The organism is Burkholderia sp. CpTa8-5 (genome assembly GCF_017815045.1).
GTDB classification, from domain to species: domain Bacteria; phylum Pseudomonadota; class Gammaproteobacteria; order Burkholderiales; family Burkholderiaceae; genus Burkholderia; species Burkholderia sola.
Genome location: NZ_JAGIQD010000033.1, coordinates 1 through 57547 on the forward strand (window position 1 = coordinate 1; position 57547 = coordinate 57547).

The window sequence follows — 57547 nt, forward strand, 5'->3', positions numbered from 1 at the left end:
GACGGCTAATCGCATACGAAATCCATTTAATCAGTGCCCCGGCCATCAAAACGGGGCGCTTTTCAACAGCCTGCTAGTCCCACCCGATCCGGTGCTTCTCCTCCGTCTCGCGATGGCGCCAGTCGTCGTCCGCGTGAAGATACTGGCTCGTCGTCGTGAGCGATACATGGCCGAGGTTGTCGCGCACGAGCCGCAGGTCGACGCGGCCGTCGGCCATGTGCGAGCCTGCGCTGTGACGCAACCAGTGCGCGGATGCCTGTTCGAGCACGCGCGCCGCCTGCTCGCCGGCCTCGCCATTCGCACGTAGCCGGTCGGCCGCGTGCCGGAACACCTGCTTCACGATCCGGTGCAGCGCCGCACGCGTGAGCGGCTTGCGCGTCTGGCCGACCGGCAGCACGAGCGGCGTCGGTTCGCCGTCGAGCGGCAGCGCGGGCAGGCCGTGCGCACGCCGGTAGCGCGACAGCTCGGCCATCATCTCGTCGGTGGCCGGCACGAGCCGCTGCCGGCCGCCTTTGCCCGTCACGTCGAGCCACCAGCGCGCGTGCCCGTTCGCGTCGCGCCGGCAGAAAAATTGCCCCATCGTCGTATCGGCTGCTTCGGTGATGCGCAGCCCGCCGAGATACAGCAGCGTGAAGAGCCACCGCGCGCGATCCGCATGGAAGCATGCGCGTGCATCGTCGCGCGGCATCGCGGCGATCGCATCCTTCACCGATTGCCACAACGGCTGCCCGAGATGGCGCGTGACGCGCGGCGCGGGCCGGCGCTGCCGCTGACGCGACAACGCGAGCGGGTTGCCGGCCAGATAGCCGGCCTGCACGAGCCACGAGAACATCACGTTCAGGATCACCAGCGCCTGCCGCTGGCTCGCTGCCGACAGCGGCCCGTAGAACGGCCGCCAGCGCGGATCGTCGCGCGGATGCTTGCGGCCGCCGTTCGCGCACCATAGCTCGGCCGGCGCGGGCGCGAGCAGGAACTGCCGGTAGACGACGAGATCCTCATGCGTGAGCGACGACAGCGGCTTGCCGCATGCGATCACGGCCCACAGCAGCAGGCGTTCGGCTTCCTTGCGGTAGTTCTGGAACGTGGTCGGCGTATCGACGAAGCGCGCGAGCCACGCACGCACGGCGTCGAGGTCGTTGGTCGCGGCGATCTGCGGATGCGCGCTGCCCGACCGATTGGTGCCTGAGCGTCCGTCGAGCGCGGCCGGCACGGTCAGCGTATCGATCGGCAGCGGGCGGAGTGCAGTGTCGGGCGAAGCGGATGCGGTCATGCGAAGGAAACGCGCTGCGCGAATCGCACGGGCGTGGCCGGGCGCACGACCGCAGCGCACGAAAGCGTATCGGGAAGCGCCGATGGTACACGATCACCATACGGTGAAGCCGCCGTCGACGGCGATCGCCCGGCCGGTGACGAAGCGCGCGGCGGAACCGGAACACGGTAACGTATCGGCTCGCACGCGACATCCGATAAACGACGGCAGTCGAGCACGTTCAGTAAGGTGTTTGTGAACCTTCTCACCGGGCGGTTCGTCTAATTGGCCCTCCAACGCTCGCAGAGGCATACCAGATGATTCACAAGATTCGAACGCTGCTCGGCGCGGCCGTCATTGCCGGCAGCACGCTCGTCGCCGGATGCCAGACCGACGCCGCTGCCATCGCGCCGAGCGCGGCGCGCCCGGCCGACGGCACGCCCGTGACGAAGACGGTCTATGTCGCGCCGCAGTCCGCGCGCTGCACGGGCGTCGCGCCGATGGAGTGCCTGCAGGTGCGCAGCAGCCCGAGCGAGCCGTGGAGCCTGTGGTATGCGGGAATCGAAGGGTTCGCGTACCAGCCCGGCTACCTGTACACGCTCGAAGTCGACGAATACCGCGTCGCGCGGCCGCCGGCCGACGGTTCGTCGATCCGCTGGGTGCTCAAGCGCGTCGTCGAGCGCAGCCAGGTGAACTGACGGCCGCGATCACGCGGAAGGGCGCGCCGCCGCACCGGCCGGCGGCGCGGCCGTATCGATCCGCCGGAACACGACCGACGACAGCAGCGTCACCGCGCCCATGCACGCGAACGACAGCATGAACCCGTGCGCCATCGAGCCCCGATAGGCAGCGAACAGGTTGACGAGCCCGCCGCCGATCGACACGCCCAGCCCCATCGCGAGCATCTGCATCATCGTGAACAGGCTGTTGCCGCTGCCGGCATCGGCATGCGACAGCCCCTTGAGCGTCACGCCGTTCATCGCGGCGAACTGCATCGAATTCGCCGCGCCGAACACGATCAGCAGCACGCCTTCCAGAACAGGCGCGGGCCGCGCCGACACCAGCGCGAACCCCGCGATCGCGAAGCCGACGATCCCCGTATTCACGACCAGAAACGCCGCATAGCCGAAGCGCTTCACGAGCGGCGCGATCCAGCGTTTCGCGACGACGCCCGCGATCGCGGCCGGCAGCATCATCAGCCCGGAATGCAGCGGCGTATAGCCGAGCTGCACCTGCATCAGCAGCGGCAGCAGGAACGGCACCGAACTCGTGCCGATCCGGCACAGCAGGTTGCCGAGCAGCCCCGAGCCGAAGTTCGGCTCGCGGAACAGCCCCAGCCGGAACAGCGGCTGAGTGCGGCGCCGCGCGTGGGGCAGGTACGCCAGCGCGCTCGCCAGCCCGAGCCCGGCGAGCCCGGTCGCCCACGCGGTGCGGTGCGCGGACATCGGCGGGTCGATCGCGAGCGACAGCGCGATCATCGCGGCCGACAGCAGCGCACAGCCGACGAAGTCGAACGGCGGCGGCTGCGTCGCCTGGTCGTGCGGCAGGTAGCGTTGCACCGCGATGAAGCCGATCACGCCGACCGGCACGTTGACGATGAACACCCAGTGCCACGAAATCGCCTGCGTGAGCCAGCCGCCGAGCGTCGGCCCGACGATCGGGCCGAGTTGGCCGGCGATCGACACGAACGCGATCGCCGCGACGTACTGCTCGCCCGGCACGCGGCGCAGCACGGCGAGCCGCCCGATCGGCAGCAGCATCGAGCCGCCGATGCCCTGCACGGCGCGCGCGACGACGAGCTGGCCGAGCGTGTGCGACGCCGCGCAGCCGATCGACGCGACCACGAACACGAGGATCGCGACCGAGAACACGCGGCGCGTGCCGAACCGGTCGGCGAGCCAGCCGGAGGCCGGCGTGAGCATCGCCATCGTCAGCGTGTAGACGACCACGACGGGCTGCATCGCGAGCGGCAACGCATGCAGGCTTTGGGCGATCGACGGTAGCGCGGTGTTGACGATCGTCGTATCGAGCGACTGCATGAAGAACGCCGCGGCGACGATCCAGAGCAGCGCGGAATGTGTGGGTTCGCGGGACATGGTGAAATCGGTGGTACGGAAGACGGGCGCCGGCGCGGGGTCGCGCGGCGGCCGCCGGGCCTCAAGCGCTCGATGGTACCGATTCCGCCGGTCATCGGGAAGCGGTCTCGCCGACCGCATCGAGGGCATGTTCGTCGTCGGCGGGACGCTGCTCGACGTGGCGCAGGCGCGTTTGCGCGGTCGCGCGGCGTGCCGCGCGTGCGTCGTGGCGCTTGGCGATGAACGGATGCTCGACATAGCGGTAAGTCAGCAGCGAACACAGGACGGCAACCAGCGCGCATGCGAGCGCGAGCGCCCAGATGCCGGAATCGCCAGCCGAATTGATCGGGAAAACGAACTTGTTGAACGCATGAATGATCATGTACACGATCACCATGTGGATCATGTAGATACTGAAACTGGCGGTGCCGAGCAGCGCGAGCGGCCGGGTGTCGAGCAGGCCGTAGAACGTGTTCCCGCTGGCGATGCAGAGAAACACCGGGAGCAGCGGCAGCGCGCCTTCGATCGAATAGCGTTCGGCCGGGGACGGCGACATCGCGAGGATCAGCAGCGCGACGGTCGCCGCCGGTTTCGTCGCGAGCCGCGCGCGGATCGCGGGGTGCCGCGACACCTCGTAGGCCACCGCGCCGAGCGCGAACAGCAGCGCCATGCCGCCGGGCGGCCCGAACAGCGCCGCGCACGCCGTGACGATCGCGAGCGCGAGCAGCTTGCGCCACGCACGCGTGGCGACGAACCAGGCGAGAAACGGAACGGCGACGTAGAACCGCCATTCGTAGGCGAGCGTCCACCAGACGCCGCTCAGATACGGCGTCCGCTCCGCTCCGTTGATCGGGAACGCGCCGAACCAGCCGAGCGAAACGGTCTTGAGCAGGTCGGCCAGCAACTGCGTCGGTGCGCCGACGGCGTTGCGGGGAAACCAGTAAAGCGTGCAGACGACGATGACGGCCGCGTAAAACAGATAGAGCGGCGCGACGCGTCGCACGCGTCCGACGAAGAAGGTCCGCACGTCGAGCGCGCCTCGGCATGCGCGTTCCCAGAACAATAGCCCGGTGACCATGAAGAACATCGCGACGGGAATCGTGCCGAGATTGCGCAGGAAATCGGTGCCGGCACCCCAGACGCCGGTCGACAGCAACGCCTGGTTGCACGCGAAATGATGGAAGACCACGGAGACGGCCAGCAGGCCGCGGAAACCGTCGAGATTGCGATAGCGCATCGACAGCGACTTGTCGACGGCCGACCGGTAGAACGGCACGTGTCGCGCGACGAGCCACGCGATGATCGCCACGGCCGCAACGCATGCCGGGAAGTAGAGTTTGTCGGGTGTCGGGGAGAACAGGGTTTCCAGAGAGGGCGTAACAAAGTCCACTGAAGAGCGTCTCGTGTCTTGGATCGGGATGTCAGGCACGGATGGTCGGATGGTCCGCGTCGATGCAAGGTCTTCTGCGCGCTTCGCACGGCTTTCGATCGCCGGTCTTGTGATCCGATGGTATCAAACGATTGCGAGCGTCGCGGGCGATGTGGCGGCCCGTTGTGCAACACGATGTTTCAGGGCGAATCGATGCGGGCGCGTACTCGTCGTGCTGGTCGCCTGCGGGGCTCGCCTCGCAAATCCTGTTCCTCGCCGGTCGGACATTCGTCGTCGTCAATGGCACGCGACTGGCCATTCGGCCGGCTTCCCCGTCGTCCGGCGCGGGCTTACCTTGAGCGACAGCAGTTCGATGCGTCGGGCCAGCGGCGGAAGAAGGGCGGATTCCTGCCGTCCGCTGCCGCTGGTCTACGCCGACCCGGGATCCGTCCGGTCCTGAAGATGATAGCAATGCTTGCAATTTACCTTCATGGCGCTATCATTGCTAGCAAATCTGGATGGAGGTACTCATGGCAAATCTTCTGGTGCGTAACGTGGATGACACTATCGTTCAAAGCCTGCGCGAGCAGGCCGCGGCTAATGGCAGGAGCGCCGAGGCCGAACATCGAGCCATTCTGGCCGAAGCGCTCGGCCGACCGAAGCGGCGCACATTCGCGCAAGTGCTGATGAGCATGCCGGAGGTGGGCGAAGACGCGGATTTCCAACGTGTTCAGGATTCAGGCGAGGTCAGGCGTGTTTTTGATTGATACGAACGTCATCAGCGAAATCAGGAAGGGCAAGCGAACCAACCGCGGCGTGCGGGCGTTCTTCAGGCAGGCCGAAGCCGAAGCGAGCCCGCTTTACCTGTCCGTCGTGACGGTGGCCGAGCTGCGGCGCGGCGTCGACCTGATCCGTCATCGCGGCGATCACCCGCAGGCGTCGGCGCTCGAGGCCTGGATGGCGATGATCGTGTCCGGCTATGCGCCGAACATCCTATCGGTCGATATCGAGATCAGCCAGATGTGGGGGCATTTGCGCGTGCCCGATCCGACGCACGAACTCGACAAGCTGATCGCGGCCACCGCACTGATCAATGATCTGACGGTCGTCACGCGCAACGTCGACGATTTCGCTCGCACCGGCGTTCGGTTGTTGAATCCGTTCGACTAGCGCCGGGGGCGGGCTCGATGCCGCGTGCGACGCATTCGCTGTTCGCGCCGGGCACCATCGCGCTGTAGACCGACATGCTGGGCTTCGTGGTGGTGATACGAATCGGAGCCGCAGTAAAAGCGGGCGGTCAGCAAAGAATGAGGGATGCATTCAAACGGGTTGTGTCGACTCAAAACCTCCGTCATGGAACGCGTCCGAAGCGCTCTTGCTTGTGCGCCGCATCAAAATAACTTGACGAAACGTCCGGTACCGCGTAGTGTCCGAGACCGAAGTCATCAAGAAGTCCGATTGCTCATCATTGGCCGTACACCGTGCGGCAGTCGTTGGTCTCTCCCTCTTTGATTCTTTCTGTGCCCGTCGCGGGCGCATGTTCAATTATTTGTATTAAGGAAGTATTTGTGGATACCGGTACCGTCAAGTGGTTCAACGAAACCAAGGGCTTTGGTTTCATTTCCCCGGACAACGGCGGCGACGATCTGTTCGCCCATTTCTCCGAAATTCGCGGCACGGGCTTCAAGACCCTGGCCGAAGGCCAGAAGGTCAGCTTCGAAGTGAAGCGCGGCCCGAAGGGTCTGCAAGCGTCGAACATCACGCCGCAGTAAGCCGCATCGGCAGCGGTCGCCAAGCGGCGGCCGATGCCGGATGGAGTATCGCGCGGGCGCCGCATGACGGCGGCCTGTGCGTTCCGATGCGCACGACCGATGCATCGCGACATTCACGATGCATCGGTCGTGACGCCTCCCTCATCGCATGCGTGAACCGCATGCGACGCAACGCCCTCGCGAAGCGCACGTCGTTTCGCGAGCGCATCACCGCTTCAACGCATCAACCCGAGCAGACCGCCGCCATGCCGTAGCTGGCGCGGTCCCGACTTGCGCGGCGCTGCTGGCGCCGCAGCCACCGACCGCCCGAACGTCGCAACGCGCCGGGCTCCGATCGCAAGACAGGCCCGAGGCCCGTCTGAACGAACCGATCCCGGCTGCCTGCCGGCCGCCGTCCCGTTTGCGGGAGCGGCGCCGGGCAGTTGCCGCGGCCGCGGTCAATCACCTTGTCTGGAGGAATTGGTTTGGCAAAAGAAGAACTGCTGGAACTGGACGGAATCGTCGACGAAGTGCTGCCGGACAGCAAATACCGTGTCACGCTGGAAAACGGCGTCGTGGTCGGCGCGTACGCGTCGGGCCGCATGCGCAAGAACCACATCCGCATTCTCGCGGGCGATCGCGTGACGCTGGAACTGTCGGTGTACGACCTCACCAAGGGCCGCATCAACTTCCGGCACAAGGACGCGAATTCCCCGCGTCCGCCGCGAAGCGGGCAGCCGCGCCGCTAAGCGGCCAGGACCGGTGCGCAGCAACGCGCACCGATCGCCAACTGTCCGGCCCCGTGGCCGGACGAACCGGATGAACGGCGCACGGTGCGCCGTTCGTCGGTCGCCAGCGGCGCCATCGCGCCGCGGCGGCTACTTCTACCTCTCCCGCCTTTGCCGGCGCCGCGCGTGTTCCTCGCTCAGGCGGCCGCGTCCCGCAGGAAATCCTCGATCGCCATCGCGAAATACAGCGAACATTCCGGCATCGGTTAATGCCCGCCATTCGGTATCGTCACGAGCCGCGCGTTCGGATCGCATGCGACAAACGTCGCCTGCATCGCTGAAACTGCACGGGCCGACGATCGACCGTGCACGCTGCGACGCCGTTCGCCCGCGGCTTTACGCGCGGGCTGGCGTGGCAGTACATCGAGGAACTGATGCCGGCGCTGCTGCAGAGACGCGCCGAGCACCGGACGCGCAAGTGTGGCGGGACGCATCGTCGAGCGAAGGGCGAGCATGCAGCTGACGCGTCATGCGGCCCGCTGCACGCTGACTGCCGATACCATTGCGCCCGTCAGTTGAACCACCGCGCCGGCGAACATCGCCACGCGCAGGCTGGCCGCGCCGCCGTGCGCGGCTGCGAACGCCGTGCCGAGCACCGCGATCCCGAGCGTCGCGCCGGTCATGCGTGCGACGTTGACGAGTGCGCTCGCGGTGCCCGAGCGCGCGGCGTCGACCGCGCCCACCGCGACGGTCATCAAAGGACCCGTCGCGACCCCCATCCCGAGCCCCGTCAATGCGAGCCCGATCTCCGCGCCGAGCAGACTCGACGAACCGGCCGATGCGCCGATCGCGGCGAGTCCGCTCGCGATCACCGCGACGCCGCCGGCCGTCGCCGCCCGCGTGCCGACGCGCTCCGACAACCGCCCGGAGCACGGCGACACGGCGACGAACAGGAGCGCCATCGGCAGCAATGCGAGGCCCGCGCCGGTCGAATCGAGGCGGCCGGTGCTCTGCCACGTCAGCGGCAGCAGGAACAGCACGCCATACATCCCGAACGTCATGCCGGTGGTCGCCGCGATCGCGCTGCGAAACGCGCTGATCCGGAAAATGTCGAGCGGCACCAGCGCGGATTCGCCGTGGCGGCGCTCGATCGCGACGAACGCAACGAACGACGCAACCGCGATGCAACCGGCGACCGCACATGCGACCGGCGCCTCGCGGAACACGATCGCCGCATACGCGAGCGCGCCGAGCGCGAGTGCGCCCGTGACTTGCGCCGCGCCGTCGAAATGCCGGCCGTGCGGATCGGACGACTCGGGCACGGCCGGGATCGCGAGCAGCATCGCGGCGATGCTCAGCGGCACGACGACGAAAAAGATGCTGCGCCAGCCGAAATGCCGGATCAGCACGCCGCCGAGCGTCGGCCCGATCGCCATCGCCACGCCGTTGCACGCGGCCCAGATGCCGAGCGCGCGGCCGCGTTCCACCGGGTCGCGCCACACGACCCGCACGATCGCGAGCGACGCCGGCAGCAACAACGCCGCGCCGACGCCGGCCAGCGCGCGTGCGGCGATCAGCACCGACACCGACGGCGCGAGTGCGCACAGCAGCGACGCGATGGTGAAGACGGCCGTGCCCGCCAGGAAGACGCGGCGGCGGCCGTACAGGTCGGCGAGCAGTCCGCCGGTCAGCAACAGCACCGCGTACGTGAGGTTGTAGCTGTCGACGACCCATTGCAATGCGCCGACACCGGCATGGAAATAGGCGCTGATCGCGCGTGTGGCGAGATTGACGACGGCCGTGTCGACCTGGGCGACGAGTACGGCGAGGCACAACGTGAGCAGGGTCACGCCGCGGCGTTCGAGGGCATGGTCGGCGCGTTCTCCGGTATGGGCCATGGCGACGTTCCTCGGCAGGCGATCGTGCGACCTTAAGCGTGGCCTGCTGCCAGCGTGATGTCAGCAGGCGTGTGCATCAGGCAAGGGCAGCGGGCGACGCAAGCGTCATGCCCGCATGCATGCGCGGGCCGGCACGTCCCGCGCCCGCGGCAGCTTGAGCAGCACGTCGGCGTTCATGTCCTACGGGCTGCCGGCGAGCCGCTGACGGGTCCTGTTCGACGGGAATGTCGCATGCCGGCATCCCGCACTTCGGTTCCGCGCGCGTCACGAACAGCAGGAACGACGAGCGGGCGCCCGCATGGCCTAGCGGTAGCGCATCGCGGTCGAGGCGGGTCGGCGCGTCCAATGATCGGCCCGACGAGATCGCCGGCGGCGTTCGGAATCGCGAGCACGTCAACGTCTGTGTCGATCCTCACCCGATTGCATGCCACGTCGAACAGTTCCAGTGGCATTGTTGTCCGCGTACTGCGGCAGGGCGTCGCGGAGCCCATCGACTTCCACGAATACCGATGCGCACTTGCCGTCGAGCACACGGCCGGTTCTTCAGCGAATTCCTCGACGTTCTTGAGCGCGACCGGATCGATCGAGCGCGACGACACCGTTGCGACGATTCCGCCGTGCGGCGCGACCGCTGCATGCGCGATGCCGCGTACACCAGCGGTCGACACCGGATCGATTGCGTCACGCATCGCCATTGGCTTAAGATCGTCGGGAGACCATCCCACGACCATCCCACGCCTTCAGCGTCAATGAAAAAGAGCCTAAGCCTGCGGGTCGCCGTCATCGCGTCGGCGGTTGCCGTGTACAGCATCTACATGCACGTCCAGCAGTTGATCAGCGGCTGCATGTGGGTCAGGGGCCATCAGCGCTGCAGCTTCGAAAACAGCACGAATTTCCAGGGCTGGATGGATCTGGACCTGATGATCACTTGTTGCTGGGTCGCCGCGGCGGTGGTCGGGTGGATTTCCGTTGCGCAGGGCACGAAGAAACCGGGTTAGCCACGTCATGCAGGTGCTGCCCGATTGAACGGGCACGAAATACCGCTCGACCCGGATCGAATCCGTCAATCCGTGACAACGCGCATTCGCTGACGAGTGGAGACGGTGCGCTCGATGCATTCGCGCCCCAAACGAACGCTGATTCCGCTGCCGGCGGACGAGATCATGCTGATCTCCGGCGACAGGCGTTGCATCGCGCGCTGCGCGAGGGGAGGTTCCCGTGCAATTTCCAGCAGGATCGGTGGTCGCGCTCAGCTCGGCCGCGGCGACGATGTTCTCGATCGGCATGCTGTTTCTCGGCTACTGGGGATGGCACGAAGCATTGCCCTGGCGGTTCGGCGACTACGTCGTGATCGTTCCCGCGCTGGCCGGGTTCGCGTGCCTCGCCAGCGTGCCGTTTCTCGCGACGTCGCCGATGAAAACGCCCGACGACGAGTCGCGAATGTTCGTCGCGCGACGCGTGTTTCTGTGCGGCGCGAGCGCGGTGTGGTGTGCAATCGTCGTGTCGCTGTTCGTGTGAGAACGGGGTGACCGGACGGTTGCCGGCACAACCGCGCGAACCCATCCCGAAACGTCTTACGTGAGGCCGAAACCCGCGGTTTTCATGCTGTCGTTATCGCTTTGCTTTCCCCGGTCGCGTGCACTAGATTCGAAGCGTTCGTCCGTTTCCGAGCGCGAGGTGAAGCCATGACGCCGTGGGAGATTCAGGGCACCGAAATGATCAGTTGCAATTGCTCATACGGTTGCCCTTGCCAGTTCAATGCGTTGCCGACCAACGGCAACTGCGAAGCGATGGGCGCGATTTCGATCGACCGCGGCCACTACGGCGACGTGGTGCTCGACGGCGTCAGGATCGCGGTGGTGTTTCAATGGCCGGGTGCGGTTCACGAAGGGAAAGGCAAGTGCCAGCCGATCGTCGACGAGCGCGCGAGTCCGGCGCAGCGCGACGCCGTGCTGAAAATCATGACCGGTCAGGATACCGATCCATTCGCGACGATGTTCTCGGTGTATGCGTCGACGCTCGAGCACGCGTTCGATCCGATCTTCACGACGATCGATTTCGACGTCGATGTCGACGCGCGGCGCGGCCGGATTCACGTGGACGGTGTGTTCGATGCCGCCGGCGAACCGATCCGCAATCCGGTGACGGGAGACGAGCACCGTGTGCGGATTGACCTGCCGCACGGTTTCGAATACGAGCTGGCCGAGATCGGTTCGGGAACGGGGCGCTCGCAGGGCAACATCGAGCTGAATCTCGACGGAACCTATGCGCAATTCGCTCGGCTGCATCTGAACAACCACGGGCTGATCCGGCATCGCGTCGCGGCATGACGCCGGTCGATACATGGCTCGCGCGCGAGCGCGCCGTCACGCTGCTCGGCATGGCCGCGCTCGTCGGCCTGTGCTGGTTTTACCTGTGGACCGGCGCGGGAACCGGCATGTCGGCACGGGAGATGACGACCGTCGCGCTGTTTCCGCATCGGCTGGCGGATGGCATGGGCAGCATGGATCCGTCTCTGCCGACCGTGATCGCGATGTGGTGGGTGATGATGATCGCGATGATGACGCCTGGCGCCGCGCCGCTCGTGATGCTGTACCGGCGCGTGCTGCGGCAGCACGGCAACGGAGCGGCGGGATCGGCGTTCACGTCGGTGGCGCTGCTGGCCGGCTATCTGACGACATGGCTCGCGTTCTCGATCGGCGCGGCGTTGCTTCAGGCGCTGCTGCAGCCGGCCGGGCTGATCTCCGCGATGATGCTGTGGTCGAAGAGCGCACTCCTTTCCGCCATCGTGCTGGCGCTGGCCGGGCTCTATCAATTCTCGCCGCTGAAACGCGCGTGTCTGCGGCAATGCCGTGCGCCGGCGGCGTTCCTGGTTGCGCACTGGCGTCCGGGCGTTGCCGGCAGTTTCCTGCTGGGCGCGCGGCACGGTGTGGTTTGCGTGGGCTGCTGCTGGTTGCTGATGGCGCTGCTGTTCGTCGGCGGCGTAATGAATGTCGTGTGGATCGTCGCGTTGTCGCTGTTCGTGTTCGTGGAAAAGGTCGTGCCCGGCGGCGATCGTATCGGCCGCGTGCTGGGTGTCGTGCTGATTGCGTGGGCCGGTGTGACGTTGATCGTGTGATGCGCGGCACCGGCTGGCGGCAGAAACACGCCGGGTGCGACGGGAGACGCTCGATGAAGATCCGCTTTCACACTGTCGCCATGTCGTTTGCGATGGCGGTCATTGCAATGCCGGCGCTCGCGGGCGGCGACATGTCGGGCATGAATTCAGGCGATGCGAGCATGTCGGCGCAGGATTCGAAAATGACCGATGCCGAAGTCAAGGAAATCGACGCCGGGCGCAGGCGCGTGACGCTGAAGCATGGCGCGCTCGACAACATCGGGATGCCGCCGATGACGATGGCATTCAGGGCCGGCGACGCGGCGATGATCCCGTCGCTGCATGTAGGCGACAAGGTTCGGGTTCGGGTGGAAAACGTCAACGGCACACTGACGATCGTGAAGCTGGTGAAGCGACCGTGACGACGATCCGGCGTGCGCACGGGTGGGCGCCGTCGGTTTTTCCCTTCTTGTGCTACGTAACGCAGGGCCGGTGTTACGTCAGTGTTATCGGAATGCCTGCCCGGGCTGAGCCGGGCAGCACGATCCGCATCCGATGCGCGCTTCCCCGCCGCGCGGCGTGGACGTCCATTGCAAGGCGACTGTGAAACTGTGAAGGAGGCCGATGGAAATGGCACGGTAGATGCTTGGTGGAGTGATCGCGCTGAATAGCGAACGGGGGCTTCCATGCAAGATCACTTCATCAAGGCGAATGCTGCACTCGCCGCCGCTGCCGCTGCGTGTGCACTCGCGGCGTGCGGCGGTGGGGACGTTACGGCACCGACGCCGGCAGGTAACACCATCGGGACGAGTACGAGCGGAACTAGCGGAACTAGCGGAACTAGCGGAACTAGCGGAACTAGCGGAACTAGCGGAACTAGCGGGACTAGCGGCATCGGCGGAACGAGCGGAACCAGCGGCACACCCGGCACGAACGGCATCATCAGTTCCGCCGGCGCAGTCGTGCTGGCCGCAGGGGCGACGCTCGGCGACGTGACGTTGCCCGGGGTCGGCAAGGCCGCGACGGCCGGGCCGGCCGACACGGTCACCGGCGTCGGCACGATCATCCGCGATACGACGAATGCCGTGAGCAACGGTATCGGCCAGATCGGCTTCACGCCGAACCCTGTCGGCGGGACGGTCGCGGGCCTCGGCACCCTCGTCGGCTCGACCGGCAACCCGGTCAACGGCCTCAGCGAAACGGTGAAGGCGCTCGGCGCCGGCCCGCTGTCGCCGCTCGCGCCGTTCGCGACGCCCGTCGGCGGCCTGCTCGACACGGTGGCCGGCGGCCTGAAGTCGGGCGGCGCCATGCTCGGCTCGGCGCTGTCGTCGGGCCCGGTCCAGCAGGCGACGCAAGCGATCAGCACCGCGATCACGCCGGTCGTGACGACGGCGGGCCAACTCACGCAGCAGGTCGGCACCGCAACCGGCCTCGGGCAGCCGGTCGCGGGCCTGCTCGGACAGGTCGGCGGGGCGATCACGTCGGCCGGATGGCAGGTGACGTCCACGTCGCCTCAGCCGATCGTCGGCGCTGCCGGCAGTCTCGTCCGGTCGGTCGGCAACACGGTGACCAATGCGGGCGGCCTCGTGAACCCGAGCGGCGCGAATGGCGCGGCGCCGATTGCCGGTCTGGTGACGAGCGTGGTCGGCGGCATCCCGGCGACCGTGCACAACGGCTCCGCGACCAGTACGAGCGGCGGCGGCTCGTCGCTGGGCGGTCTCTCCAATCCGCTCGCGCCAGTGACGTCGCTGGTGGGCGGCCTGCTCGGCGGCGTGGCCGGAAAATAGCCGGCCCGTACCGCGTCATACGGGAACCCGGCCGAATGACCAGGGAAGGACCGCCATCGGCGCTCACGGGTCCCGCCCGGGACCATCGGACAATCCCGAAACCGTGGCCCGCTACCTGCGCGTGTCGCCGGGCTTCGACGCCGGCCGCGCGAGCCCGCGCGCCGGCAGCGGCGTCGACATCACGATCGACGTGCGCGTTTCGCCGTACAGGTTGATGCGTTCGATCAGCTGTTCGAGATGGGCCATGCTGACGGCGACCAACCGCATCACGTACGAATCCGCGCCCGTCACGTGATGGCATTCGACGACTTCGGGAATCGTCTCCAGCAGCTTGAGGAACTTCGCTTTCGCCGGTTGCTGCACCGTGATGCCGATCAGCGCGCTCACCGGATAGCCGGCCGCGGACGGATTGATCCGCGCGGTGTAGCCTTCGACCACGCCGGCTGCTTCGAGCCGCTTCACGCGTTCCGTCACGGCCGGCACCGACAGGTGGACCTGGCGCGCGAGCTGCGTATAGCTGAGGCGTCCGTTGTCCTGCAACAGCGCCAGTATCTTCCAGTCCAGATCGTCCATCGCGGCGGGAGTTTTTAAGGTAGAGCCGCCATTTTTCCTCAAAAACCGCATTCAGCGGGGCGCGGATTTTCCCTACGATGCCTGTTCGAGCCACTGGATGTGGGAAAGGAGCAGGCGATGTTGTTCATCAAATCCGTCGTGATGGGGCTGTCGATCGCGGTGCCGGTCGGCCCGATCGGCATGCTGTGCATTCAGCGCAGCCTGAGCCGCGGCTTCCGGGCCGGATTCGCGACCGGCATCGGCGCCGCGTGCGCCGATGCGATTTACGGGCTGCTCGGCGCGCTGGGCGTCGCGGGCATCGTCACCGCGTTCCCGATGCTGACCGTCGGCCTGAAGATCGGCGGCGGCGCGTTTCTCGTGTGGCTCGCATGGACCCTCGCGCGCCAGCCGCCGGCCGCACCGGTGGGGCAGCGCGAGTTGCCGCGTACGACCGTTCTGCGCGATTTCCTGACGACGTTCGGACTCACGCTGTCGAACCCGATGACGATCGTGTCGTTCGTCGGGATCTTCGCGGCGCTCGGCCCGTTGCCGGGGGCGCGGGAAGGCGCGATGTGGGCGACCGTCGCGTGGATGGTGGCCGGGGTGTTCGTCGGCTCGGCCACGTGGTGGCTGTGCCTGAGCAGCGCGACCGCCGCGCTGCGCGCGAAGCTGTCGTTCGCGTTCATGCACGGCCTGTCGCGCATGTCGGCAGCGGTCGTCGCGGTATTCGGCGCGATCCAGCTGGTCGCGGGCGTACGTGGCTTGATCTAGGCGCGCGGGGCAGCGCGGGTCGAGCGGATCGCGTCGACCGTCGTCCGGATATGGGCGAGCAGCTCGAGCATCACCGTTTTCCGGAAGTACTGGTTGATCGCATGCTGACGACGATATCGGACGGCAGCGCCTCGATCGCGTGCCGAACCGACAGCAGATCGTCGACGAGCCGTGTCAACGCGTCGGGTTCCCATGTGTCGAGCGCAACGGCGATGTCGTCCGGCCAGAGGCCGAGCGCATCGATGCCGCAGCATCCGGCGACACAGTGGATCTCCAGCGCGTCGATCAACGGCATGACGGCCGCCAGATGCGGATCGACGTCGATCGCCTGCGCGTGGCCGCCGGCAAGATCGCCGCAGGCGATCCAGCGATCCGGGCCGACGCCGATGTCGTTCTTGTGTGCGTTGCCGTTCATCTTCGCTCAATTCGATGCGTGCAAATGCAAGTGCGCATGCACGAAGCGCGCGATTTCCTGGCTCAGCTCGAAATCCTCCGGCGCGCCCATGAACCCGCCGTGCGGCATCCCTTCGAATATGTGCAGTTCGGTCGGCACCTGTGCGCGGCGCAGCGCGCGATGCAGCCGCACGGCGTTCGACAGGAACAGGTCGCGCGTGCCGCTCTGGATGAAGGTCGGCGGGAAGCCGGCCGCGAAATCGCCGAACAGCGGCGACAGATACGGATGGGCGAGATCGGCGCCGTTCGCGTAGAGCAGGTTGTTCGCCATCAGCGGCGCCGGCAGCACGACATCGACGAGCCGGTTGGTTTCGAAGCTGTCGCCGGATTCGGTCAGGTCGGCTTCCGGCGACAGCAGCACCAGCGCGGCCGGCAGCGGCAGGCCCTCGTCGCGGGCGCGCAGCACCATCGCGGCCGCGAGATTGCCGCCGGCCGAACGGCCGCCGATGACGACGTTTTCCGGTGCGTAATGCTTCAGCACGTAGGCATAGGTTGCGACGCAGTCGTCGAGCGCGGCGGGATACGGATGCTCGGGCGGCATCCGGTAGTCGACGCCGTAGCATCGAATGCCGAGCCGGTCGGCCTGCATTTGCGCGCCGGCACGGCACGCGGCGCCGCCGCCGACGATCAGCGCACCGCCGTGCAGGTCGATGATTGCGCATGCGCCGGACAGCGCCGCTTCGGGTGTCGCGACGTGCACGTCCGCCGCGCCGACCCGGATCGTCTCGACGCCCGAACGCAACGAGCCGGCGAACTGCGCGACAGCGGTCGCGTAATGCGCGTCGGCGCTGGCCTTCACGCGCATCCATGCGTCGATGTCGTCGACGGCCGGCATCGCGTGCAGCGCGTTCAGCGGCACGCCGTCGTCGCCGGTCAGGCGTTGCAGCGCGGCGCGCGCTTCATCGCTGATCGAGGTCGGGAAGGGAACGACACGGCTCGGCAGCACGACGCCGTCGGGTTTGTCTTTCATCGCTTGGGTTCCGTTCGGGGCGTCATGCGGGCGAAGGCCAGTGGCGCAGCATCGCGTCGAGCGCATCGAGGCTGCGCGACCACGACGCGTCGGCATCCGGTGCGCTGTGCGAGAAGCCGCCGGCGTTTTCGAGCGTCACGTAGCCCATGAAGAAGCCGCCGAGCAGGCGGATCGCATGCGCGTGCTCGGCATCCGGCAGGTCGTAGCTGCGCAGCACCGCCGACGTCATCCTGACGAGCTGCCCGCCCGCGCTCGCGGCGGCGCGCTCGGCGCCCACCGGATGGCGCGCGGCGGCGAAGCGGCCCGGATGCGCCCGTGCGTAGTCGCGATAGACGTTCGCGAGCGCGGCCAGCGCGTCCTTGCCGGTGCGGCCGGCCAGCGCGTCGGCGGCGCGATCGGCCAGTTCCTGCAGCGCGAACAGCGCGATGCGGCTCTTGAGATCGTCGAAGCTCGGGATATGGGAATACAGGCTCGCCAGCTTCACGTCGAAATGCCGCGCGAGCGCCGCGCCGGTGAGGTGCTCGAAACCGGCTTCATCGGCGAGTTGCGCGCCGGCTTCGACGAGTTTGTCCACGGTAAGGCCGGCACGCGCCATGACGAATGCTACGAAGATTAGTCAAAAACCTAATTCTATTAGCTTTCGGCGCGATGTCAATTTCATGCGCGTGCCGGCGTGGCGCGTTGCGCCGATGCGTGGGGCCGTCAGAACGTATAACTGACCTTGCCGAACGCGGTACGCCCGAGCGTGTTGTAACCGTACGCGGTCATGTACTGCCGGTCGAACAGGTTCGACAGCGATGCCGACACCGTCAGGTGCGAATTGATCCGGTACGACGCGCGCAGGTTTACCGTCAGGTACGACGCCAGATACTGCCGGTTGGCCGGATCGTCGAACGTCGAGCCGCCGTACAGCAGCGACGCGCCCGTGCTCAGCGCATGCAGCTTCAGTTCGTCCCACGTGTGATCGACGTTCAGGCTGACCGTTTGCCGCGGCCGGCGGCTCAGCCACGTCCGGTTCGTTTCGTCCTGCGGATTCAGGATGCCGACCGCGACGCTGATCGGCGTCGAGCGGCCGATCGTGCCCTTGTACGACAGGTCGATGCCGCGAATATGCGAGCGGCCGATGTTCATCGGCGAGAACGTCGCCGGGTTGTACGCGATCAGGTTGTTGACGCGCGTGTCGTAGATCGCTGCGGTGAACGTGCCGTACGCGGTGTTCGCGTCGAGCGCGGCCTCGACCGACGTGCTGCGTTCCGGGCTGAGGTTCGGGTTGCCGTAGCCGGGGTAGTACAGGTCGTTGAACGTCGGCAGCCGGAACGCGTTGCCGTACGACATGCGCGCCGTGTAGACCGGCGTGATCGCCCACGACAGTGCGGCGTTGCCGGTGTTCACCGCTTGCCCGGCGATGATCTCGTGACGGCCGGCGACGAACATCGTTACGCTGCCGAGCGTCGCCGACTGGTGCAGCGAGAACGCGGAATCGTTGCGCGTCGGCACGCCGCCGGGAATGTCGACCGGCAGGAACGCCTGTTCGCGCGTGAAGTCGTACGCGAGCTTCGATTCGCCCGACAACGGCAGGCCGAACAGGTGGAATCCGTGCTCCTGATGAGTCAGCGACGTCGACGTGCTGATCCGCTGCGAATTGATCTGGTCGGTCGCGAGGGCCGGGTCGTCCGCGTAGATGAACTGGCGGTCGTTCGCATAGCCGAACGACTGGTCGAACTGCGTATCGGGCGTGATGTCGAGATGGAACGCAACGCCCGTCGTCAACTGGTGGTCGAGCTCGCGATTCGCGTAGCCGCTGTTGTCGTAGGACAGATCGGAGCGGTGATACAGCGCGAACGTCGAGATCGACCAGTTGTCGCGCGCATAGCCGAGCCGCGCGTCGAGATCCTGCGCGTGATACGGATTGCGGCCGTCTTCGTGGCCGTAGAAGAACGGCCGCGTCGCATCGATGCCGGCCGTGTTGTAGTCGTGCAGCCCGAGCGAATAGGTGAGGCCGCCGAGCGCGGCCAGCGGCCCGGTCGACGGCACCGTGCCCGACGTGCGGAACTGCGTGTCGAACGTCTTGTTCGAGCCGCCGCCGGCCGACACGGTGGTCCGGTTCGGCTGGTTGGCGGCGCGGCGCGTGAAGAGTTGCACGACGCCGCCCATCGCGTTGTTGCCGAACGACGCGGCGGCCGGGCCGGAGATCACCTCGACGCGCTCGAACGCTTCGGTCGGCAGGTCGGCCCACGGCGCGATGCCGGTGGTCGGCGAGCCGATCCGGATGCCGTCGATGAACACGGCGACCTGACTCGCCGACGAGCCGCGGATGCTGACCGACGCGGACGAGCCGGGCCCGCCGTTCTGCGCGACGGTCACGCCCGGCAGCGTCGCGAGCGCCTGCGTGATGCTCGGGTCGGCGGGCGACAGCCGGTCGAGGTCCTCGCGCGTGAGCACCTGGGTCGACGCATAGCGTCGGTCGAACGATTCGGGCAGGTGCCGCGTGTCGGTCACGCTGATCGTCGGCAGGTCCGCGCCGGGCGCGGGCGCGGCGGGCTGCGCGAGCGCCGTTTCGCCGGCCGCGTGGGCGAGCGGGGAAAGCAGCGCGGTGGCGGCGGACGTGGCGAGCAGGTGACGAATGTTCATGAGGCGGCGGGACGAGGCGTGTGACGTGTACGGCGATCGCGGGCGGAGGGCGGGCAGGTGGCGCATGCCGACGGCGCGTCGGTGCGACGCTTCGGGTCGGGAAGCGGATTCGGGAACGATGGACATCTGACGGATCCTGAGGTCGGGCCGTCCATGCAACGGGCGACCGCCGGGGGCGGTGCCGCGCGCATCGGGACACCCCGCCCGGTGCGGCTGCGTGGACCTCGGGTCGATGGCAGGTCTCCTGGCTCGCGGGTCCTCATCCGTGCAGGCCTTCCCGGTTTCCCAGTGGCATGCGGTGGCACGGATTCGCCGCTCACAGTTGCGGGGGCAGCCGCAGATTCGGGGCGTTGCCCCTGCTGCGTTCCCTTTTGATCCCGTCTCCGGGAACCATCAGCGCGCAAGGGTAATGGCGGGCGGTCAGGGACGTCAATCGTCCGGCCGCGCGCGGGTGCGAAAAAACGTCATTGCCCGGCGGCGGCTTTCCGAATCCTTTCGTTCGAGGGGCGCGGGCCGCGTTTCAGGTCTGAAGAAACGGCCGGGTTCGAACGCGTCCGGTCGCGCCGGAACCGGCGGCCGTCGTTCCGAAGGCCGGCGGCCGGCGCGTGTCGTTATCGATGCGTGCCGCGACGCTCAGGCCGGTGCCGACACCAGCGCGCAGAAGTTCTCGAGATCGACGTTGCCGCCGCTGATCACCACGCCGACGCGCTTGCCCTGCAGCGCATCCTTCATTCGGCGCACGGCGGCGAACGACAGGCAGCCGGTCGGCTCGACGACGAGCTTCATACGCGTGGCGAAGAAGCGCATGCAGTCGACGAGTTCCGCGTCCGTCGCGGTGAGGATGTCGTCGACGTCGCGACGCAGAATCGGGAACGTGAGGTTGCCGAGGTGCTGCGTCTGCGCACCGTCGGCGATCGTGCGCGGGGTGTCGATGTGCACGATCGTGCCGGACCGGAACGATTGCTGCGCATCGTTGCCGGCTTCGGGCTCGACGCCGTACAGCTTCGCGTGCGGCGACAGCGCACGGGTGGCGAGCGCGGTGCCCGACAGCAGCCCGCCGCCGCCGAGCGGCGTGAACACCGCGTCGAGCGGGCCGACTTCGTCGAACAGTTCCTTGGCCGCGGTGCCCTGGCCGGCGATCACGTCCGGGTGATCGTAGGGCGGCACCAGCGTGAGCCCGTGCTTCTCGGCGAGATCGCGCCCGATCTGCTCGCGATCCTCGGTGTAGCGATCGTAGGTCACGACGTTGCCGCCGTAGCCGCGCGTCGCGGCCATCTTCGCGGCCGGCGCGTCCTGCGGCATCACGATCGTCGCGGGAATGCCGAGCATGCGCGCCGACAGCGCGATCGCCTGCGCATGGTTGCCCGACGAGAACGCGACGACGCCGTGGCGCCGCTGTTCCGCGTTGAAGCGCGACAGCGCGTTGAACGCGCCGCGGAACTTGAAGGCGCCCATGCGCTGCAGGTTCTCGCACTTGAAGAACACCTGCGCGCCGAGCGCGTCGTCGATCGTCCGCGACGTCATCACCGGCGTGCGGTGCGCGTGGCCTTCGAGCCGGGTCGCGGCGGCGGCGACGTCGTCGTACGTGGGGAGAGCGGGAGAGTTCATGGTTGCTGGAGGATTGAAAAGTCAGTCGACTGGAATGCGGGGGCGCACCGGGTCACTTCGCATCGTTGTAGACGGTGGCGCGCGACACGCCGAGATGCTGCGACACGATCTCCATCGCGCGGCGCACCTCGAGGAAGCCGTCGGCCTTCAGCGTCTGCATCAGCTCGCGGCGCTGGTCGGTCTTCAACTCGCGCGGCGTCGTCGCAAGGCGCGTCGCGAAGGCGTCGATGCGCTGCCGGATCGCGTCCGCGCCGGCCGGGTCGAGCGTGTCGACGACGGCTTCGCCGTCCGTGCGGCAGAACTGGTTCAGCATGCCCTGGAAGCCGCGGAACAACGTGACGTCGGCATTCAGGCACAGCGCGGCCACATAGCGCCCGGTCGAATCCTTGATGCCGATCGACGTGCTTTTCGCGGTGCGGCCGTCGGCGAAGCGGTTCGGGTAGTTCGCGAGCACCTGCGGGAAATCGTCGTCGGCGATGCGCGCGAGGCCGAGTTCGGTCGCGGGATCGCCGACCGCGCGTCCGGACAGGTTGTTGTGGATCGCGAGGATCGCGTGCTCCGGCGTGCGCAGGTCGTGCACGACGACCTCGGTGAACGGCGCGAACATCTCGCCGAGTCCTTCGGCGATGCGCTGCACCTGTTCGATCAGCGATGCCTGCTCCGACAGCAGCGGTTTGCGGGTTGTACTCATGCGTGATCCTGGTGTGTCGGGGTGTCCGTCGTTTCCGGCCGCGTGATGTCGGCCAGCAGCGGGCGCGCGATCCGGACGTAGTCGGTCGCGTCGAGCACGACCGAGCGATCGAGGCGGCCCGCGTTGAACGCGATCTCGGCGTTGCGCTCGACCAGCGCGGGATCGACGACGAGCGCCACGTTCGTATCGAACACGAACGGCGGTACGGCGCCCATCACGCAGCGCGTGACGGCGGCCGCGACGTCGGGCGACGCGAGCGTCGCCTTGCGCCGGCCGACCGCATCGGCGACCTTGCGAAAGTCGATTTTCAGATGGCCGGGAATCACCGCGAGCGCGGCGCCGTCGCCGCCATCCTTGAACGTACAGAGCATCGCCTTCGCGCCCTGTTCGGGGCGGGTGCCGCGCAGCGCGGCGATCGCGTCGGATTTGCCTTCCGCCGGATGCTCGAGCACGCGAAAACGCGCGCCGGATGTCGTCAGCAGTTCGCAAAGCGTGTCGAAAACGGGAGAGTCGTTCATGTCGCTCCAGGCAGGCCCACGCGTCGAGGCGCACGGGTCAAATAATCGTCCAAGTATAGACGTTTTGTCATTGATATGACAAAGGGCGGCGGGCGTCGTGGCGCCAGTGTGCGCGAAGCGCGCCGATTCTTCAGCAGCCGAAAGGGGGTTTCATATTGCGGGATGCAGGCCGAATTCCTGCCGCCGCTTTTTACCGCCGCTTGAAACCGTGTTTTGCATCGCAAAAACGACTGGCTATCTAATTGAAAAACAAGAGAAATTTATATCTTATGTCTTATATAAGACTTGGCCGAAAACGCGTGAGACAGGATTACTATTGAGTCCATGCAGTTCGCTTCGTCACACGCGGCGGGCACGCTGAACCCTTTACTCAAATGCGCTTCGTTCCCAGGAGATAGACATGTCCCAATATCAAGACGACATCAAGGCAGTGGCTGGCTTGAAGGAAAACCACGGCAGCGCGTGGAATGCCATCAGCCCGGAGTATGCGGCCCGCATGCGTGCCCAGAACAAGTTCAAGACCGGCCTGGACATCGCGAAGTACACCGCGAAGATCATGCGCGCCGACATGGCCGCGTACGATGCCGATCCGTCCAAGTACACGCAGTCGCTGGGTTGCTGGCACGGCTTCATCGGCCAGCAGAAGATGATCTCCATCAAGAAGCACTTCAACAGCACCGAACGCCGCTACCTGTACCTGTCGGGCTGGATGGTCGCCGCGCTGCGCTCGGAGTTCGGCCCGCTGCCTGACCAGTCGATGCACGAAAAGACCTCGGTCAGCGCGCTGATCCGCGAGCTTTACACGTTCCTGCGCCAGGCCGACGCCCGCGAGCTGGGCGGCCTGTTCCGCGAGCTGGATGCCGCGAAGGACGCGACTGCGAAGGCCGCGATCCAGCAAAAGATCGACAACCACGTCACGCACGTCGTGCCGATCATCGCCGACATCGACGCCGGCTTCGGCAACGCGGAAGCGACCTACCTGCTGGCCAAGCAGTTCATCGAAGCGGGCGCGTGCTGCATCCAGATCGAAAACCAGGTGTCGGACGAGAAGCAGTGCGGCCACCAGGACGGCAAGGTCACGGTGCCGCACGAGGATTTCCTCGCGAAGATCCGCGCGATCCGCTACGCGTTCCTGGAACTGGGCGTGGACGACGGCATCATCGTCGCGCGGACCGATTCGCTGGGCGCGGGCCTGACCAAGCAGATCGCCGTGACGAACACGCCGGGCGACCTGGGCGATCAATACAACGCGTTCCTCGATTGCGAAGAACTGTCGGCCGACCAGCTGGGCAACGGTGACGTCGTCATCAAGCGCGACGGCAAGCTGCTGCGTCCGAAGCGCCTGCCGAGCAACCTGTTCCAGTTCCGCGCCGGCACGGGCGAGGCGCGCTGCGTGCTCGACTGCATCACGTCGCTGCAGAACGGCGCCGACCTGCTGTGGATCGAAACCGAAAAACCGCATATCGCGCAGATCGGCGGCATGGTCAGCGAGATCCGCAAGGTGATCCCGAACGCGAAGCTGGTGTACAACAACAGCCCGTCGTTCAACTGGACGCTGAACTTCCGCCAGCAGGCCTACGATGCGATGAAGGCCGAGGGCAAGGACGTGTCGGCTTACGACCGTGCGCAGTTGATGAGCGTCGAATACGACGAAACCGAACTGGCCAAGCTCGCCGACGAGAAGATCCGCACGTTCCAGGCCGATGCATCGCGTGAAGCAGGCATCTTCCACCACCTGATCACGCTGCCGACGTACCACACGGCTGCGCTGTCGACCGATAACCTGGCCAAGGAATACTTCGGCGACCAGGGCATGCTCGGCTACGTGGCGGGCGTGCAGCGCAAGGAAATCCGTCAGGGCATCGCGTGCGTGAAGCACCAGAACATGTCCGGTTCGGACATCGGCGACGATCACAAGGAATACTTCAGCGGCGAAGCGGCGCTGAAGGCAGCGGGCAAGGACAACACGATGAACCAGTTCTGATCATCGTCAGATCCGCAGCACGACGCCAGCTCCTCGGGGCTGGCGTTTTTTTGTCTGCGCGATCGCCGTGCGTTACCCGTACATGGCCTTTACGACGTACTGCGTACTGGCTCGTCGACACCACGTCGATCGGTTCGAAATCGATGAAACGCCCGCGGCGGTTCATCATCTCGGCGCACATTGCGCTGGAATTTCTCGTCATTGCGAACGCTGTCGAACAGCGTGCGCACGTATTACCCCGGATTGCCGCGCGCACCGTTTTAAGCAGGGGCGTGCATCGGGTATTCGAACGGGATGTTTGTGTACACAACCTAATTCAGGGTTTGCCTGAGTAGCGAAAACGCTAACTCGCACGGCGCGGGTTCGCGTGGTTCGTGCGCACGGCCGGCAGGTTGAAATTGCCGTTCGTGCGAAACCCTTGCGGGGCGGTCGTCGCGCTCGTTTCGTCCCCAAAGCGCGCGGGACGACGCCGTAAAAAGCGCCTGTCTGCAACGCGCATGCCGGCACGTCGTCACAATTGTTTCTTGTTGCAACGCAACGCCTCGTCAATAACGGCGATGGTATGCTGGCCGGCATGGAGTTGTATGGCAGGTTGCTTGCATGGCGAAACTCGTGTTCGCACTTTCTAACGAGACTTCATCTTCTCTCGCCCGCATCGCGGCATCGACGCGCGCTCCGCTCGCGCGTCCCGTCCTGCGCGCCGCATCTTCCTGCGCTCCGCACGCATTCCCCATCTCGCGGGCTCGCTCCGCATCCCCCATCCCCGCCCAATAATCTGGAGACATCCACATGTCGCAAAACACTTTGGCCGAAGCGACACACGGCCCGCTGATCGCTCCGCCGGCCTTCGTCAAACATCGCAAGCTGATCGACTGGGTCTCGCGCATCGCGGCGCTCACGGAGCCCGAGCGTGTCGTGTGGTGTGACGGATCGCAGGAAGAATACGACGCGCTGTGCCAGGCGATGGTCGACCAGGGCACGCTCACGCGCCTGAACCCGGCGAAGCGCCCGAACTCGTATCTCGCGCAATCCGATCCGTCGGACGTCGCGCGCGTCGAGGATCGCACGTTCATCTGCGCGGCGTCGCGCGACGACGTCGGCCCGACCAACAACTGGATCGAGCCGGCCGAAATGCGCGAGACGCTCAACGGGCTGTTCCGCGGCGCGATGCGCGGCCGCACGCTGTACGTCGTGCCGTTCTCGATGGGCCCGCTCGGCTCGCCGATCGCGCACGTCGGCGTCGAACTGTCCGACAGCCCGTACGTCGCGGTGAACATGCGGATCATGACGCGCATGGGGCGCGACGTGTACGACGTGCTCGGCGAGGACGGCGATTTCGTGCCGTGCGTGCACAGCGTCGGTCATCCGCTCGAAGCCGGCCGGCAGGACGTGCCGTGGCCGTGCAATCCGGTCAAGTACATCGTGCACTTTCCGGAAACGCGCGAGATCTGGAGCTTCGGCTCGGGCTACGGCGGCAACGCGCTGCTCGGCAAGAAGTGTTTCGCACTGCGCATCGCGTCGACGATGGGGCGCGATCAGGGCTGGCTCGCGGAACACATGCTGATCCTCGGCGTGACGTCGCCGGCCGGCAAGAAGTATCACGTCGCGGCCGCGTTCCCGTCCGCGTGCGGCAAGACCAACTTCGCGATGCTGATCCCGCCGCAGGGCTTCGACGGCTGGAAGGTCACGACGATCGGCGACGACATCGCGTGGCTGAAGCCCGGCCGCGACGGCCGCCTGTATGCGATCAATCCGGAAGCCGGTTTCTTCGGCGTGGCGCCGGGCACGGGCGTGAAGACCAACCCGAACGCGATCGCCACGCTGAAGGAAAACGTGATCTTCACGAACGTCGCGCTGACGGAAGACGGCGACGTGTGGTGGGAAGGGCTGACCGACACGCCGCCCGCGAAGCTGACCGACTGGCAGGGCAATCCGTGGACGCCCGAGATTGGCAAGGAAACCGGCCGCAAGGCCGCGCATCCGAACTCGCGCTTCACCGCGCCGGCCGCGCAGTGCCCGTCGATCGACGACGACTGGGAAAACCCGGCCGGCGTGCCGATCGACGCGTTCATCTTTGGCGGCCGCCGCTCGACGACCGTGCCGCTCGTGACCGAAGCGCGCGACTGGGTCGAAGGCGTGTACATGGCCGCGACGATGGGCTCCGAGACGACCGCGGCCGCGGTCGGCCAGCAGGGCGTCGTGCGCCGCGATCCGTTCGCGATGCTGCCGTTCTGCGGCTACAACGTCAGCGATTATTTCGCGCACTGGCTCACACTCGGCAAGCAGCTCGAAGCCGCCGGCGCGAAGCTGCCGAAGTTCTATTGCGTCAACTGGTTCCGCAAGGACGCGAACGGCAAGTTCGTGTGGCCGGGCTTCGGCGAGAACATGCGCGTGCTGAAGTGGATGCTCGATCGTCTCGAAGGCACGGGCGGTGGCGGCGAGCATGCGTTCGGCGTGTCGCCCGCGTATGAAGATCTGCACTGGGATGGCCTCGATTTCACGCGCGATCAGTTCGATGCGGTGACGTCGATGAACGCCGACGAATGGCGCGAGGAACTGAAGCTGCACGCGGCGCTGTTCGATACGTTGAAGCTGCGCTTGCCGGCTGAAATGACCGAGACGATGAAGAAGATCGAGCGGCGTATCGGCGGCTGACGAGCGGCATCGACGTCACCACCTGAAAGCGGCATGAACGCCCCGGGCCATCCATCGCATGGCCCGGGGCGTCGTCGTTTCTGGCGCTCGGCCGGGTGTCAGCCGAGATCGAGCGCGTTCGTCAAATCGCCCGGCGGCGTCGCGCCGCGCGCGGCGAACGCGTTGTTGCGCAGGACCACGCCGTCGAGCGGCGCGAGGCCGTGCACGCGGCTGATGAAGCGCAGGATCGAGTTCGTGTCGTACAGCGTGTGATCGACGAAGCCCTTTTTCGCGAACGGCGAGATCACGAGCGCGGGAATCCGCGAGCCGGGGCCCCAGCGATCGCCGACCGGCGGCGCGACGTGATCCCACCAGCCGCCGTTCTCGTCGTGCGTCATCACGATCACGGTGTTTTCCCATTGCGGGCCGCGCCGGATATGGTCGATCACGGTCGCGATGTGGCGGTCGCCCGATTCGATGTCCGCATAGCCCGCATGCATGTTCAGGTTGCCTTGCGGCTTGTAGAACGTGACGGCCGGCAGGCGGCCCGCGTCGATGTCGGCGATGAAGTGGTTGGTCGACGGCTCGTCGCCGAGCCCCGCGTCGCGCAGATGCTTGCGGCGCGCTTCGGTGCCCGGCGCGTAGTTCACGAAGTAGTTGAACGGCTGGTGGTGGTACTGGAAGTCGGGCACCATTCCCGTGTCGCGATGCTCGAGCGCATACTGCCATGCACCGCTGTACCACGCCCAGTCGACATTCTTTTCCGACAGGCGGTCGCCGATCGTCGCGTAGCCCTGCGGCGGCATCACGCGATGGTCGGCCGGATCCGCATACGCGGCGTTGCCCGGATCGGGCGGCGGCACGTAGCTCGGCTGGTACGGCGGCGCCATCGTGTTCACACCGTAGCCGTCCGGCGTCAGCGGGCCGTCGACCGCGAATTTCGGCGGACCGTCGAGCGCGGACGCGGGCGAATCGTCGGCGAGCTTCAGGCGCGTGCCGGCCGGGTCGTCGCCTTCGACCTTCGACAGCAGTTTCGCCGCATGCGGATGCTTGTGCGCGTCCGGATACAGCGGCGGCTGCGCGGAAATCAGGAACATGTGGTTCATCCACGAACCGCCGAAGGCCGCCATGAAGAAGTTGTCGCACAGCGTGTATTGCCGCGCGAGATTCCACAGTCGCAGCGTGTCGGCCGAATTGCGGTAATGGCCCATCACGAGGCCGCCCGAATCGGCCCACGCGGCGAACTGGTTGTTGCGGCCGCCCGCGATCTGCATCTGGTTCTGGTAGAAGCGATGCCACAGGTCGCGCGTGATCACGCCGTTCGGCAGCGGCTTGCCTTGCGCGTCCGAAATCCGGAACGGCGCATTCGGCAGCTTGTCGATGTCGCGCTCGGCGATCGCGTAGCGCTTGCCGTCCACTTCCTGCGCTTGCGGCACGAGCCCGCCCCAGATCTTCGGCAGCGCCGGCAGCGGCGTCTTGCCGTCGCGATCGAGCTGCTGCGCGTGTTCGGGCCGCACTTCGCTCAGTGGATACCGCACGCCCGGGAAATCGCCGTACAGGTTCGCGAAGCTGCGGTTTTCCGCATAGATCACGACGATGTGGCGCACGCGCTGGCGCAGCGCTTCGTCGATGCGCAGGTCGGCGGCCGAACGCGGCGCGTTGCCCGCGGTGGTTTCGCAGCCGCTGAGCGCGACACCGGCGCCGAGTGCGGCGAGGCCGCCGAGCACACGGCGGCGGTCGGGATCGGCGGGTAGGTCGTCGGGGCGATCGGGGGTGTCGTTCACGTCGTGGGCTCCTCGGATGGGCGGGTGGGCATTGTCGTTCGATGCGCGCCGGCGCCGCGCGGGCTGCCGCGACGCGGGACGGGATGAGACGGCCGGCCTCGCGCGCGGCGGCGCGAGGCGACTGTCACAAAAATGTCATGCACGCGACTATAACGCGGCAAGGGGGCGGATGAAAGCCGTTCGTCCGACGATTCGACGCTGCGCGGCGAGCGGCGCGACGCCCGCGCACGAACTAGACTGGAATCGAGGGCGGTGCGTCACGGCGTGCCGCCCGGGCGAGGATCGCCCGGCAATGCCGACGACGGTGTTGTCGAGGCGGCATCGATGCGACGAACGACGCGAGACGGCGAGGCGACGATGCGCGGATGCAAGTCGTTTTCGCATGGCGGCCGCGTACCGGTTGCGCGCGTGCCGGCGTGAGCGCACGCCGCGCAGCGGAGATGGCAGGCCCGATGCGATGGACAGGAAATTCGACTACCCGGGATTGCTGATCGCGGCGGGCTTCTTCGTGCTGTTCGCCGCGCAGTTGCTGATGCTGCACCCGACGTCGACGCCGATCGCGTACAGCGATTTCCACCGGCTCGTCGCCGCGCGGCTCGTCGACGATCTCGAGGTCGGCCCGGCGTCGATCTCGGGCGCGCTGAAGATGCCGCAGGCCGGCGCGATGCTGCCGGCGTCCGACGCGGCGGTCGTGCAGCAGGTTGGCGCGCCGTGGCGCTTCACGACCAGCCGCGTGACCGACGAACACCTGATCGACACGCTGACCGCCGCGGGCATCCGCTATCACGGCACGCCCGACACCGGTTGGATCGCGTCGCTCGCGTCGTGGCTGCTGCCGCTGATGCTGCTCGTGTTCGTGTGGAACATGATGCTGCGCAAGCGCGGCGGGCTGCAGGACTTCACCGGCATGGGCAAGAGCCGCGCGCGCGTGTACGTGCAGCAGGAGACCGGCATCACGTTCGATGACATCGCGGGCATCGACGAAGCGAAGGCCGAACTGCAGCAGCTCGTCGCGTTCCTGCGCAACCCCGATCGCTACCAGCGGCTCGGCGGCAAGATTCCGAAAGGCGTGCTCGTCGTCGGCGCGCCGGGCACGGGCAAGACGCTGCTCGCGCGCGCGGTGGCCGGCGAGGCGGCCGTGCCGTTCTTCTCGATCAGCGGCTCGGCGTTCGTCGAGATGTTCGTCGGCGTGGGCGCCGCGCGCGTGCGCGACCTGTTCGAGCAGGCGCAGCAGAAGGCGCCGTGCATCGTGTTCGTCGACGAGCTCGATGCGCTCGGCAAGGTGCGCGGCGTCGGCCCGATGTCGGGCAACGACGAGCGCGAACAGACGCTCAACCAGTTGCTGGTCGAGATGGATGGCTTCCAGGCCGGCTCCGGGGTGATCATCATGGCCGCGACGAACCGGCCCGAGATCCTCGATCCCGCGTTGCTGCGCCCGGGCCGTTTCGATCGTCACATCGCGATCGACCGGCCCGACGTAAACGGCCGCCGCCAGATCCTCGACGTGCACGTGAAGCGCGTGAAGCTCGCCGCCGACGTCGATCTCGGCGAGCTCGCGTCGCGCACGCCGGGCTTCGTCGGCGCCGATCTCGCGAACGTCGTCAACGAGGCCGCGCTGCATGCGGCCGAACTCGGCAAGCCGGCGATCGGCATGGCGGACTTCGACGAGGCGATCGACCGCGCGCTGACGGGCCTCGAGCGCAAGAGCCGCGTGATGAACGAGCAGGAGAAGCTGACGATCGCGTATCACGAAGCCGGCCATGCGCTCGTCGCGGAAAGCCGCGCGCATTGCGACCCGGTGAAGAAGGTGTCGATCATTCCGCGCGGCGTCGCCGCACTCGGCTACACGCAGCAGGTGCCGATCGAGGATCGTTACGTCCTGCGCCGCAGCGAGCTGCTCGACCGGATCGATGCGCTGCTCGGCGGGCGCGTGGCGGAAGAACTCGTGTTCGGCGACGTGTCGACCGGTGCGCAGAACGACCTCGAACGCGCGACCGCGATGGCGCGCCACATGGTCATGCAGTACGGGATGAGCGAGAAGATCGGGCTCGCGACGTTCGACGACGGTGACGCGCGCCAGGGCCTGCCCGGCGCATGGCATGCGGGCGACGGCCGCTGCAGCGAGCACACCGCGCGGATGATCGACGACGAGGTGCGCACGCTGCTGGCCGATGCGCATGCGCGCGTCGCGGCGACGCTCGGCGAACGTCGCGACGCGCTCGAACGCATCGCGCGACGGCTGCTGCAATGCGAGGTGCTCGAACGCGACGCGCTGCAGGCGCTGATCGACGCACGCATCGAACCGTCGTTGGCCGCGTCGGCCTCGTCGGGCGACGACGCCGGTGCTCGCGGCGGCGCGATCGAAACGGAGCAGGCGTCCACCGTCGAGCGCGATTTCGTCGCGTACGGACGGTCGCACGAATCCGATCGCTGAAGCCGCTGCGTGGACCGGCGCGCGCCGATATTCCGACGTCGCACGCTTTCTTTATGGTCTTTCCCACCACGACGTCGCGCTGAGCGACGCGCACGTATCAGTCGAACGGCGGCGCGCTCGAATGCATGACGACGGGGCGTAGGCGCGCGTCAGCGCGTCAGGATTCGGTCGCGGCCGCGACTTCGGCCGCTTCGGCGAGCGCTTCGAGAAAGCGCGTGCGCCACCAGTGCACGTCGGTCTTGCGCATGATCGCCATCAGCGCCGCGTGACGCTGGCGGCGCTCTTCGAGCGGCATCGTGAGCGCGCGCTGGATTGCCTGCGCGGTGCCTTGCGTGTCGTACGGATTGACGAGCAGCGCGGCCTTCAATTGCTCGGCCGCGCCCGCGAAGCGCGACAGCACGAGCACGCCCGGATCGGCCGCGTCCTGCGCGGCGAGGAACTCTTTCGCGACGAGGTTCATCCCGTCGCGCAGCGGCGTGACGAGGGCGACCCGGCTCGCGCGGTAGAGGCCCGGCAGGCGCTTGCGCGCGACGGTGCGGTGAATGTAGCGCATCGGCATCCATTCGAGCTCGCCGTAGTCGCCGTTGATCGCGCCGCACAGGCTGTCCATCTCGCGCCGCAGGTCGTCGTACGCGCCGAGATCCTCGCGGCTCGGCGCGGCGATCTGGATCAGCGTCGCACGGTCGCGGTTCTCCGGATACTGTTCGAGCAGCTCGCGGAACGCATGCACGCGCTGCGGCAGCCCTTTCGTGTAATCGAGCCGGTCGACGCCGACCAGCAACTGACGGCGCGAATACTCGTCGCGCATGCGTTCGAACATGTCGAGGCCGTCGCGATCGCGCGCGAGCGATTCGAACTCGTCGACGTTGATGCCGATCGGGAACGCGCCGGCCGACAACGTACGGCCGAACGCGCGCAGCCGGCCGTCCGGCAGCCGCGCCGCACCGGCTTCCGCTTCGACGTAATGCTCGAAGTGGAGCAGATCCGATTCGGTCTGGAAGCCGACGAGGTCGTACGCGAACAGCGAGCGCATCAGCCATTCGTGTTCCGGGATCGCGGCCATGATCGGCGGCGGCGGCATCGGAATGTGCAGGAAGAAGCCGATCGGATTCGTGCAGCCCATCGCGCGCAGCTCGGCCGCGAGCGGAATCAGCTGATAGTCGTGGACCCAGATGACGTCGTCGGGCCGCAGCAGCGTGCGCAGCTTGCGCGCGAACAGCTGGTTCACGCGCCGGTAGCCGTCGGCGAAGCGCCGGTCGAACTGCGCGAGATCGAGCCGGTAGTGAAACACCGGCCACAGCACGTTGTTCGAGTAGCCGAGATAGTAAGCGTCGTAGTCCTGCGGATCGAGATCGACCGTCGCGAGCTGAATGCCGCCGACGTTCTGGATCTGCACGTCGTCGCCATGCGTGGGGCGATCGTCGCCGCCGCGTAGCTTGCCGCTCCAGCCGAACCAGACGCCGCCGGTTTCCTGCAGGCTGTCCTTCACGGCGACGGCAAGCCCGCCGGCCGCGGCTTTACGGGGATCTGCAATGCGATTGGATACGACGACGAGTCGGCTCACCAGCTCTCCTGACGATTGTTGGGGAAAGGTTCGTGCGGCCAGGGCGCGACAGGCATACGCCGCCATCGGCGCGCGGTGCGCGATACGACGGGGCCGCATGGCGATCGGACGGGAGTCAGGGGCACGCGATTCGCCGTCCGGTCGAAAAGTGCTTTTTTAGGATACTCGTCATTCGTGCGTTTTAAAAGTCCGGGTCGACGAACGGCGCGCGCGAACCTGTCGCGCGGTATCCCATGACGGCGGTGCGGCAACGGGCGATGCCCGAGCGGGACCGAAATTTGCTGCACGCTGTGACGCAGTGGGCACAAGGCTGTGCGGCGAGCGGCGCGAATGACGCGTGATCGTACCGACGCATGCGCATGCGTGCATGACGGCATGCGCATCGTCGTCTCCGTCGCGTATGCCGTCACGCGGAAGCCGGTCGCCAGTGGCGCATGTCGGCTTCGTGCGCGTGCAGCCAGTTCGGATTCGCATCGGTAAGCGGCCCGCGGCGGGCGCCGCGAGCCGTACCGCGGTTAGAACGTCGTGCGCAATCCGGCCATCACGCTGCGGCCGCCTTGCGGTGCGAAGCCGCGCACGACCGACGTCGAGTAGCGAATTTCCTGATTCGTCAGGTTGTCGCCGCGCAGGTACGCGAGCCAGTGCGTCGGGCCGACGCGGAACTTATACGTCAGCATCACGCCGAGCGACGTGTAGCCGTCCGTCGAGAAGTCGTCGTCGGGCACCCGATGCTGCGACCACGCATGCGTGACCTGCGCACGCGCACCGAACGGGCCGTAACCGTAGTCGGCCGCGAGCGTCGCGCGCAGCGGTGCGATGCGCGGCAGCGGCTGGCCCGTGTCGACGTTGCGCGCGTGCGTGTAGTCGGCCGTCAGTTCGAGATCGACTGTGTGGCCGCGCCGCGCGAACGCGCGCCATTTGCCGTCCAGCTCGATGCCGTAGAACTCGGCGCGCACGCCGCGATAGATCGCCTCGTTGAGCGAGCCGTCGGTGCCCGGCGCGACGGGCGCGCCGTCGTCGTCCACCACGCGGCCGGTGTTGTATTCGGTCAGGTAGTTCGAGAAGCGGTTGTAGAACACGCCGACGCTGCCGCGGTTCGGCCCGCTCGCATAGCGCAGCGACAGGTCGGTCGACACGGCTTTTTCCTTCGACGCGTTCGGGTTGCCGATCAGGAACTGGCCGGTCGCATCGTGCGGGCCGTTCGAATACAGCTCGTAGAAGGTCGGCGCGCGTTCGGTGTACGCGACGTTCGCGGCGACGGACCAAACCGGCGTCAGCGAGAACAGCGCGCCGGCCGACAGGCTGCCCGCATTGAAGTCGCGCGGCTGCGCGCCCGCGAATTTCTCGATGCCGGCCGGATCGGGATCGACCTTCACGTGCTCGAAGCGGCCGCCTAGGCTCAGCTTCAGCGCGGGGACGACCTGCCATTCCTCGAGGCCGAACAGCGCGACGCTGTTGGTGCGCGTGGACGGCACGAGCATTTCGTCGCCGAGCGCCGAGAACGTGTTCTGGCCGAACTGCACGCCGATCGCGCCTTCGAACGGGCCGATCTTGCGATGGCGCGCCTCGATGCGCGCCTCGTAGCCGCGGTTGCGGAAGGTGGTCGCCGTCTCGCCGTTGTCGACTTCCTTGTGGCGATAGTCGGTGTACGCGAAATCGAATTTCAGCTTCGTGAACGGCCCGCTCAGGTTGCGCACCTCGGACGCGAACGCGAGGCGTTCCTGGCGGATCCGCAGCCGCACGTCGCTTTCCGCGACGGAGCCGTAGTTCGATTCGTAGCCGCTGTACGAGAGACCGGCGAAGCCGTCCGCCCACGTGTACGACGCGCCGACCGCGCCGCCGTGCACACGCCCGTCGCTGTTCGGTACGTTGCCTTCCGGCTGCGGCGTGTCGGGGCCGTCGATCGCGCGTTGCTGGCTGCTGCGCGCGTAGCCGGGAATCCGCAGCTTGCTCGTTTCGCGGTCGAACGCGTCGACGTGGAACGCGAAGCGGCCGTTGCCGCCTTCGACTTGCGCGGCGCCCGCGCGCACCGAATTCGCGCCGCCGTAGCGCGCATCGAGCGCACCGGTCACGCCTTCGATCGCTTCGCGCGGAATCCTGTTGTCGATCGTGTTGACCACGCCGCCCACCGCGTTGCCGCCGTACAGCAGCGCGGCCGGGCCGCGCACGATCTCGACGCGCTCGATCGACAGCGGATCCTCGGGCACCGCATGGTCGTACGACAGCGACGACGCGTCATACGCCGCGACGCCGTTCTGCAGCAGCCGGATCCGGTCGCCGTCCATCCCGCGGATGATCGGACGGCCGACCATCGGCCCGTAGGTGGTGGTCGACACGCCGGGCAGCCCGTTGAGCGTTTCGCCGAGCGAATCGGCCTGGCGGCGCGTCAGCGCCTCGCCGGAAAGCTGGATGGTCGGCGCGATCAGTTCGGTGTCGCCGAGCGGGTTCGCGGTCACGAAGATCGGCGCGAGCGGCGCGGCGGCAGGCGTATGGGTGCCGGCCGCGGCGGGGACGTCGGTCTGCGCGTGAGCAGCGGCGGCGAACAGGATCAACGACAGGGACGAGAGCGGGCGAAGCGGTAAGCGAGGAAGGTCGCGCATGGTCGGTGAATCGGTTGGAATCGGATCGGATAACGAGCGATGCGGGTCACCGCTGGATACGATATATTGTTGCGTCACTGGCGCGCAATGACCCGCTGGAACGTGGCTCGGCGAGGCCCGGCCACCTGGGTTGAAACGGCGTCAGGCGGACGAGCACGCGAATGATATGTTATATCATTTCAAATTCCAAGCCGAATGGCGGGGCTCCGTCGGGTTTCTGTCGGATCGGTGAAATAGTCGCGTGAGCGGCGGGGCAGCGTGCGGCCGCCGGCTCGGGCTGTCGCGTCGACCGTCGCATCGTTCCGATGCGTTGACGCGTATCAACGTGCTCCGATACCGAAACCGGATACTGGTTTGCTCATCGACCAGACAGGAGCAACGCATGACCCAGACCATGAAAGCGGCCGTGGTACACGCGTTCGGCGAGCCGTTGCGCATCGAGGAAGTTCCGATTCCCGCACCGGGGCCGGGCCAGATTCTCGTCAACATCAAGGCGTCGGGCGTCTGCCATACCGATCTGCACGCGGCCGACGGCGACTGGCCCGTCAAGCCGTCGCTGCCGTTCATCCCGGGCCACGAAGGCGTCGGGATCGTCGCGGCGGTCGGCGCGGGCGTCACGCACGTGCGCGAGGGCGATCGCGTCGGCGTGCCGTGGCTCTACACGGCCTGCGGCCATTGCGAGTACTGCAGCACGGGCTGGGAAACGCTGTGCCATGGCCAGCAGAACACCGGCTATTCGGTGAACGGCAGCTACGCGGAATACGTGCTGGCCGATCCCGATTACGTCGGCCAGTTGCCCGCGCAGGTCGCGTTCGACGAGATCGCGCCGATTCTGTGCGCGGGCGTGACGGTCTACAAGGGCATTCGCGTCACCGACACGCGGCCGGGCCAGTGGCTCGCGATCTCCGGCATCGGCGGTCTCGGGCACGTGGCCGTCCAATATGCGCGTGCGATGGGCCTGCACGTCGCGGCCATCGACATCTCGCCCGACAAGCTCGCGCTGGCGCGGCAACTGGGCGCGCACCTGACGATCGATGCGTCGGTCGACGACCCCGCGAAAGTGATCCAGAAGGAAATCGGCGGCGCGCACGGCGTGCTCGTCACGGCCGTGTCGCGCAGCGCGTTCGCGCAGGCGCTCGGGATGGTCCGTCGCGGCGGCACGGTCGCGCTCAACGGCTTGCCGCCGGGCGATTTCCCGTTGCCGATCTTCTCGACCGTGCTGAACGGCATCACCGTGCGCGGGTCGATCGTCGGCACGCGGCGCGATCTGCAGGAGTCGCTCGATTTCGCGGCGGACGGCCTGGTGCGCGCGCACATCCATCGCGACCGGCTCGCCAACATCAACGACATCTTCGCGAAGCTGCGGGAAGGGAAGGTCGACGGCCGCATCGTGCTGACGGACATGCATTGATGCGGTGAACAGGCGCACGCCGCCGCGCGACGGATGGCGTCGCGGCGGCGGCGTGACGGTCATCCTCGCATCACGGCGCGAAGAATACGTCGGTGCGGTTCGTCAGGTTGCCTGCGTTGGTCTGGACGAAGAACGGATGGAACGACGACGACGGGCGAACGTCGAGCCCCTGATAGTCGCCGATGAAGAACCCTTCGGCGTTGGGCGCGAGCTTCATGTCGAACGGGCCGCCGACGCGCCGCTCGTCGGCGAACGTGGCGCCGGCGTCGTGCGAGATCTTGCGCCAGAAGCCGGTCGGCAGCGTCGTCGTGTTGCCGGCCTGCAGGTCGCGGAAGTCGTAGTACGTGACCATCACCGCCCCCGTGTTGTCGACGCGCACCGACGGATTGAACGCGGGGCGCCCGGTCGGCGTGTTCACCTGTTGCGGCGCGCTCCAGGTCGCGCCGCCGTCCTTCGAGGTCGATAGCGCGATCTCGTCGTACGTGCCGCCGTTGAAGCGGCTGTCCTGCCACGCGACGTAGAGCTGGCCCGATGCCGGGTCGATCGCCGGCTCCGGAATGATGTCGCCGGTGCGCACGGGTTCGCCGGTGTTCGGATCCGTGACGCCGACCGTCTGCAGCCCCGCGATGATCCGCGGCTTGGTCCACGTCGCGCCGTCGTCGGTCGACTTGACGAACGCGACCTTGCCGGCCGCCTTGTTGAACGGCGGCTGGATCAGGTCGAAGAAATCGTAGAGCGTGCCGCTCTTCGGATCGACGACGATCTGGTTGCCGATCGTCTGCTGGCGCGACGGCACGTCGACGATGACCTTCGCGGCGCTCCACGTCTTGCCGCCGTCGGTCGTCTTCGAGAACAGCGTCGGCCCGCGGTACGCCGCCGTGTGCAGGTTCGCGTACGGATTGCCGTTCGGCAGCTCGAGGCGGTCCCATACCGCATACGCGGTGCCGGCCTTCACCGGGTTGGCGGTCACCGATTCCTTGTCGTTGAAGAACTGCGTCGTCGGTTCGTCGTTTGCGATCAGCACGGCCGGGCTGCTCCATGTCTGGCCGCCGTCGGTCGACACCGACGCGCCGACCGCGTTGGCATTGTTCGACTGGTTGAACGAGATCGATACCGAATACGCGGTGCCTTCCGGCCCGAACGAGACCCACGGATCGGACGCGCGCTCGTACTTGAGCCCGCCCGGCGCGCAGGCGCTGAACGGCTGCGGCGTGCGCGCCCACGTTGCGCCCGCATCGAACGTGTAGCCGGCGACGAGCCCGTGGGCGCCGCCGTTCGACCAGCGGTCCTGCTGCCACACGCCGATCATGTTGTTCGGGTTCGCCGGGTTGACCGCGAGCCACGGTTCGACTTCTGCATTCACGTAGTTGGTGCCCGGGCCGCCGATGGTGCACGCGGCGAACGGGCTCGGGCCGGACACGACGACGGGGTCGGCGTGCGCGGCGGCAGCGGCGGCCAGCGCCATCGCGGCGGACAGGCGGGTGACAAGCGGATGGGACACGATCATGCGTCGCATGGACGACTCCTCGGTGAGGTGCGGGGGCGATGGCGGGGCACGACGAGGCAATGCGAACCGAAGCGCGGCCGATCGTGCCGCGCACGTCGTGACGTCCGGTTCAGCGTGCCGCTTCAGTCATCGCAATCCGCGTGCGCTGGATGCCGCCAGCGCTTCGGTTAAGACTCCTCTTCGTTTTCAATGCTTGTCGGGTGTGTCTGCGATGTCGACCCGACGGGAACGCCAGTCAGGGCATGCGACGAATGTGTCGAAGTGGATTGCAATGTAGGCGATTCGAATGTCGCGCGACAGGCGGTTTTTTGTAACAGGACGTAGCCGGAAAGCGTTGCCGGAAGCGGGTGGCCGGCATGCAAGATTTGCCGTTGCGGCGGCATGAAAATCGAATCGAAAACGCGAATCGCAATCGCTTGCGATGGATGCCGGCGCGAGCCGGTCGCCAGCGCGCGATGCGCTGCTCAGCGCTCTGCCGGAAACCGTTCCTGCAACGCGTGCAGCCAGCGCGCGACGACGTCGAGTTCGTCGTCGGAAAACCCGTCGCACAGCTTGCCGTTGAGTTCGCGCAGCAGCACGCGCGCACGCTTGAGCGCCGCGTGGCCTGCGTCGGTCAGATAGAGCCGCGTTGCGCGGCCGTCGTCCGAATCGGCGTGACGCGTGATGAGGCCGGCCTTCGCCATCCGGTCGGCGAGCCCCGTCATCGCGGACGGCGCGAGCTGCAGCGCGGCGCCGACTTCGCCGATCAGTGCGCCGTCCTGCTTCGCGAGGCAGAACAGCGCGCCGGCCTGCGCGGCGCTCGCGCGCGTGTCGGTTTCGGCCTTGCGGTCGATCCAGCGCTGCACGCGCCGCTGGCCGATGTTCAACATGAAAAACAGTCGTCGGTCTTCGCTCAAGCTGGGTTCCCGGCTGCAATGGAAAGGGACGGACGGCTCGCGCTGCGCGGCGTGTCGATTGCCTGCGCGAGCCAGTCGGCGACGTCGGGCCACAGCACGGCGCCGGGCCGGCTGCGAAAGAAGCCCATGTGCCCGACCGGGCCGCTGCCCGCCGCGCGCGGATCGATCTGGCGGCGTTCGACCTTCGCGCGGGCCAGATAGCTTACCAGCAGGCCGATCGCGGCCGGGTTCGCCCACGGATCGTCGTCGAAGCCGAGCGCGAGGATCGGCAACTGCTGCTTCGAGAAGCGCTCGGCCGCGCCAAGCGTCGGATCGTCGAAGAAGTAGTGCGGCAGCGTCGTCCAGCGGCTCCATTCGCGGAACACGCCGGCCGGTAGATCCTCGCCGAGCCCGAGCCGCTTGCCGGGCACGTAGCCGAGCAGCGCGGACATCAGCGGGCCGAGCACGCGCAGGATGAGCCGGACCTTCACGCGTTCGGCCGCCTGCGCGATCAGCCGCGTGCTGCCCGCATGCGCGGCGACCAGCACGGCCGCGCGCAGGTGCGTCGTCGCACCGGACAGCCCGATCGCATGTCCGCCGACGCTATGGCCGACCGCCAGCAGCGGCAGCCCTTCGTAGGCGTGCCGGGCCCATGCGGTCGCGGCCCCCACGTCCAGCTCCATCCAGTCGCGCATGCGGGCCCGCAGCGCGCCCAGGCGCGCGGGCCGCGATGCGCCGATGCCGCGATAGTCGTAGGTCAGCGCCGCGAAACCGCGCTCGGTCAGGAAGCGTGCGAAGCCCGCATACAGCCGCTCGGGCACGGCCGTTGCCGGATGGATCAGGACCAGCGCGCGCGGCGTCGCGTCCGGCGACCACAGCGTGCCGTGCAGCACATAGCCGTCGGCCGCGGAAAACTCGATGGGTTGGGAGGTCATGGCCATCCTCGATCGGGCAGTTATTTCGTATGCGAAATATAGTTCAGGATTTATTTCGTGTTCGAAATATATATCGAGGAATCGTTCGAAATTCACGAAGCGGCGGCCGGCGGCGAGCCCCGCTCATGGACGAATGCTTCATAAAACATTCGCATCTTTACATAGAAGAATATTGCGTTTGTGTCATGAAGTGGATCGACGTATCTTCACCGGTTCCATCCGTCTCGCCGGCGGTTTCGCACGGCGGACGAAACGGACAAAAGGGCGCCGCGGTCGCGCGGCTGCCCGCCAACCTTCCGGGAGATCATGTTGTTGAGCCGAATCGTCACGGCGCTCTTGCTGGCGCTCGCCGCGCAGCCGGGCATCGCCAAAGACACCGTCACGCTGCGCGTCGGTGAACAGAACTACTTCAACATCCAGGCGTCGATGGAAGCGTCCGGCGTGCTGAAGGACCTGCCTTACACGATCGAGTGGAAGCACTTCCAGGCCGCCGCGCCGGTGGCCGAAAGCCTGAACGGCAACGCGATCGACATCGGCTTCCTTGGCGATTCCGCGCTGCTCACGCTGGCCGCGCGCGGCGCGCCGGTCAAGGTCGTCGCGGTGTCGCGGCAGAGCCTCGACGGCGTCGCGATCCTCGTGCCGAAGAACTCGCCGGTGCGCACCGTGGCCGACCTGCAGGGCAAGACCATCGCGGTATGGCGCGGCGCCTGGAGCCAGCAGCTCGTGCTGCGCGCGCTCGAACATGCGGGCCTGCGCGCCGATTCGGTGAAGTACGCGTACCTGATGCCGATCGACGCGACCAACGCGCTCGCGAACGGTTCGGTCGATGCGGTATCGCTGTGGGAACCGTTCGTCAGCACGCTCGCGTTGCGGCAGGGCGCGCGGCCCGTGACGACCGCGCAGGGGCTGATGCCCGCGCTGAGCTTCGTCGCCGCGAACGAGCAGGCCGCGTCGGGCAAGCGCGCCGAGATCACCGATTTCCTGCGGCGCGTGGTGGCCGCGCGCCAGTGGGTCGACAGTCATCCGCGCGAGTACGCGGACCTGTGGGCGAAACGCGCGAATCTCGAACCCGACGTCGCGTATCGCTGGCTCAACAATGCCAAACAGCGCGTCGGCCCGGTCGACGAAACGGCCGCGAAGGATGCGCAGAACACGGCCGACTTCCTGCACAAGTCCGGCGTGATTCCGGCCGCGTACGACACGTCGAAGCTGCTCGACCGCTCGTATGCGGGTGCGTTCGCGCAGAAGACGGCAGCCGCGCAGTGACCGTGCGGCCCGCTTCACGATTCCCGCGATTTCCGCGATTCCCGATCGACATGCCCAAGGACACCCCGACATGCCAGTCGACATCATCGGCATGATCACCGCGACACCCGGCGCGGAGGTCGACGTACCGGGCGGCGCGGCCGTCCAGCCCGACTACGTGCGCCGCTTCGCGCAGGCGCACGAGGCGGCCGGCTTCGACCAGATCCTGGTCGGCCATTTCAGCAACGCGGCGGACGGCTTCATCGTCGCGTCGTTCGCGGCCGCCGCGACCGAACGCATCCGGCTGCTGCTCGCGCACCGGCCGGGCGTGATCGTGCCGTCGGCCGCCGCGCGGCAGATCGCGACGCTCGACGTGTTCAGCGGTGGCAGGCTCGCGCTGAACGTGGTGTCCGGCGGCGACGATGCGGATCTGCAGCGCGACGGCGATTTCGTGCCGCACGATGCGCGCTATCGCCGCACCGGCGAATATCTCGACGTGCTGAAACGGATCTGGCGGGCCGATGCGCCGGTCGATCACGACGGCGCGTTCTATCGGCTGCGCGGCGCGTCGCCGGTCGTGAAGGGCGCGCAGCGGCCGCACGTGCCGATCTACTTCGGCGGCTCGTCGCCGGCCGCGCTCGCGGTCGCCGGTGAGCATGCGGACGTCTACATGACGTGGGGCGAGCCGCTCGACGCGGTGCGCGAGCAGATCGCGCGCGTGCGAGCCGCTGCCGCGCCGTTCGGGCGGGCGCCGCGCATCAGCGTGTCGTTTCGGCCGATCGTCGCCGATACCGAGGCGGCCGCGTGGGAAAAGGCCGAGGCGATCCGCGAGCGCGTGCGCGCGGCGCGGATCGCGAACGGCCAGCCGATCGCGGGTCACGCGCCGCAGAATGCGGGCTCGCAGCGGCTGATGGCGGCCGCCGCGCAGGGCGACGTGGTCGACGAGCGGCTGTGGATGGGCGTCGCGAACCTGACCGGCGCGCGCTGGAATTCGACCGCGCTGGTCGGCACGCCCGAGCAGGTCGCGCGGGCGCTGGGCGCGTATTACCGGCTCGGCGTATCGACGTTCCTGATTCGCGGTTTCGATCCGCTCGACGATGCGCTGGCTTACGGGCGCGAGCTGATTCCGGCGATTCATGCGCATGTCGCGGAACTGGACCGGTATCGGGACGCGGTGACGGCGTAGGCGAACGGCCCAGTCAGTCGACGCGCCCCGGCATCGCCGTCACGGCATGCCGGGGCGAGTGCATTGAACGCTCAAAACGACGGCAAACCCGGCGGATTGGTCTCCGCCCGCGCGATCGCCTCGCTCTGCAACCCCCAGCGCGCGAGCGCCTGTCCGTAGCGGCCGTTGCCGATCAGCGCATTGGTCGCGAGCGTCAGCGCGGGCGCGAGCCCGCTGCCGCGACGCGTCGCGATCGCCACATCCGCATTCGCCGGCCAGCCGGCATTGACGACGCCGACACGGCGAATTTTGCCGCTGCGCGCGGCCTCGTACGCGAGCGACGCGTTCGGGTTCAGCTCCGCATCCGCGCGTCCCGACAGCAGCGCGACGCGCGCGGTCACATCGTCGTCGAAATAGAGCAGCTCGGCCGGCTTCAGCCCCTGCGCGACGTTGCGCTTGCTCCATTCGAGCAGGATGCGCTCCTGGCTCGTGCCGGCGCCGGTGATGATCCTCAAACCCGCGACGTCCTTCGGCTCCGCGATCTTCGCGATCGGGCTGGCGGTGCGCACGTAGAAGCCGTGCAGCCCGAGCCGGTAGGTCGTGAAATCGTATTTCTCCTTGCGCTTCTCCGTCACGCCGACGTTCGAGATCACCGCGTCGTACTTGCCGGACGTCAGCCCGAGCGGCCAGTCGGCCCACGCGATCGGCAGCAGCACGAGCGTGCGGCCGAGCGCGTCGGCGACGAGCTGCGCATAGTCGGGATCGGCGCCGACCACGGTGCGCGCGTCGGTCGCATAGGTCGACACGGGCGGCGCGTGCGGCGAGATCGCGACTGTGAGCGCATCGTCGCGTACCCAGCGATAGCCGCTTGCCGCGCGGATGGCCGCGTCGTCCGCGCCGGCGCGTGGGCGGCCGGCCTGGCGCGGGTCAAGATCGGCGGTAGCGGCCGCCGCGCGCGCCGCATGCCACGGCAGGCCCGATGCCGCGACCAGCGCGGCCGTGATGAATCGGCGTCGATCGGTCATCGCGCGGCACCTCGCAGGTGGGAAGCGGCGCGCATCACAGCACCCGCGACAGGAACGCACGGGTGCGCGAATGCGACGGCGCGTCGAGCACGACGGCGGGCGGCCCGGCCTCGACGATGCGCCCGCGTTCCATGAACAGCACGTTGTCCGCGACTTCGCGTGCGAAGCCGATCTCGTGCGTGACGATCACGAGCGTCGTGCCCGAGCGCGCGAGTTCCTTGATCACGTCGAGCACTTCGTTGACGAGTTCGGGATCGAGCGCCGACGTCGGTTCGTCGAACAGCAGCACCTTCGGTCGCAACGCGAGCGCCCGCGCGATCGCGACGCGTTGCTGCTGGCCGCCGGACAACTGGCGCGGGTACGCATCGGCCTTATCCGCGAGGCCGACCCGCGCGAGCAGCGTGCGCGCCGTGTGCTCGGCTGCGTCGTGCGTCACGCCCGCGACGGCGACCGGCGCTTCGACCAGGTTCTCGAGCACCGTCAGGTGCGGGAACAGGTTGAAGTTCTGAAACACCATGCCGACGGCCGTGCGCCGCTTCAGTACGTCGCGTTCGTTCAATTCGTGCAGCACGTCGCCGTCGCGGCGATAGCCGATCAGTTTGCCGTCGATGTCGATGAAACCGTCGTCGACGCGTTCGAGATGGTTGATCGTGCGCAGCAGCGTCGACTTGCCGGAGCCCGACGGCCCGACGATCACGGTCACGCTGCCGCGCGGCGCGACGAACGATACGTTGTCGAGCACGCGCTGCATGCCGAACTGCTTCGACACGCCATGCACGGCCACTTCGCCGCCGGTGCGCGACACGGCCGCCGCGGTATCGGCGCGCGTGCCGGCATCGCTGCGTGCCTGCGCGCTCGATACCGCACGACGCGACGCGACACGCCGCCACAGCCCGCCGATCCGCGCGAGCGCGAACGTGACCACGGACGGCGGCGGATTGCGCAGCGCGCCGCGCGCATAGTGCCGCTCGACCTGCACCTGGATCGCGGACAGCGCGGTCAGGATGATCAGGTACCAGACGGTCGCGACCATCAGCAGCGGAATCACTTCGAGGTTGCGGCGGTAGATCACCTGCACCGTGTAGAACAGCTCCGGCATCGCGAGCACGTACACCATCGACGTGCCTTTCGCGAGCGAGATCAGATCGTTGAACGCAGTCGGCAGGATCGCGCGCATCGCCTGCGGCAGCACGATCCGCGACGTCTGCCGGCCGCGCGGCAGCCCGAGCGCGGCGGCGGCTTCGAGCTGCCCCTGGTCGACCGCGAGAATGCCGCCGCGGATCACTTCCGCGGAAAACGCCGCGTGGTTCAGCGTGAGGCCGAGCACGGCCGCGAGGAACGGGCTGATCAGATCGGTGGTCGGCGTGTCGAACCACACGATGTCGGTGAACGGCACGCCGAGCCGCACATGCTCGTACAGGTAGCCGAGGTTGTTCAGGATCAGCAGCAGCACGATCAGCGGAATCGAGCGGAACAGCCACACGAAGGTCCAGGCGCTGGCGGACAGCAGGCGCGAACGCGACAGCCGGGCCAGCGCGACGAACGCGCCGAGCACGAAGCCGAACACCGCGCCGAGCAGCGTCAGCACCAGCGTGCGCGCGAGCCCCGACAGCACGGGCGGCGACAGGAACCATTCGGCGAACACAGGCCAGCCCCATTGCGGATTGCCGAGGATCGAATGCAGCGTGATCGCGATCAGCACGAGCGCGAGCACGGTGCCGGCCGTGCGCGACCGGTGGCGCGCGGGCACGATCCGCACATGCGTGCCGGGCTCGCGTGTGCCGGGGGAAGAGAGCGGCGGCAGCGCGCCGCCGAGGTGGGTCGTGTCGCTCATGTCGTGGGAATCCTCGAATCGATCGATCGGGCAGATGCGCCGCGCCGCGCACGGGCGGCGCGGCGGCGTCAAGCGTGCGCTTCGGCGGCCGCTTCCTGTGCGGCGCCAGGCGTCGCGTAGCGGCTCGCCTTGCGCGGCAGACCGAGGTGGTCGCGCAGCGTGGCGCCGGGCAGGTCGCGGCTGTAGCGGCCGCGCGCCTCGAGCACCGGAATCACGAGCTCGATGAAATCGTCGACGCCCTGCGCCTGCACCGGAAAACCGAGGATGAAGCCGTCGCCGGCGCCCGCGTCGTGCCAGCGGATCAGTTCGTCGGCGACGTGCTCGGCCGTGCCGATGAAGTTCGGGCGCGGCGTCGCGACCGCGAGCGCCGTCTCGCGCAGCGTCAGGCCTTTCTGTTTCGCATCGGCCTTGATGCGGTCGGTGGTCGAGCGGAAGCTGTTGCGGCCGAGCTCGCCGAGTTCCGGGAACGGCGCGTCGAGCGCGTACTGCGTGAAATCGTGGTGATCGAAATAGCGGCCGAGGTACGCGAGCGCTTCGTCGATGGTCAGCAGGTCGCGGATCGCCTGGTACTTGTCCTCCGCTTCGGCGGCCGTGCGGCCGACGATCGGCCCGACGCCCGGGAAGATCTTCACGTCGCCGGCCTGCCGCCCGTGCTCGATGGCGCTCTGTTTCACGCGCCGCGTGAACGCGGCCGTTTCGTCGATCGACGGCGAATGCGTGAACACGGCATCCGCGTATTTGCCCGCGAGGCCGATGCCGGTATCGGACGAGCCGGCCTGGAAGATCACCGGCTGCCCCTGCGGCGAGCGCTGGATGTTCAGCGGGCCCGCGACCTGGAAGAAGCGGCCGTGGTGATCGAGCGTATGCAGCTTGTCGCGGTCGAAGAAGCGGCCGGTCGCGCGATCGCGCACGAATGCATCGTCGTCCCAGCTGTCCCACAGACCCTGCACGACGTCGAGATATTCGTCGGCGATCTCGTAGCGCAGTTCGTGATCCGGGTGCGCCTTGCCGTAATTCTTCGCAGTGCCTTCGAGCGGCGTCGTCACGACGTTCCAGCCCGCGCGCCCGCCGCTGATCGCGTCGAGCGACGCGAGCTGGCGCGCGACCGTGAACGGTTCGCTGTACGACGTCGAAATCGTGCCCGCGAGCCCGATCTTCTTCGTCGCGACCGCGAGCGCCGACAGCACGGTCAGCGGCTCGAAGCGGTTCAGGAAGTGCGGGATCGATTTCTCGTTGATGTAGAGGCCGTCCGCGACGAACGCGAACGCGACGCCGGCGGCTTCCGCCTTGCGCGCGACGCCGATCGCGAAGTCGAGGTTGATGCTTGCGTCGGGCGGATTGCTCGGATGCCGCCACGCATTCATGTGGCTGCCTGCGCCTTGCAGCATCAGGCCGAAAGGGATCGATCGTCGGGTCGTCATGATGAGAGCGTCACGCGTTCTGGTCAGGGGAGAGGGAGCGGTCGGCCGCGAAGGCCGCCTGCAACGGCGTGGTGGACAGCGCGCCGCCGAGCCATTCGGCCGACGCGAGACGCGCCGCATAGTCGGATACCGGCGAATCGATCACGAACGCGTCGACGTCGAGCCGCCGGCTCAGTGCGTCGAGCGCACGATGCACGCGCTCGGGCGTATCGGCCAGCACCGTCGGGCGCAACTCGTCGATCCGGTAGTCGGACGCGCCGCTTTGCCGCGCGAATTCCGCGGCGGCCTGCGCGCTGCCGAGATTGAAGCTCTGGCCGCCCGCGAACTGCAGCTTGAAGATCTTCAGCGGCCCGATCAGCCGCTCGGCCTCGTCGCGCGTCGGCGCGGCGACCGCGTACAGCGCGACGAGCGGCTTCTCGCCGCCCGCGCTGCGGTACGCGTCGAGCGAGCGTTCGAGATTCGCGTCGTCGCCGTTGAAATGGCCCGCGTAGCAGAAGCGCCAGCCGTTGCGCGCGGCGAGCGCGCCGCTATCCGGCGAGCCGCCGAGCAGGATGCGTTCGGGCAACTGCGGCGGCACCGGCATCGCGACCGCGCCAGCGAGCGGATGATCTTCTGCCACGCCCCAGCCGAGAAACGCGTCGAGTTCCGCGAGCTGCCCCGCGAAATCGGGCTTGCGCGTCTTGTCGTGGAACCACTGCAGCGCGCGCGTGGTCAGCGGCAGCCCCCCGGGCGCCTTGCCGATGCCGAGATCGACGCGGCCCGGCGCGAGCGCGGCCAGCAGCTTGAACGTCTCGGCGACCTTGAACGGGCTGTAGTGCTGCAGCATCACGCCGCCCGAGCCGATGCGGATGCGCGACGTGTGCGCGAGCAGGTGCGCGACGACGATCTCCGGCGCCGAGCTCGCGAACCCCGGCGTGCCGTGATGCTCGGCGACCCAGAAGCGTTCGTAGCCGAGCTGTTCGGCGCGTTGCGCGAGCGTCGTGGTGAAGCGCAGCGCATCGGCGGCGTTCGCGCCGTCGGCGATCGGACTCTTGTCCAGCAACGAAAGCGAATAAGACATGGTGAGCGGCGTTCCTGCGTGAGCGTGGATGGACGGTTGCGGGCGCTCAGCTTTTCGGCAGCCCGGGCGGATTCGTGCGCGACTGGTCGATCGCTTCGGACGCGAGGTTCCAGCGGTCGAGCACCTGCTGATAGCGGCCATTCTTGATCAGCCCGTTCAGCGCGACGGTCAGCGGATCGGCGAGGCCGCTGCCGCGACGCGTCGCGATCGCGATGTCGGCCGTGCGCGGCCAGCCGCCGCTGATCGCGCCGACGAGCCGCGTCTTGCCTTGCTGCGCGCTTTGATACGCGAGCACCGAGTTCACGCTGAACACCACGTCGGCCCGGCCCGACTGCACGGCGACGATGCGCATCGCCTGGTCGTCGTAGTACTGGATCTGCACGGGTTTCAGCCCGTGCGCGACGTTGTCGCGGTCCCACGCGAGCAGGATCTTTTCCTGGTTGGTGCCGGCGTCGGTCACGACGCGCAGCCCCGCGACGTCCTTCGGCTCGCGGATCGACTGGATCTTGCTGTCGTTGCGCACGTAGAAGCCGACCTGATCCTTGCGGTAGGTCGAGAAATCGAACTTCTGCTTGCGTTCCTCGGTGACGGTCACGTTCGAGATCACCGCGTCGACTTTCCCGGATTCGAGCGCGAGCGGCCAGTCGGCCCACGCGAGCGCGACGATCTTCAGCTTGCGGCCGAGGCTGTCGGCCACGAGCTGGCCGACGTCGGCATCGAAGCCGATCACCGTGCGTGCGTCGGTCGCATACGAACTGATCGGCGGCAGGCTCGGCGCGATGCCGATCGTCAGCGTGCCGGGCTCGGCGAACTTGAACGACGCGGGTACCGCGCGCTCGACCGCCGCATCGGCCGCGCCACGCGGGCGGCCGCGCTGCTCGGGGCTCAGGTCGAAGGTCGCGGCGGCCGCGGCCATCGCGGCGAAGGCGCTCAGGCCGATCAGCGCGGCGGCCAGCGTGCGCACGGCACGGGATGAAAGCGGTACGGCTCGATGCATGAAAACGTCCTGTCGTGGAAGCGGGGAATCGTTGAAAGCGGAACGGGTGCCGTGCGATCAGCGCGGCAGTGCCGCTTCGGGCACGGGCGCCCACAGGTCGGCCAGCGTCGACGTGCGCGACGGATCGACGAGATCCTTGCCGAAACGCAGGTGGAAATACGCTTCGGGATCGATCGACGCATCGAACAGCCGGGTGTAGCCGGTGCGGTCGTACAGCGCCCACGCTTCGGGCTGGCGAAAGCCGGTCGTCAGGTAGAGACGGCGATAACCCTGCTGTGCGGCGCGCAGTTCGAGCGCTTCGACGATGCGCCGCGCGACGCCCTGGCGGCGCAGGTCGATGCGCGTCCAGATGCGTTTCAGTTCGGCGGTCTGCGCGTCGTAGCGCTTGAACGCGCCGCCGCCGATCGTCTCGCCGTCGCGCAGCAACAGCACGAACGCGCCTTCGGGCGGCGCGAACAGTTCGGCCGGGTAGCGCGCGAGTTCGTCGCGGGCCGACGCGCGGCTGTCGGGGCGGTATGCGTCGTAACGGGTCGAATACTCGTCGATCAGTGCGTCGATCAGCGGCTGCGCGCGGACGTCGAGCGGCGTCGTGTCGATGATGCGGTCGTTCGTGGCCATGGGCATCGCGAATGGCGCGCGATGCGGACGTTCCTGGCGGGGTGCGGGTACGCGGCCCGTCCGGTCCGTTCCGTTATCGCGACGCAGTTGTCGTGATGGCGGCGGCTGTCGTGCTTCGTGCGATGCATCGGGCGCGCCGCCGCCGTTTTGAACACGTTAGCGGCGCGGCCGGCAAAGACGAACGAAGCAATTTCGATAAGGATTTCGAGGAGGGTGGAAGAAGGCTTGCAGGAGAAGTGGGGTGGGGCGAACGGGCGGGGTGGCGGCCATGCCCGTTCGAGGTGTGTAAGACGTGGATGATCGCCGAGGATTGGCGCGGTGTCGTCGTTTCGACGGCCGACTGGTGAGGCCGATTCGAGGCTGGCTCGTCAGGATCGCGAGCGCTCGGCCGAGGCCCGCCGCCAGCGTGGCGACGGGTTCTCCCCGAATTGTCGGGTCAGCGCGGGGCGACGATCGACGACGACGGCGGCGTTCAGGCTGCCGCCGCCTGAGGAATCGCGTCCTGCCGATCGCCCCCCAGGATCTCGACAAGACTGGTCAGCATCCGCGCCAACTCACCCGTCATCAGCGTGAAGTCCGAATCGAAGCGTTCATCGTCATTCTGCGCGGTCGGGTCCGCCGCCTCCTTGATCACGTCGAGCGGCGTGACGCGCTTGATCGTCAGCGACGGTGTCAGCACGAACGAGATCCGGTCATCCCAGGTCATCGCGAGGCGCATGCACTGTTTGCCGGCTTCGATGTGCCGGCGCATGTCGTTCGCTTCCAGCGCGTGGCCCACGTATCGCACCGTGGCGCCGCCTTCACCGGTCGAACGCAACTCGGCGTCCTGGTCCACGGTGAATCCGCCCGGCGCGTCGCCGGACAGCAGCCAGTCCGTCATCGCGGCGACCGGCGAGCGCGCCACCTGAACGCCGGCGAGCGGCAGTTGGTCGATCGATTTGACGAGCAGGCTGCGAACGTCGTCGGCAAGCGCCTGCGCAGCTGCATCGATGACGAGCCAGCCGTTCGCCGTGTCGATCCACACGCGGGTATCGCGGCGAATGCTGAACGCGCGCGGCAGCAGTTCGTCGGTCACCTGTTCCTTGAGTTCGCGCATTTGCTTGCGGCCGACCTTGAAGCCCTGCTGCTCCTCGATTTCGAGCGCACGCGCTTTGGTCACCTGATTGACGACCGACGCCGGCAGCAGCTTCTTTTCGGCACGAAACAGCAGCAGCATCTGCCGGTTGTTCGAATACACGAGCGCGCCGTCGTCACGCGGCGACGCCCATCCGGCGCGCTGCATTTCGACGCTGCTGCCCGGCTGGAACGCGTGGGGCGCCAGCCATTTTTCCATCTGGTCGGCGGTAACGGCCCAGGGTGCGGGAAGACGGTGAAGCTGAAGGTTCTTGAACCACATAGGCGTACGGGCAAAGCGCGTCATTCTAGCTGACGAGGCGAGTAGCGGCCAGTTGCGGACATTTGATGCCTCGTTAGCCCGAGAACTCATCGAGCTAAACCCGCACGTTCCTCCGGAAATGTCGAGATGACTGTCCGCTATCGAAAAAGAGACAATCGACGGTTGCATCAAGATTGATGACAATGGAAACCAGTCGAACAACGGGAAAAAAACAATGATGACTTCCGGCGACGGCCTGACCAGCCCGGCGCGGCTCCTGCGACTCGCCTCCTGGGCGATTGCGATCATCTTCGCCGTCTTTCTGAACATGCTCGGCAGTCTCGTGATCCGCGACATGGCGTTCGCCCCGAGGGGCGGGCCGCCCGTCATCGAGCAATTCGCCGACGCGCCGGCAAAAGCGCGGCTGGACGCGGCGCGGCGCCAGTTGCGGGCGCAGCGCGACGCGCTTGCCGAGAAGGCCGACACGATGGAAGTGGCGCGCGGCCGCGCCGCGAAGGAATACGCGGCCGAGAAGGAAAGCTTCCGCAACTGGCTGGCCACCCGCGCGGTGACAGGTGACGGGACGAGGGACCCGGACATTCTGGCGAGAACGCGCACGCTCGATACGCTCCAGGCCGTGGTGGTCAACTGGCAGCATCAGATCGATGCGATCGGCGACCAGCAACGGGCACTGGCATCGCAGCAGGCTCAAGTCGACACGCAAATCGCCGAAGCGGACGCAGCCGCCGAACGGCGCTTCGACGACGCAACGCGGCGCTACGAGATGCAGGTGTTCGGACTGCGACTGGCGCTGACGCTGCCGATCCTGCTGGTTGCGACCTGGCTGTTCATCCGCTGTCGGAAGGCGCGCTACTGGCCGTTCGTGTACGGTTTCGGCCTGTTTGCATTGAGCGCGTTTTTCATTGAACTGGTGCCGTACCTGCCGAATTTCGGCGGCTATGTGCGGGTCCTGGTCGGTATCGTGCTGACGGTATTCGCCGGCCTTTACATGATGAAGGCCTTTCAGCGCTATGCCGAGCGCAAACGGCTCGAATTGCAGCAGGATCGGGGCGAACGCGCGCGGACGATCGGATACGAAAAAGCCGTCCGGTCGCTCGAGAAAAAGCGTTGCCCGTCATGCGACAAACAATGGAATCTCGGCGGCGACGACTCCACGTTCTGCGTGCATTGCGGATTGAGGCTTTTCAACGTATGCGAATGCGGTGGCCGGAATTTCTTCTTCTTCCCGCATTGCCATCAATGCGGCATTGCGCAGGGCAATGAGTCGCCGGCGTCATCCGACTGACGGTCCGCGTGTACGCACCGGCGTCGGCGTTGGCGTACGACGGTCCCGAACACGCGAGTCGCGTTCCTCACTCGATGACGCGCGGCGGCGTCGACAATTCCGCCAACTGAAACAGACAATCCCCGCGCTGGACCTGCGCGGGCACCCGCTTGCACACCACTTCGCCATCGCCGTTGAACCGGTGCAGCACCGGTTCGCGTAACGGCGTATCGGGGAAATGCACCCACGCGGCCGGCTGGCCGGCTTTCACCTGGTCGCCGAGTTCGACGAGCGGCTCGTACAGCCCGCGCTCGTACGCATAGACGAAATGACGATCGCCGTCGACGCGCATGAAACGCGTGACGGTCGGCGGCGCGTCGGGCACGAGCGCGCCATGCAGCAGGCCGATATAGCCGAGGTAATGCAGCAGCCCGTGGCGGCCGAGCCGGATCAGCGACGGATCGGCCATGCCGGCGCCGCCGAGTTCGGTGACGATCGAGATCGCGCCTTGCCGACGCGCAGCCGATGCCGAATGCACGGGATTCGGCGCGTGCAGCAGCGCGTTCTGCAACCCGAACGCGACCAGCAGCCCGTTGAGCTTCTCGGCTTCGTCGGCGTCGAGCGGATCGATCGCGAGCATGTTGCCGCCCTGGTACAGCAGCGAGCTGCCGCCCGAATGCAGATCGACCAGATACTGCGCGCGCGACAGCAGCGCGTGCTCGATGTAGTGAGCAATCATCTGCGTCGGCGTGCCGGTCGGGTCGCCGGGAAAACTGCGGTTCAGGTTGCCTTCGTCGAGCGGCGACACGCGCAGGCCCGCATCCGCCGCCGGGAAATTCGCCATCGGCAGCAGGATCAACTGGCCGCTGACCATGTCGGGTTCGATCTCGCGCATCAGCTGCGACACGATAATCTGGCCTTCGTACTCGTCGCCGTGGTTGCCGGCCATCACGAGCGCGACCGGGCCGTCGCCGTTGCGGATCGACGCGATCGGAATCGGCAGCCAGCCGTAGGCGGAGCGGTGCACGGAGTGCGGTAGCCGCAGGTAGCCCGCGTGCTTGCCTTGCGCGTCGAGATCGATTTCGCAGTGGATGGGATTTCGCGGAGAGGAAGAGGCGGTCATGGCGGTATCGTTCGATGAACGGAATCTGCCATCTTATAGGGGAAACCGGCCGCGCGCGGCGGGCGGGGCGGGATCGACCGCGAGACGCGCGACTGCGGCCGGGCGCGTTGCCGTGCGTTGGCGGCCCTCCACGCGCGGCCGCGCGATGTTGCAGCGATGAACGCATGCCGGTGCGCCAGCCGGCTGCATTCGCGCGTCGCGTTTCGCGCCGATCCCTTGTCGCGACAGGGCCGGCGCGTACGACCGGCTTACCGGCCGGATGTTTCAGCTTCGAGACGTCCTTCTTCCCACAGTGCCCAGAAACGGCTGCCGGCGCGATACGGATTCGCACGCCGCGCGGCGTGATCGGCGACGCCCTGGCGAAACGCGCCGTACAGCGTGAGCGGCGGATTGTCGATGCATGCGGCATCGTACGCGGCCGGCATCCGGCGGTCGGACACGAGCCGGCGGATCAGCGATGCGCCGTCGATCACCGCCTGTTCGTCGATGATTTCGGTTCGCGCGAGGACGTCGACGGTATTCATGGTGAGCTCCCTGAAACGTTCTTTCCCCATCAAGGAGCAATAAGAATGCCAGCCGGTAAATACCGCGCTCGGCCTCGATCGTGCGGGCTTCTGCCGTCATCGTGCGGGGCGCCGGACGGCGATGTTACGGAACACGTCACGTGACATGCGAACGCGCGGCGTCACGTGCGAACCCGCAAAGCGTTTCGGAATTGAATCGTCGGGAGGCGGCGGCAGGCCGGGAAAGGGCGGAGGCGCGGCGCGCGTCGGCGGCTCAGGTCGTGGCGGCCGGCGCCATGCGGCGGCTGCCGCTGCCGCTCGAGTAAAAGCAGTAGATGCCCTTGCCGGCCGACTTCGCGTCGTACAGCGCGCTGTCGGCGTGCTGGATCAGCTCGTCGGGCGAGCCGTGCCCGTCGTCGAGCGCGATGCCGATGCTGATGCCGATGCAGACGGTCTCGCCGATCGACAGCGCGTACGGCGCGGAAATCTGCCGGATGATCCGCGCGGCGAGGATCGAGCACGCCTGCATCGTCGTGTCGTCGATCGCGACGACGAATTCGTCGCCGCCGATGCGTGCGGCGAGCTCGCCCGGCGGCAGCGTCTTGCCGAGCCGCTCGGCGACCTGCGTGAGCACTTCGTCGCCGGCCTGGTGGCCGAAGCGATCGTTGATCGACTTGAAGCCGTCGAGGTCGAGATACATGACGGCGAGCGCGGGGCTCGGCAGCCGCGGCCGGCGCGCGAGCATCCGCTTGAGCGCCGCATGCAGTTCGTGGCGGTTCGGCAACCCCGTCAGCGCGTCGTGCCGCGCGAGGTGCCGGATCTGTTGTTCGGTCTGGCGGCGCGCGGTGACGTCCTCGACGATGATCACCGCGTTGCCGTCCGGCACGCGGTGGCGCGTCAGTTCGAGCTGGCGGCCGTCGGCGAGCACGATGTCGAGCGGCCCGGACTCGGCGCGGTTCAGCCATGCATCGCACTGCGCGGCGAGGCCGGCGCCGCCGGGATCGGTCACGGCATGCGTGCCGAGCGCGGCGACCACGGTCGGCAGCGGCGTATCGAGCATGATCTCGCGCGGCGAGCCGAACAGTTGTGCGGTGCGCCGGTTCGCGACGATCACGCGGCTGTCGCCGTCGATCATGCACAGGCCGTGCGGCATGTAGGTGAGGGCGGCGTCGAAGCGCGCGACGAGTTCGGCGTTGCGCTGGCGCGCGGCGATCAGCGCGACGAGCACGCGGTAGTGACGCTGCACGACCGTACGCATCGCCGCCAGATAGATCGCGAGCGGCGGCACGAGCAGCCACGCGCCGGTTCGCGGCGCCAGCAGCGCGCCGACGCCGATCGGCAGCACGCCGAGCACGACCTGCGTCATCGCGAGCCGCGGCAGCGCCGAATTGCGCGACGCGATTCCGCCGAACACGCCGCCCGCGACCATCACGGACAGCGTGCCGAGCTCGACGTCCGCGGCCTGCACGCAGCCCATCACGCCCAGGCCGAGCACGAAGCACGCGACGAGCGACACCGGCGCATAGCGCATCGCCCAGTACTCGATGCGATCGTCGCCTGCGTCGCGCCGCACCGTGTAGGCTCGTACGATCCACAGGCGCGCAATGAGCAGGCCGACGTCCAGGACGAGCCACGCGAGGCACCACAGCTGCTGCAGCCGCATCAGTGCGACGGCCGCGACGAAACCGCTCCCGAGCCCGGACAGTGCCATCGGGCGGATGTCCTCGAACAGCGTCACGAGCATCGACGGACGCAGCGCGGCCGTCACGCGGTGGTTGCCGGAGGGGGGAGTGGCGAGAACGGAGTTCAGGAGAGACGCCCTGACTGCCATGATTGTCGACCTCGACACGATGTTGCGATGGCTGGCGGCTCCGCACGGCACGTGGCGGAAGCCCGGCCGAGCCGGATGCGCACGACATTACCACGAAAAACCGGCGTCGCGGGCCGGTTGGCGGCGCCGCGCATCGTCTCGTGCGCGGGTTGTCAGCCCCGGCGGCGGGGGCTTGCGGATGCGGCGGCGCGAACGCAGCGTTCGTTGCGAACGGAACGATGTGCGGCGGCCGCCGAAGCCGGCGCGACTGCCTCCGCCGCAAGCAAACCGCAAACGAATCGCCGCTGCGACCACCCGCCGCAGCCCGGCTGAAAACCGCTATAAGAATTCCAATAAGTATTTCATGCGGGAAATACTATAGGCGATATATCCAAAACAATGCCAGAATGCGCGCCGCTCCGGACGCCGCGACACCCGATCGCCGTCCGAGCCGCCTCAGGAGGTTCCCCCCAAATGAAAAACCACGGCCTGTCACGGCGGGGTTTTCTGAAAGCCAGCGTGCTGGCGGGCGTCGCGGTGTATGTCGCGCCCATCGGCAGCCGCGCGTTCGCGGCGCTCTTCGAAGAAAAACTCCTCACACCCGTCAAATGGGATAGCGTCACCGGCATCCCCCAATTCCGCATCGACGGCATCGCGAAGGTCACGGGCTCGAAAGTGTTCGCCCGCGACGTGCGCGCGGCCGACATGCCGCACTGGCCGCAGCAGCAGTCGCACGCGCTGATCCTGCGCGTCACGCAGGCCGACCGCACGTACGAGGGCTTCGACCTGTCGCTGCTCGGCGACGAGCTGAAACCGGACCGCGTGGTCACGGCCGACGATCTCGCGCGCGACGGCGTCGCGTTCCCGGCGTTCTACGGCGACGACATGCTGTTGCCGGCCGGCAAGACGCCCGCGTATCTCGGCCATGCGGTCGCGATCCTGATCTATCACGACTTCGCGCGCTTTCGCTTCGCGAAGAACGCGCTGAAGTTCCGCGACGACGTGATCCGCTACGGCGCGGTCACGGGCCCGCTCGAGCGCGATCCGTGGGGCACGTTCCGCTACGTGCGCGTGGGCGGCAAGACGGCTTATGACGACGACGTCTATTCGAGCCTGAAGGACGCGCCGATCTTCCCGAGCATGATGCGCAAGCATCTGCCGGTCTGGCCGGACGGCAAGGAGCACGGCAAGCTAGACGAGCAGGGCATGTTCCTCGCCGGGCAGATCGCCGCCGAACTCGACCAGCCGTCGGCCGACTGGCTCGTGTTCGACCGCGAATACAACACGCAGTCGGTCGACACGGCCGCGCTCGAGCCCGACAACGCGAACTGCTGGTACGACGCCGCGACGCAATCGCTGCATCTCGTCGTGCCGACCCAGTCGCCGCTGGAAGTGTCGGAGAACGCGGCCGAGATGGTCGCGAAATGCCGCTTCCCGGTGAAGAAGCTGTTCGTGCATCCGTGCTACACGGTCGGCTACGGCTCGAAGGATCACTTCAACGTGCCGTTCTACGGCCTCGTCTGCGCGCTGTACGCGGACGGCCGCCCGGTGCGTTTCGCGAACGATCGCTACGAGCAGTTCCAGACGTCGCTGAAGCGACACGCATTCAAGATGCATTACCGGATCGCGGTCGACCGCAACACGGGCCTGCTGCAGTCGTTCAAGGGCGACTTCGAGGCGAACGGCGGGGGGCGCTCGAACTTCTCGCCGTCGGTCGCGATGGTCGGCGCCACGGCCGCGCAATCGATCTACTACTTCCCGAAGAGCGACCTCGCGGCCGTCGCGATCGCGTCGCGCGCGATCGACGCCGGTTCCGCGCGCGGCTACGGCACGCTGCAGAGCATGGCCGCGACCGAGATGGCGGTCGACGAGATCGCCGCGCAATTGAACATCGACCCGATCGACTTCCGGCTGCGCAACGCGCTGCGTTCGGGAATGAAGAACACACAGGGGGCGATTCCCGCCGGCGCGCTGCGCGTCGACGAAGTGCTCGAGCGCGCGAAGCAGCATCCGCTGTGGACGCGTCGTGCCGCGCGCAAGGCCGAATTCGAGGCGGCGCATCCGGGCAAGCGCTACGGCGTCGGCTTCGCGTGCGTGCAGAAGGATTTCGGCACGGGTGCGGAAGCGTCGTTCGCGAAGGTCGAATTCGACGCGCACGGCAAGGTGTCGCTGCAACACACGGCGGCCGAGATCGGCACCGGGATGTCGAC

The 57547-nt window shown here is 67.4% G+C and carries 50 protein-coding genes and 1 riboswitch (1 of these 51 cut by a window edge); of the genes, 22 read left to right on the top strand and 28 right to left on the bottom strand.

The window, feature by feature from the left end:
- Positions 1–73: 73 nt before the first annotated feature.
- Positions 74–1270, bottom strand: coding sequence for a tyrosine-type recombinase/integrase (locus J8I35_RS30485; RefSeq protein ID WP_089489399.1), 1197 nt, complete (start codon positions 1268–1270; stop codon positions 74–76).
- Between the two features lie 296 nt (positions 1271–1566).
- On the opposite strand from J8I35_RS30485, the gene J8I35_RS30490 reads away from it, so the two are divergent.
- Entirely contained in the window at positions 1567–1947 is a 381-nt protein-coding gene (locus J8I35_RS30490; protein WP_089489398.1) for a DUF4377 domain-containing protein, read from the top strand.
- A gap of 9 nt (positions 1948–1956) precedes the next feature.
- Here J8I35_RS30490 and J8I35_RS30495 read toward each other — a convergent pair whose 3' ends face one another.
- Entirely contained in the window at positions 1957–3345 is a 1389-nt protein-coding gene (locus tag J8I35_RS30495; protein WP_209928631.1) for an MFS transporter, read from the bottom strand.
- Between the two features lie 91 nt (positions 3346–3436).
- Positions 3437–4714, bottom strand: coding sequence for an acyltransferase (locus J8I35_RS30500; RefSeq protein WP_348522292.1), 1278 nt, complete (start codon positions 4712–4714; stop codon positions 3437–3439).
- Positions 4715–5223: 509 nt separating this feature from the next.
- Here J8I35_RS30500 and J8I35_RS30505 point away from each other — a divergent pair.
- The 4 genes from J8I35_RS30505 to infA all read left to right on the top strand — a co-directional run bounded on the left by J8I35_RS30505 (position 5224) and on the right by infA (position 7193).
- Positions 5224–5460, top strand: coding sequence for a DNA-binding protein (locus J8I35_RS30505; RefSeq protein ID WP_069618041.1), 237 nt, complete (start codon positions 5224–5226; stop codon positions 5458–5460).
- The gene (locus J8I35_RS30510; RefSeq protein ID WP_209928636.1) at positions 5447–5863 is read left to right on the top strand and encodes a type II toxin-antitoxin system VapC family toxin; all 417 of its coding nucleotides are present in this window, start codon (positions 5447–5449) and stop codon (positions 5861–5863) included. The genes J8I35_RS30505 and J8I35_RS30510 overlap by 14 nt, the downstream gene beginning before the upstream one ends.
- A gap of 398 nt (positions 5864–6261) precedes the next feature.
- Complete coding sequence (locus tag J8I35_RS30515) at positions 6262–6465, top strand: cold-shock protein (RefSeq protein WP_006483056.1); 204 nt, start codon at positions 6262–6264, stop codon at positions 6463–6465.
- A gap of 464 nt (positions 6466–6929) precedes the next feature.
- Complete coding sequence (gene infA, locus J8I35_RS30520; protein ID WP_006483034.1) at positions 6930–7193, top strand: translation initiation factor IF-1; 264 nt, start codon at positions 6930–6932, stop codon at positions 7191–7193.
- A gap of 506 nt (positions 7194–7699) precedes the next feature.
- On the opposite strand, the gene J8I35_RS30525 is transcribed toward infA, so the two are convergent.
- Positions 7700–9070, bottom strand: coding sequence for an MFS transporter (locus J8I35_RS30525; RefSeq protein ID WP_209928638.1), 1371 nt, complete (start codon positions 9068–9070; stop codon positions 7700–7702).
- Positions 9071–9415: 345 nt separating this feature from the next.
- Between J8I35_RS30525 and J8I35_RS34740 the strand changes: the two genes are divergently transcribed.
- The 7 genes from J8I35_RS34740 (at position 9416) to J8I35_RS30560 (ending at position 13954) form a co-directional block, all read left to right on the top strand.
- Positions 9416–9823: a hypothetical protein gene (locus J8I35_RS34740; RefSeq protein WP_245170496.1), complete on the top strand. Its 408-nt coding sequence runs from the start codon at positions 9416–9418 to the stop codon at positions 9821–9823.
- Complete coding sequence (locus J8I35_RS30535; RefSeq protein ID WP_050014104.1) at positions 9820–10068, top strand: hypothetical protein; 249 nt, start codon at positions 9820–9822, stop codon at positions 10066–10068. Before J8I35_RS34740 ends, J8I35_RS30535 begins: the two co-directional genes overlap by 4 nt.
- A 220-nt stretch (positions 10069–10288) precedes the next feature.
- Positions 10289–10588: a hypothetical protein gene (locus tag J8I35_RS30540; RefSeq protein WP_050014103.1), complete on the top strand. Its 300-nt coding sequence runs from the start codon at positions 10289–10291 to the stop codon at positions 10586–10588.
- Between the two features lie 167 nt (positions 10589–10755).
- Positions 10756–11400, top strand: a complete 645-nt coding sequence (locus J8I35_RS30545) for a DUF1326 domain-containing protein (protein ID WP_124639839.1) — start codon at positions 10756–10758, stop codon at positions 11398–11400.
- The gene (locus tag J8I35_RS30550) at positions 11397–12188 is read left to right on the top strand and encodes a DUF2182 domain-containing protein (RefSeq protein WP_050014101.1); all 792 of its coding nucleotides are present in this window, start codon (positions 11397–11399) and stop codon (positions 12186–12188) included. Before J8I35_RS30545 ends, J8I35_RS30550 begins: the two co-directional genes overlap by 4 nt.
- A 53-nt stretch (positions 12189–12241) precedes the next feature.
- Complete coding sequence (locus J8I35_RS30555) at positions 12242–12589, top strand: copper-binding protein (protein ID WP_124651106.1); 348 nt, start codon at positions 12242–12244, stop codon at positions 12587–12589.
- 264 nt (positions 12590–12853) lie between these two features.
- Complete coding sequence (locus J8I35_RS30560) at positions 12854–13954, top strand: collagen-like triple helix repeat-containing protein (protein ID WP_209928640.1); 1101 nt, start codon at positions 12854–12856, stop codon at positions 13952–13954.
- 111 nt (positions 13955–14065) lie between these two features.
- On the opposite strand, the gene J8I35_RS30565 is transcribed toward J8I35_RS30560, so the two are convergent.
- On the bottom strand, positions 14066–14527 hold the full coding sequence (locus J8I35_RS30565) for an Lrp/AsnC family transcriptional regulator (RefSeq protein WP_209928642.1): 462 nt from the start codon (positions 14525–14527) through the stop codon (positions 14066–14068).
- Between the two features lie 117 nt (positions 14528–14644).
- Here J8I35_RS30565 and J8I35_RS30570 point away from each other — a divergent pair, with 117 nt between their 5' ends.
- A complete protein-coding gene (locus J8I35_RS30570) occupies positions 14645–15277 on the top strand; it encodes a LysE family transporter (RefSeq protein WP_209928644.1) in 633 nt (210 codons plus the stop codon).
- 70 nt (positions 15278–15347) lie between these two features.
- On the opposite strand, the gene J8I35_RS30575 is transcribed toward J8I35_RS30570, so the two are convergent.
- The 7 genes from J8I35_RS30575 to J8I35_RS30605 all read right to left on the bottom strand — a co-directional run bounded on the left by J8I35_RS30575 (position 15348) and on the right by J8I35_RS30605 (position 22148).
- Positions 15348–15692, bottom strand: a complete 345-nt coding sequence (locus tag J8I35_RS30575; RefSeq protein ID WP_245170497.1) for a DUF6331 family protein — start codon at positions 15690–15692, stop codon at positions 15348–15350.
- Between the two features lie 6 nt (positions 15693–15698).
- Positions 15699–16700 (bottom strand): alpha/beta hydrolase, encoded by a 1002-nt coding sequence (locus tag J8I35_RS30580; RefSeq protein WP_209928646.1) that lies wholly within the window; start codon positions 16698–16700, stop codon positions 15699–15701.
- 22 nt (positions 16701–16722) lie between these two features.
- Positions 16723–17274, bottom strand: a complete 552-nt coding sequence (locus J8I35_RS30585) for a TetR-like C-terminal domain-containing protein (RefSeq protein ID WP_348522293.1) — start codon at positions 17272–17274, stop codon at positions 16723–16725.
- Positions 17275–17402: 128 nt separating this feature from the next.
- Complete coding sequence (locus J8I35_RS30590) at positions 17403–19331, bottom strand: TonB-dependent receptor (RefSeq protein ID WP_089489393.1); 1929 nt, start codon at positions 19329–19331, stop codon at positions 17403–17405.
- A 216-nt stretch (positions 19332–19547) separates the two neighbouring features.
- Positions 19548–19741: riboswitch (cobalamin riboswitch) on the bottom strand.
- 223 nt (positions 19742–19964) lie between these two features.
- A complete protein-coding gene (locus J8I35_RS30595; protein WP_050014094.1) occupies positions 19965–20939 on the bottom strand; it encodes a threo-3-hydroxy-L-aspartate ammonia-lyase in 975 nt (324 codons plus the stop codon).
- 52 nt (positions 20940–20991) lie between these two features.
- Complete coding sequence (locus J8I35_RS30600; RefSeq protein WP_050014093.1) at positions 20992–21630, bottom strand: helix-turn-helix transcriptional regulator; 639 nt, start codon at positions 21628–21630, stop codon at positions 20992–20994.
- A complete protein-coding gene (locus tag J8I35_RS30605) occupies positions 21627–22148 on the bottom strand; it encodes a YbaK/prolyl-tRNA synthetase associated domain-containing protein (protein WP_050014092.1) in 522 nt (173 codons plus the stop codon). The genes J8I35_RS30600 and J8I35_RS30605 overlap by 4 nt, the downstream gene beginning before the upstream one ends.
- Before the next feature lie 400 nt (positions 22149–22548).
- Between J8I35_RS30605 and J8I35_RS30610 the strand changes: the two genes are divergently transcribed.
- Positions 22549–24132 (top strand): isocitrate lyase, encoded by a 1584-nt coding sequence (locus J8I35_RS30610; protein WP_050014091.1) that lies wholly within the window; start codon positions 22549–22551, stop codon positions 24130–24132.
- A gap of 789 nt (positions 24133–24921) precedes the next feature.
- Positions 24922–26787: a phosphoenolpyruvate carboxykinase (GTP) gene (locus J8I35_RS30615; RefSeq protein ID WP_209928655.1), complete on the top strand. Its 1866-nt coding sequence runs from the start codon at positions 24922–24924 to the stop codon at positions 26785–26787.
- Positions 26788–26885: 98 nt separating this feature from the next.
- Here J8I35_RS30615 and J8I35_RS30620 read toward each other — a convergent pair whose 3' ends face one another.
- Complete coding sequence (locus J8I35_RS30620) at positions 26886–28550, bottom strand: acid phosphatase (protein ID WP_124557133.1); 1665 nt, start codon at positions 28548–28550, stop codon at positions 26886–26888.
- Between the two features lie 457 nt (positions 28551–29007).
- On the opposite strand from J8I35_RS30620, the gene ftsH reads away from it, so the two are divergent.
- Positions 29008–30984 carry an ATP-dependent zinc metalloprotease FtsH gene (ftsH, locus tag J8I35_RS30625; protein WP_209928657.1) on the top strand — a complete coding sequence of 659 codons (1977 nt, stop codon included), beginning with the start codon at positions 29008–29010 and terminating at the stop codon, positions 30982–30984.
- Between the two features lie 157 nt (positions 30985–31141).
- Here ftsH and otsA read toward each other — a convergent pair whose 3' ends face one another.
- Both otsA and J8I35_RS30635 read right to left on the bottom strand, forming a co-directional pair.
- Positions 31142–32548, bottom strand: a complete 1407-nt coding sequence (otsA, locus tag J8I35_RS30630; protein WP_209928659.1) for an alpha,alpha-trehalose-phosphate synthase (UDP-forming) — start codon at positions 32546–32548, stop codon at positions 31142–31144.
- A 515-nt stretch (positions 32549–33063) separates the two neighbouring features.
- Positions 33064–35148 (bottom strand): TonB-dependent receptor, encoded by a 2085-nt coding sequence (locus J8I35_RS30635; RefSeq protein ID WP_209928661.1) that lies wholly within the window; start codon positions 35146–35148, stop codon positions 33064–33066.
- 382 nt (positions 35149–35530) lie between these two features.
- Here J8I35_RS30635 and adhP point away from each other — a divergent pair, with 382 nt between their 5' ends.
- Positions 35531–36559 (top strand): alcohol dehydrogenase AdhP, encoded by a 1029-nt coding sequence (adhP, locus tag J8I35_RS30640; RefSeq protein WP_050014086.1) that lies wholly within the window; start codon positions 35531–35533, stop codon positions 36557–36559.
- Positions 36560–36629: 70 nt separating this feature from the next.
- On the opposite strand, the gene J8I35_RS30645 is transcribed toward adhP, so the two are convergent.
- The 3 genes from J8I35_RS30645 to J8I35_RS30655 all read right to left on the bottom strand — a co-directional run bounded on the left by J8I35_RS30645 (position 36630) and on the right by J8I35_RS30655 (position 39876).
- On the bottom strand, positions 36630–38075 hold the full coding sequence (locus tag J8I35_RS30645) for an exo-alpha-sialidase (protein ID WP_209928663.1): 1446 nt from the start codon (positions 38073–38075) through the stop codon (positions 36630–36632).
- Between the two features lie 455 nt (positions 38076–38530).
- Positions 38531–38962: a MarR family transcriptional regulator gene (locus J8I35_RS30650; protein ID WP_089436502.1), complete on the bottom strand. Its 432-nt coding sequence runs from the start codon at positions 38960–38962 to the stop codon at positions 38531–38533.
- Positions 38959–39876: an alpha/beta hydrolase gene (locus J8I35_RS30655; protein WP_209928665.1), complete on the bottom strand. Its 918-nt coding sequence runs from the start codon at positions 39874–39876 to the stop codon at positions 38959–38961. The genes J8I35_RS30650 and J8I35_RS30655 overlap by 4 nt, the downstream gene beginning before the upstream one ends.
- A 306-nt stretch (positions 39877–40182) precedes the next feature.
- On the opposite strand from J8I35_RS30655, the gene J8I35_RS30660 reads away from it, so the two are divergent.
- Positions 40183–41142, top strand: a complete 960-nt coding sequence (locus J8I35_RS30660) for an ABC transporter substrate-binding protein (protein ID WP_050014082.1) — start codon at positions 40183–40185, stop codon at positions 41140–41142.
- 70 nt (positions 41143–41212) lie between these two features.
- Entirely contained in the window at positions 41213–42307 is a 1095-nt protein-coding gene (locus J8I35_RS30665) for an LLM class flavin-dependent oxidoreductase (protein WP_124593380.1), read from the top strand.
- Between the two features lie 71 nt (positions 42308–42378).
- Here the strand turns inward: J8I35_RS30665 and J8I35_RS30670 are convergent, their stop codons facing one another.
- From J8I35_RS30670 to J8I35_RS30695, 6 genes are all read right to left on the bottom strand, one after another.
- A complete protein-coding gene (locus J8I35_RS30670; RefSeq protein WP_209928667.1) occupies positions 42379–43311 on the bottom strand; it encodes an ABC transporter substrate-binding protein in 933 nt (310 codons plus the stop codon).
- A gap of 34 nt (positions 43312–43345) precedes the next feature.
- Entirely contained in the window at positions 43346–45145 is a 1800-nt protein-coding gene (locus J8I35_RS30675; RefSeq protein WP_209928669.1) for an amino acid ABC transporter permease/ATP-binding protein, read from the bottom strand.
- Positions 45146–45213: 68 nt separating this feature from the next.
- On the bottom strand, positions 45214–46566 hold the full coding sequence (locus J8I35_RS30680) for an LLM class flavin-dependent oxidoreductase (RefSeq protein ID WP_089489386.1): 1353 nt from the start codon (positions 46564–46566) through the stop codon (positions 45214–45216).
- 10 nt (positions 46567–46576) lie between these two features.
- Entirely contained in the window at positions 46577–47626 is a 1050-nt protein-coding gene (locus tag J8I35_RS30685) for an LLM class flavin-dependent oxidoreductase (protein WP_124557143.1), read from the bottom strand.
- Between the two features lie 46 nt (positions 47627–47672).
- Positions 47673–48623 (bottom strand): ABC transporter substrate-binding protein, encoded by a 951-nt coding sequence (locus J8I35_RS30690; protein ID WP_209928672.1) that lies wholly within the window; start codon positions 48621–48623, stop codon positions 47673–47675.
- A gap of 57 nt (positions 48624–48680) precedes the next feature.
- Entirely contained in the window at positions 48681–49241 is a 561-nt protein-coding gene (locus tag J8I35_RS30695; protein ID WP_209928674.1) for a GNAT family N-acetyltransferase, read from the bottom strand.
- A gap of 11 nt (positions 49242–49252) precedes the next feature.
- Here J8I35_RS30695 and J8I35_RS30700 point away from each other — a divergent pair, with 11 nt between their 5' ends.
- The gene (locus tag J8I35_RS30700) at positions 49253–49588 is read left to right on the top strand and encodes a hypothetical protein (RefSeq protein ID WP_209928676.1); all 336 of its coding nucleotides are present in this window, start codon (positions 49253–49255) and stop codon (positions 49586–49588) included.
- A gap of 125 nt (positions 49589–49713) precedes the next feature.
- On the opposite strand, the gene J8I35_RS30705 is transcribed toward J8I35_RS30700, so the two are convergent.
- Positions 49714–50637 (bottom strand): recombination-associated protein RdgC, encoded by a 924-nt coding sequence (locus tag J8I35_RS30705; RefSeq protein ID WP_124639837.1) that lies wholly within the window; start codon positions 50635–50637, stop codon positions 49714–49716.
- Between the two features lie 214 nt (positions 50638–50851).
- Between J8I35_RS30705 and J8I35_RS30710 the strand changes: the two genes are divergently transcribed.
- On the top strand, positions 50852–51922 hold the full coding sequence (locus tag J8I35_RS30710; protein ID WP_209928681.1) for a zinc ribbon domain-containing protein: 1071 nt from the start codon (positions 50852–50854) through the stop codon (positions 51920–51922).
- Between the two features lie 67 nt (positions 51923–51989).
- Here J8I35_RS30710 and J8I35_RS30715 read toward each other — a convergent pair whose 3' ends face one another.
- The 3 genes from J8I35_RS30715 to J8I35_RS30725 all read right to left on the bottom strand — a co-directional run bounded on the left by J8I35_RS30715 (position 51990) and on the right by J8I35_RS30725 (position 55358).
- The gene (locus tag J8I35_RS30715) at positions 51990–53024 is read right to left on the bottom strand and encodes a succinylglutamate desuccinylase/aspartoacylase family protein (protein ID WP_050014070.1); all 1035 of its coding nucleotides are present in this window, start codon (positions 53022–53024) and stop codon (positions 51990–51992) included.
- Positions 53025–53272: 248 nt separating this feature from the next.
- Positions 53273–53548, bottom strand: a complete 276-nt coding sequence (locus tag J8I35_RS30720; protein ID WP_050014069.1) for a hypothetical protein — start codon at positions 53546–53548, stop codon at positions 53273–53275.
- Positions 53549–53801: 253 nt separating this feature from the next.
- Positions 53802–55358: a sensor domain-containing diguanylate cyclase gene (locus J8I35_RS30725; RefSeq protein WP_209928685.1), complete on the bottom strand. Its 1557-nt coding sequence runs from the start codon at positions 55356–55358 to the stop codon at positions 53802–53804.
- Positions 55359–55811: 453 nt separating this feature from the next.
- On the opposite strand from J8I35_RS30725, the gene J8I35_RS30730 reads away from it, so the two are divergent.
- Positions 55812–57547, top strand: the 5' portion of a protein-coding gene (locus J8I35_RS30730; RefSeq protein ID WP_209928688.1) for a molybdopterin cofactor-binding domain-containing protein. 1141 nt of this gene lie beyond the right edge of the window; only the first 1736 of its 2877 coding nucleotides appear in the window; the start codon lies at positions 55812–55814; its stop codon lies off the right edge, out of view.

Excerpts from the sequence above, each read along its gene's own strand:
- J8I35_RS30680 (WP_089489386.1), bottom strand. The coding sequence starts at position 46,566 with ATGACGACCCGACGATCGATCCCTTTCGGCCTGATGCTGCAAGGCGCA.
- J8I35_RS30495 (WP_209928631.1), bottom strand. The coding sequence starts at position 3,345 with ATGTCCCGCGAACCCACACATTCCGCGCTGCTCTGGATCGTCGCCGCG.
- J8I35_RS30605 (WP_050014092.1), bottom strand. The coding sequence starts at position 22,148 with ATGAACGACTCTCCCGTTTTCGACACGCTTTGCGAACTGCTGACGACA.
- J8I35_RS30610 (WP_050014091.1), top strand. The coding sequence starts at position 22,549 with ATGTCCCAATATCAAGACGACATCAAGGCAGTGGCTGGCTTGAAGGAA.
- J8I35_RS30590 (WP_089489393.1), bottom strand. The coding sequence starts at position 19,331 with ATGAACATTCGTCACCTGCTCGCCACGTCCGCCGCCACCGCGCTGCTT.
- J8I35_RS30665 (WP_124593380.1), top strand. The coding sequence starts at position 41,213 with ATGCCAGTCGACATCATCGGCATGATCACCGCGACACCCGGCGCGGAG.
- J8I35_RS30550 (WP_050014101.1), top strand. The coding sequence starts at position 11,397 with ATGACGCCGGTCGATACATGGCTCGCGCGCGAGCGCGCCGTCACGCTG.
- J8I35_RS30525 (WP_209928638.1), bottom strand. The coding sequence starts at position 9,070 with ATGGCCCATACCGGAGAACGCGCCGACCATGCCCTCGAACGCCGCGGC.
- J8I35_RS30695 (WP_209928674.1), bottom strand. The coding sequence starts at position 49,241 with ATGGCCACGAACGACCGCATCATCGACACGACGCCGCTCGACGTCCGC.
- J8I35_RS30545 (WP_124639839.1), top strand. The coding sequence starts at position 10,756 with ATGACGCCGTGGGAGATTCAGGGCACCGAAATGATCAGTTGCAATTGC.
- J8I35_RS30570 (WP_209928644.1), top strand. The coding sequence starts at position 14,645 with ATGTTGTTCATCAAATCCGTCGTGATGGGGCTGTCGATCGCGGTGCCG.
- J8I35_RS30600 (WP_050014093.1), bottom strand. The coding sequence starts at position 21,630 with ATGAGTACAACCCGCAAACCGCTGCTGTCGGAGCAGGCATCGCTGATC.
- J8I35_RS30615 (WP_209928655.1), top strand. The coding sequence starts at position 24,922 with ATGTCGCAAAACACTTTGGCCGAAGCGACACACGGCCCGCTGATCGCT.
- J8I35_RS30635 (WP_209928661.1), bottom strand. The coding sequence starts at position 35,148 with ATGCGCGACCTTCCTCGCTTACCGCTTCGCCCGCTCTCGTCCCTGTCG.
- J8I35_RS30685 (WP_124557143.1), bottom strand. The coding sequence starts at position 47,626 with ATGTCTTATTCGCTTTCGTTGCTGGACAAGAGTCCGATCGCCGACGGC.
- J8I35_RS30560 (WP_209928640.1), top strand. The coding sequence starts at position 12,854 with ATGCAAGATCACTTCATCAAGGCGAATGCTGCACTCGCCGCCGCTGCC.
- J8I35_RS30565 (WP_209928642.1), bottom strand. The coding sequence starts at position 14,527 with ATGGACGATCTGGACTGGAAGATACTGGCGCTGTTGCAGGACAACGGA.
- J8I35_RS30715 (WP_050014070.1), bottom strand. The coding sequence starts at position 53,024 with ATGACCGCCTCTTCCTCTCCGCGAAATCCCATCCACTGCGAAATCGAT.
- J8I35_RS30490 (WP_089489398.1), top strand. The coding sequence starts at position 1,567 with ATGATTCACAAGATTCGAACGCTGCTCGGCGCGGCCGTCATTGCCGGC.
- J8I35_RS30485 (WP_089489399.1), bottom strand. The coding sequence starts at position 1,270 with ATGACCGCATCCGCTTCGCCCGACACTGCACTCCGCCCGCTGCCGATC.
- J8I35_RS30535 (WP_050014104.1), top strand. The coding sequence starts at position 9,820 with ATGAAAAAGAGCCTAAGCCTGCGGGTCGCCGTCATCGCGTCGGCGGTT.
- J8I35_RS30670 (WP_209928667.1), bottom strand. The coding sequence starts at position 43,311 with ATGACCGATCGACGCCGATTCATCACGGCCGCGCTGGTCGCGGCATCG.
- J8I35_RS30575 (WP_245170497.1), bottom strand. The coding sequence starts at position 15,692 with ATGAACGGCAACGCACACAAGAACGACATCGGCGTCGGCCCGGATCGC.
- J8I35_RS30720 (WP_050014069.1), bottom strand. The coding sequence starts at position 53,548 with ATGAATACCGTCGACGTCCTCGCGCGAACCGAAATCATCGACGAACAG.
- J8I35_RS30555 (WP_124651106.1), top strand. The coding sequence starts at position 12,242 with ATGAAGATCCGCTTTCACACTGTCGCCATGTCGTTTGCGATGGCGGTC.
- J8I35_RS30725 (WP_209928685.1), bottom strand. The coding sequence starts at position 55,358 with ATGGCAGTCAGGGCGTCTCTCCTGAACTCCGTTCTCGCCACTCCCCCC.
- J8I35_RS30595 (WP_050014094.1), bottom strand. The coding sequence starts at position 20,939 with ATGAACTCTCCCGCTCTCCCCACGTACGACGACGTCGCCGCCGCCGCG.
- J8I35_RS34740 (WP_245170496.1), top strand. The coding sequence starts at position 9,416 with ATGATCGGCCCGACGAGATCGCCGGCGGCGTTCGGAATCGCGAGCACG.
- J8I35_RS30700 (WP_209928676.1), top strand. The coding sequence starts at position 49,253 with ATGGCGCGCGATGCGGACGTTCCTGGCGGGGTGCGGGTACGCGGCCCG.
- adhP (WP_050014086.1), top strand. The coding sequence starts at position 35,531 with ATGACCCAGACCATGAAAGCGGCCGTGGTACACGCGTTCGGCGAGCCG.
- ftsH (WP_209928657.1), top strand. The coding sequence starts at position 29,008 with ATGGACAGGAAATTCGACTACCCGGGATTGCTGATCGCGGCGGGCTTC.
- J8I35_RS30660 (WP_050014082.1), top strand. The coding sequence starts at position 40,183 with ATGTTGTTGAGCCGAATCGTCACGGCGCTCTTGCTGGCGCTCGCCGCG.
- J8I35_RS30580 (WP_209928646.1), bottom strand. The coding sequence starts at position 16,700 with ATGAAAGACAAACCCGACGGCGTCGTGCTGCCGAGCCGTGTCGTTCCC.
- J8I35_RS30655 (WP_209928665.1), bottom strand. The coding sequence starts at position 39,876 with ATGACCTCCCAACCCATCGAGTTTTCCGCGGCCGACGGCTATGTGCTG.
- J8I35_RS30675 (WP_209928669.1), bottom strand. The coding sequence starts at position 45,145 with ATGAGCGACACGACCCACCTCGGCGGCGCGCTGCCGCCGCTCTCTTCC.
- J8I35_RS30645 (WP_209928663.1), bottom strand. The coding sequence starts at position 38,075 with ATGCGACGCATGATCGTGTCCCATCCGCTTGTCACCCGCCTGTCCGCC.
- J8I35_RS30705 (WP_124639837.1), bottom strand. The coding sequence starts at position 50,637 with ATGTGGTTCAAGAACCTTCAGCTTCACCGTCTTCCCGCACCCTGGGCC.
- J8I35_RS30690 (WP_209928672.1), bottom strand. The coding sequence starts at position 48,623 with ATGCATCGAGCCGTACCGCTTTCATCCCGTGCCGTGCGCACGCTGGCC.
- J8I35_RS30505 (WP_069618041.1), top strand. The coding sequence starts at position 5,224 with ATGGCAAATCTTCTGGTGCGTAACGTGGATGACACTATCGTTCAAAGC.
- J8I35_RS30710 (WP_209928681.1), top strand. The coding sequence starts at position 50,852 with ATGATGACTTCCGGCGACGGCCTGACCAGCCCGGCGCGGCTCCTGCGA.